Annotated in this window: 50 protein-coding genes (2 of these 50 running past the window's edge); 8 read left to right on the top strand and 42 right to left on the bottom strand. The window is 63.2% G+C overall.

Features of this window, described 5'->3' with window-relative positions; genetic code table 11:
- The 22 genes from infB to ABJO61_RS12495 form a co-directional block, all read right to left on the bottom strand.
- Positions 1 to 93: the start of a translation initiation factor IF-2 gene (gene infB, locus ABJO61_RS12600; RefSeq protein ID WP_348325045.1), read on the bottom strand. Its footprint begins 2,553 nt before the window's first position; 93 of the gene's 2,646 nt are visible here — the first part of the coding sequence; it begins with the start codon at positions 91 to 93; its stop codon lies beyond the left edge, outside the window.
- A 31-nt stretch (positions 94 to 124) separates the two neighbouring features.
- Positions 125 to 784 carry an RNA-binding protein gene (locus ABJO61_RS12595; protein ID WP_348325047.1) on the bottom strand — a complete coding sequence of 220 codons (660 nt, stop codon included), beginning with the start codon at positions 782 to 784 and terminating at the stop codon, positions 125 to 127.
- The gene (gene nusA, locus ABJO61_RS12590) at positions 771 to 2,396 is read right to left on the bottom strand and encodes a transcription termination factor NusA (RefSeq protein WP_348325049.1); all 1,626 of its coding nucleotides are present in this window, start codon (positions 2,394 to 2,396) and stop codon (positions 771 to 773) included. Before nusA ends, ABJO61_RS12595 begins: the two co-directional genes overlap by 14 nt.
- Positions 2,397 to 2,399: 3 nt before the next feature.
- Complete coding sequence (gene rimP, locus ABJO61_RS12585) at positions 2,400 to 3,032, bottom strand: ribosome maturation factor RimP (protein WP_348330564.1); 633 nt, start codon at positions 3,030 to 3,032, stop codon at positions 2,400 to 2,402.
- Positions 3,033 to 3,165: 133 nt separating this feature from the next.
- Positions 3,166 to 3,786, bottom strand: a complete 621-nt coding sequence (trmB, locus tag ABJO61_RS12580) for a tRNA (guanosine(46)-N7)-methyltransferase TrmB (protein ID WP_348325053.1) — start codon at positions 3,784 to 3,786, stop codon at positions 3,166 to 3,168.
- A gap of 103 nt (positions 3,787 to 3,889) precedes the next feature.
- Positions 3,890 to 5,059, bottom strand: coding sequence for a methionine adenosyltransferase (gene metK / locus ABJO61_RS12575; RefSeq protein ID WP_348325055.1), 1,170 nt, complete (start codon positions 5,057 to 5,059; stop codon positions 3,890 to 3,892).
- 226 nt (positions 5,060 to 5,285) lie between these two features.
- Positions 5,286 to 5,663 (bottom strand): helix-turn-helix transcriptional regulator, encoded by a 378-nt coding sequence (locus ABJO61_RS12570; protein WP_348325057.1) that lies wholly within the window; start codon positions 5,661 to 5,663, stop codon positions 5,286 to 5,288.
- Between the two features lie 191 nt (positions 5,664 to 5,854).
- Positions 5,855 to 7,528, bottom strand: a complete 1,674-nt coding sequence (lnt, locus tag ABJO61_RS12565; protein ID WP_348325059.1) for an apolipoprotein N-acyltransferase — start codon at positions 7,526 to 7,528, stop codon at positions 5,855 to 5,857.
- A gap of 4 nt (positions 7,529 to 7,532) precedes the next feature.
- Positions 7,533 to 8,483: a hemolysin family protein gene (locus ABJO61_RS12560; RefSeq protein ID WP_348325060.1), complete on the bottom strand. Its 951-nt coding sequence runs from the start codon at positions 8,481 to 8,483 to the stop codon at positions 7,533 to 7,535.
- A 19-nt stretch (positions 8,484 to 8,502) separates the two neighbouring features.
- Positions 8,503 to 9,060, bottom strand: coding sequence for an rRNA maturation RNase YbeY (ybeY, locus tag ABJO61_RS12555; RefSeq protein WP_348325062.1), 558 nt, complete (start codon positions 9,058 to 9,060; stop codon positions 8,503 to 8,505).
- On the bottom strand, positions 9,057 to 10,082 hold the full coding sequence (locus ABJO61_RS12550) for a PhoH family protein (RefSeq protein WP_348325064.1): 1,026 nt from the start codon (positions 10,080 to 10,082) through the stop codon (positions 9,057 to 9,059). The genes ybeY and ABJO61_RS12550 overlap by 4 nt, the downstream gene beginning before the upstream one ends.
- 58 nt (positions 10,083 to 10,140) lie before the next feature.
- Entirely contained in the window at positions 10,141 to 11,541 is a 1,401-nt protein-coding gene (gene miaB, locus ABJO61_RS12545) for a tRNA (N6-isopentenyl adenosine(37)-C2)-methylthiotransferase MiaB (protein WP_348325315.1), read from the bottom strand.
- 128 nt (positions 11,542 to 11,669) lie between these two features.
- On the bottom strand, positions 11,670 to 12,530 hold the full coding sequence (locus ABJO61_RS12540; RefSeq protein ID WP_348325065.1) for a lysophospholipid acyltransferase family protein: 861 nt from the start codon (positions 12,528 to 12,530) through the stop codon (positions 11,670 to 11,672).
- A 38-nt stretch (positions 12,531 to 12,568) separates the two neighbouring features.
- Positions 12,569 to 13,060, bottom strand: a complete 492-nt coding sequence (locus tag ABJO61_RS12535) for a Fur family transcriptional regulator (protein WP_348325317.1) — start codon at positions 13,058 to 13,060, stop codon at positions 12,569 to 12,571.
- Between the two features lie 70 nt (positions 13,061 to 13,130).
- The gene (locus ABJO61_RS12530) at positions 13,131 to 13,646 is read right to left on the bottom strand and encodes a GNAT family N-acetyltransferase (protein ID WP_348325067.1); all 516 of its coding nucleotides are present in this window, start codon (positions 13,644 to 13,646) and stop codon (positions 13,131 to 13,133) included.
- Complete coding sequence (gene tsaB, locus ABJO61_RS12525) at positions 13,643 to 14,338, bottom strand: tRNA (adenosine(37)-N6)-threonylcarbamoyltransferase complex dimerization subunit type 1 TsaB (RefSeq protein WP_348325069.1); 696 nt, start codon at positions 14,336 to 14,338, stop codon at positions 13,643 to 13,645. Before tsaB ends, ABJO61_RS12530 begins: the two co-directional genes overlap by 4 nt.
- 28 nt (positions 14,339 to 14,366) lie before the next feature.
- Positions 14,367 to 14,960, bottom strand: a complete 594-nt coding sequence (locus ABJO61_RS12520; RefSeq protein WP_348325070.1) for a malonic semialdehyde reductase — start codon at positions 14,958 to 14,960, stop codon at positions 14,367 to 14,369.
- Positions 14,961 to 15,060: 100 nt separating this feature from the next.
- The gene (locus ABJO61_RS12515; protein ID WP_348325072.1) at positions 15,061 to 15,618 is read right to left on the bottom strand and encodes a NifU family protein; all 558 of its coding nucleotides are present in this window, start codon (positions 15,616 to 15,618) and stop codon (positions 15,061 to 15,063) included.
- Between the two features lie 84 nt (positions 15,619 to 15,702).
- Complete coding sequence (locus ABJO61_RS12510; RefSeq protein WP_348325074.1) at positions 15,703 to 16,221, bottom strand: universal stress protein; 519 nt, start codon at positions 16,219 to 16,221, stop codon at positions 15,703 to 15,705.
- Positions 16,222 to 16,273: 52 nt separating this feature from the next.
- On the bottom strand, positions 16,274 to 17,353 hold the full coding sequence (locus ABJO61_RS12505) for a DUF2333 family protein (RefSeq protein ID WP_348325076.1): 1,080 nt from the start codon (positions 17,351 to 17,353) through the stop codon (positions 16,274 to 16,276).
- An 81-nt stretch (positions 17,354 to 17,434) separates the two neighbouring features.
- Entirely contained in the window at positions 17,435 to 18,442 is a 1,008-nt protein-coding gene (trpS, locus tag ABJO61_RS12500) for a tryptophan--tRNA ligase (RefSeq protein WP_348325077.1), read from the bottom strand.
- 179 nt (positions 18,443 to 18,621) lie between these two features.
- Positions 18,622 to 24,426: an autotransporter domain-containing protein gene (locus ABJO61_RS12495; RefSeq protein WP_348325079.1), complete on the bottom strand. Its 5,805-nt coding sequence runs from the start codon at positions 24,424 to 24,426 to the stop codon at positions 18,622 to 18,624.
- 176 nt (positions 24,427 to 24,602) lie between these two features.
- Here ABJO61_RS12495 and ABJO61_RS12490 point away from each other — a divergent pair, with 176 nt between their 5' ends.
- Positions 24,603 to 25,238: a response regulator transcription factor gene (locus tag ABJO61_RS12490; protein WP_348325081.1), complete on the top strand. Its 636-nt coding sequence runs from the start codon at positions 24,603 to 24,605 to the stop codon at positions 25,236 to 25,238.
- A 4-nt stretch (positions 25,239 to 25,242) separates the two neighbouring features.
- Here the strand turns inward: ABJO61_RS12490 and ABJO61_RS12485 are convergent, their stop codons facing one another.
- From ABJO61_RS12485 to ABJO61_RS12475, 3 genes are all read right to left on the bottom strand, one after another.
- Positions 25,243 to 27,021, bottom strand: a complete 1,779-nt coding sequence (locus tag ABJO61_RS12485) for a hybrid sensor histidine kinase/response regulator (RefSeq protein WP_348325083.1) — start codon at positions 27,019 to 27,021, stop codon at positions 25,243 to 25,245.
- A gap of 114 nt (positions 27,022 to 27,135) precedes the next feature.
- Positions 27,136 to 28,677 carry a murein biosynthesis integral membrane protein MurJ gene (gene murJ / locus ABJO61_RS12480; protein ID WP_348325085.1) on the bottom strand — a complete coding sequence of 514 codons (1,542 nt, stop codon included), beginning with the start codon at positions 28,675 to 28,677 and terminating at the stop codon, positions 27,136 to 27,138.
- A gap of 28 nt (positions 28,678 to 28,705) precedes the next feature.
- Positions 28,706 to 31,492: a [protein-PII] uridylyltransferase gene (locus ABJO61_RS12475; RefSeq protein ID WP_348325087.1), complete on the bottom strand. Its 2,787-nt coding sequence runs from the start codon at positions 31,490 to 31,492 to the stop codon at positions 28,706 to 28,708.
- A gap of 251 nt (positions 31,493 to 31,743) precedes the next feature.
- Here ABJO61_RS12475 and ABJO61_RS12470 point away from each other — a divergent pair, with 251 nt between their 5' ends.
- Positions 31,744 to 32,469, top strand: a complete 726-nt coding sequence (locus ABJO61_RS12470) for a class I SAM-dependent methyltransferase (RefSeq protein ID WP_348325089.1) — start codon at positions 31,744 to 31,746, stop codon at positions 32,467 to 32,469.
- A 24-nt stretch (positions 32,470 to 32,493) separates the two neighbouring features.
- Here the strand turns inward: ABJO61_RS12470 and ABJO61_RS12465 are convergent, their stop codons facing one another.
- Together ABJO61_RS12465 and mutS are read right to left on the bottom strand one after the other, a co-directional pair.
- Positions 32,494 to 32,898 (bottom strand): NUDIX hydrolase, encoded by a 405-nt coding sequence (locus ABJO61_RS12465; protein WP_348325091.1) that lies wholly within the window; start codon positions 32,896 to 32,898, stop codon positions 32,494 to 32,496.
- Positions 32,895 to 35,594 carry a DNA mismatch repair protein MutS gene (gene mutS, locus ABJO61_RS12460; RefSeq protein ID WP_348325319.1) on the bottom strand — a complete coding sequence of 900 codons (2,700 nt, stop codon included), beginning with the start codon at positions 35,592 to 35,594 and terminating at the stop codon, positions 32,895 to 32,897. Before mutS ends, ABJO61_RS12465 begins: the two co-directional genes overlap by 4 nt.
- A 310-nt stretch (positions 35,595 to 35,904) precedes the next feature.
- Between mutS and ABJO61_RS12455 the strand changes: the two genes are divergently transcribed.
- On the top strand, positions 35,905 to 38,169 hold the full coding sequence (locus ABJO61_RS12455; protein ID WP_348325093.1) for an NADP-dependent malic enzyme: 2,265 nt from the start codon (positions 35,905 to 35,907) through the stop codon (positions 38,167 to 38,169).
- A gap of 59 nt (positions 38,170 to 38,228) precedes the next feature.
- Here the strand turns inward: ABJO61_RS12455 and ABJO61_RS12450 are convergent, their stop codons facing one another.
- The 4 genes from ABJO61_RS12450 to ABJO61_RS12435 form a co-directional block, all read right to left on the bottom strand.
- Positions 38,229 to 39,113: a GNAT family N-acyltransferase gene (locus ABJO61_RS12450; protein ID WP_348325095.1), complete on the bottom strand. Its 885-nt coding sequence runs from the start codon at positions 39,111 to 39,113 to the stop codon at positions 38,229 to 38,231.
- Positions 39,114 to 39,378: 265 nt separating this feature from the next.
- Positions 39,379 to 40,830: an AmpG family muropeptide MFS transporter gene (locus ABJO61_RS12445; protein ID WP_348325097.1), complete on the bottom strand. Its 1,452-nt coding sequence runs from the start codon at positions 40,828 to 40,830 to the stop codon at positions 39,379 to 39,381.
- A gap of 40 nt (positions 40,831 to 40,870) precedes the next feature.
- The gene (locus tag ABJO61_RS12440) at positions 40,871 to 43,105 is read right to left on the bottom strand and encodes a response regulator (RefSeq protein WP_348325099.1); all 2,235 of its coding nucleotides are present in this window, start codon (positions 43,103 to 43,105) and stop codon (positions 40,871 to 40,873) included.
- A gap of 126 nt (positions 43,106 to 43,231) precedes the next feature.
- The gene (locus ABJO61_RS12435) at positions 43,232 to 44,782 is read right to left on the bottom strand and encodes a YifB family Mg chelatase-like AAA ATPase (RefSeq protein ID WP_348325101.1); all 1,551 of its coding nucleotides are present in this window, start codon (positions 44,780 to 44,782) and stop codon (positions 43,232 to 43,234) included.
- 172 nt (positions 44,783 to 44,954) lie between these two features.
- On the opposite strand from ABJO61_RS12435, the gene ABJO61_RS12430 reads away from it, so the two are divergent.
- Positions 44,955 to 45,146, top strand: coding sequence for a hypothetical protein (locus ABJO61_RS12430; protein WP_348325103.1), 192 nt, complete (start codon positions 44,955 to 44,957; stop codon positions 45,144 to 45,146).
- 6 nt (positions 45,147 to 45,152) lie between these two features.
- Here the strand turns inward: ABJO61_RS12430 and ABJO61_RS12425 are convergent, their stop codons facing one another.
- The 3 genes from ABJO61_RS12425 to ABJO61_RS12415 all read right to left on the bottom strand — a co-directional run bounded on the left by ABJO61_RS12425 (position 45,153) and on the right by ABJO61_RS12415 (position 48,316).
- Complete coding sequence (locus ABJO61_RS12425) at positions 45,153 to 46,130, bottom strand: DUF3298 domain-containing protein (RefSeq protein WP_348325105.1); 978 nt, start codon at positions 46,128 to 46,130, stop codon at positions 45,153 to 45,155.
- A gap of 41 nt (positions 46,131 to 46,171) precedes the next feature.
- Positions 46,172 to 46,939: a DUF2470 domain-containing protein gene (locus ABJO61_RS12420; protein WP_348325107.1), complete on the bottom strand. Its 768-nt coding sequence runs from the start codon at positions 46,937 to 46,939 to the stop codon at positions 46,172 to 46,174.
- Between the two features lie 90 nt (positions 46,940 to 47,029).
- Positions 47,030 to 48,316 carry a dipeptidase gene (locus tag ABJO61_RS12415; protein ID WP_348325109.1) on the bottom strand — a complete coding sequence of 429 codons (1,287 nt, stop codon included), beginning with the start codon at positions 48,314 to 48,316 and terminating at the stop codon, positions 47,030 to 47,032.
- Positions 48,317 to 48,541: 225 nt separating this feature from the next.
- On the opposite strand from ABJO61_RS12415, the gene ABJO61_RS12410 reads away from it, so the two are divergent.
- Entirely contained in the window at positions 48,542 to 48,715 is a 174-nt protein-coding gene (locus tag ABJO61_RS12410) for a hypothetical protein (RefSeq protein WP_348325111.1), read from the top strand.
- 116 nt (positions 48,716 to 48,831) lie between these two features.
- A complete protein-coding gene (locus ABJO61_RS12405) occupies positions 48,832 to 49,803 on the top strand; it encodes an FkbM family methyltransferase (protein ID WP_348325113.1) in 972 nt (323 codons plus the stop codon).
- Here the strand turns inward: ABJO61_RS12405 and gshB are convergent.
- Positions 49,717 to 50,682, bottom strand: a complete 966-nt coding sequence (gshB, locus tag ABJO61_RS12400) for a glutathione synthase (protein ID WP_348325115.1) — start codon at positions 50,680 to 50,682, stop codon at positions 49,717 to 49,719. The genes ABJO61_RS12405 and gshB overlap by 87 nt on opposite strands.
- 186 nt (positions 50,683 to 50,868) lie before the next feature.
- On the opposite strand from gshB, the gene ABJO61_RS12395 reads away from it, so the two are divergent.
- Entirely contained in the window at positions 50,869 to 51,561 is a 693-nt protein-coding gene (locus ABJO61_RS12395) for a MarC family protein (RefSeq protein WP_348325117.1), read from the top strand.
- Here ABJO61_RS12395 and ABJO61_RS12390 read toward each other — a convergent pair.
- From ABJO61_RS12390 to rsmI, 4 genes are read right to left on the bottom strand one after another with little or no spacing between them, the layout of a single operon-like run.
- Positions 51,554 to 52,402 (bottom strand): transglutaminase-like domain-containing protein, encoded by an 849-nt coding sequence (locus tag ABJO61_RS12390; protein ID WP_348325118.1) that lies wholly within the window; start codon positions 52,400 to 52,402, stop codon positions 51,554 to 51,556. The two genes, ABJO61_RS12395 and ABJO61_RS12390, sit on opposite strands and share 8 nt — an antisense overlap.
- A 58-nt stretch (positions 52,403 to 52,460) precedes the next feature.
- Positions 52,461 to 53,054, bottom strand: coding sequence for a BON domain-containing protein (locus ABJO61_RS12385; protein ID WP_348325120.1), 594 nt, complete (start codon positions 53,052 to 53,054; stop codon positions 52,461 to 52,463).
- Positions 53,055 to 53,113: 59 nt separating this feature from the next.
- Entirely contained in the window at positions 53,114 to 53,488 is a 375-nt protein-coding gene (locus ABJO61_RS12380; protein ID WP_348325122.1) for a YraN family protein, read from the bottom strand.
- 1 nt (position 53,489) lies between these two features.
- Complete coding sequence (gene rsmI / locus ABJO61_RS12375) at positions 53,490 to 54,362, bottom strand: 16S rRNA (cytidine(1402)-2'-O)-methyltransferase (protein WP_348325123.1); 873 nt, start codon at positions 54,360 to 54,362, stop codon at positions 53,490 to 53,492.
- Positions 54,363 to 54,519: 157 nt separating this feature from the next.
- Between rsmI and ABJO61_RS12370 the strand changes: the two genes are divergently transcribed.
- Positions 54,520 to 55,797: a penicillin-binding protein activator gene (locus ABJO61_RS12370; RefSeq protein WP_348325124.1), complete on the top strand. Its 1,278-nt coding sequence runs from the start codon at positions 54,520 to 54,522 to the stop codon at positions 55,795 to 55,797.
- A gap of 5 nt (positions 55,798 to 55,802) precedes the next feature.
- On the opposite strand, the gene hemW is transcribed toward ABJO61_RS12370, so the two are convergent.
- From hemW to rph, 3 genes are all read right to left on the bottom strand, one after another.
- Positions 55,803 to 56,918, bottom strand: coding sequence for a radical SAM family heme chaperone HemW (gene hemW, locus ABJO61_RS12365; RefSeq protein WP_348331435.1), 1,116 nt, complete (start codon positions 56,916 to 56,918; stop codon positions 55,803 to 55,805).
- Positions 56,919 to 56,991: 73 nt separating this feature from the next.
- Entirely contained in the window at positions 56,992 to 57,597 is a 606-nt protein-coding gene (gene rdgB / locus ABJO61_RS12360; protein ID WP_348325126.1) for an RdgB/HAM1 family non-canonical purine NTP pyrophosphatase, read from the bottom strand.
- Positions 57,594 to 57,671 carry the end of a ribonuclease PH gene (gene rph, locus ABJO61_RS12355; protein ID WP_348325128.1) on the bottom strand. It continues 639 nt past the right edge of the window, so only the last 78 of its 717 coding nucleotides appear in the window; its start codon lies beyond the right edge, outside the window; it ends in the stop codon at positions 57,594 to 57,596. The genes rdgB and rph overlap by 4 nt, the downstream gene beginning before the upstream one ends.

Here is a 57,671-nt window from a genome sequence, read left to right as displayed (position 1 = left end):
GCGCACATGGCCAGATTCAACCGTCCGCTTGAGGCTCAGCGTCTTGCCGCCCGCTTTCGGTTTCCGTTCGCTCGTATCGGCCTGATCGGTCATTCGTATCCTTCGTTAACCTGCGCACCACGCCTCACATGGCATGGGCCTTTTCCGGGCGGTCCTTCCGCCCATAGCGCGCGAGCCTGGCGAGATCCGCCATGACTTTCGCCTGCATGCGTCCCTGGATCAGGGCTGCATGTATCACATTTCCGCGCCCCAATGCCAAACCCATTTCATCTGCCCAAAGAGGCATCAGAACCGGCACATCGCCCAGAATCCCTTGTTCTTTAACCACTCTGAGGCGCTGCTCGAGTTTGCGGCGGCCATCTTCGGCGCCGTCCCGGGCTTCGATCAAAGCAGCCACCCGACCTTTGTCGAGAGCCTTCAAAACCTTCTCAAAACCCGCCTCCAGCGAGCCTGCCTTGCGGGCAAGCCCCAAAGCATCGGCCGCGCGGCGGGCCATGAGCCGTTCGACAAGGTCGGCAAGCCCCGGATCCGCGATGGCGGGCGCTTTCGCGGCCCTTGCGAAGTGACCCTTCGCCGCCGCTTTTTCAACCGCTTCACGCGTACCCGTGACCCAAAGGCCACGGCCGGGCAACTTTTCCGCCAGATCCGGCACAACCCGGCCTTCCGGGTCGAGCACAAAGCGGAGAAGGCCTTCCTTGCCGCCGCTCTCGCCGAGAACGATACACCGGCGCTCGGAGACTTCAGAGCGCTCGGGACCGTTCACTGCCCGGTCAGGCTTCTTCACCAACCTCGCCTGCTTCCTCCGAACCCTCTTCCTCGCCCTCTTCTTGCTGAGCAAGGTCGGCTTCGGTGATCCAGCCCGCCTTGAGGCGCGCCTGCATGATGAGAGCGTTCGCGTCATCGGCGGAAACATCGAAGTTTTCGAGGATGCCCTGCTGATGCTTGCGCTCGCCGTTCACCGTTTCGTTCCAGCCGATGAGATCGTCGGTGGCGCAGCCTGCGAGATCCTCAACGCTCTTGATATCGTTCTCGCCGAAAGCGACGAGCATCTTCGGCGTGACACCTTCGACCTCGCCCACTTCGTCGGCAACGCCGAGCTCGCGGCGCTTCGCGTCATATTCGGCGTTCTGACGCTCGATGAACTCCACGGCGCGGCTCTGGATTTCCTGTGCGGTATCCTCGTCGAAGCCTTCGATGTCGGCGATTTCGTCGAGATCGACGTAAGCGACTTCCTCAATGGACGAGAAGCCTTCGGATGCCAGAAGCTGCGCGATCATTTCGTCGACGTCGAGCGCCTCGGCAAACATCGTGGTGCGGCTCAGGAATTCGGCCTGACGGCGCTCGGATTCCTCGGCTTCCGTGAGGATATCAATATCCCAGCCCGTGAGCTGCGAGGCAAGGCGAACATTCTGTCCGCGACGGCCGATCGCAAGGGAAAGCTGGTCATCGGGGACCACAACTTCAATGCGCTGCGCATCTTCATCGAGCACAACCTTCACGACTTCAGCAGGCGCAAGCCCGTTCACGATGAAGGTCGCGGCATCGGGCGACCACTGGATGATATCGATCTTTTCGCCCTGGAGTTCGTTCACCACGGCTTGCACACGGCTACCGCGCATACCGACGCAGGCGCCGACCGGATCGATCGAACTGTCGTTCGACAGCACGGCGATCTTCGCACGGCTGCCGGGATCGCGCGCAACCGCCTTGATCTCGATGATACCGTCGTAAATTTCCGGCACTTCCTGAGCGAAGAGCTTGGCCATGAACTGCGGATGCGAGCGCGAAAGGAAAATCTGCGGGCCGCGCTGCTCGCGACGGACGTCATATATATAGGCACGGACACGGTCGCCATTGCGGAAGGTTTCGCGCGGGAGAAGTTCGTCGCGGCGCACGATCGCCTCGCCACGGCCAAGGTCGACAATCACGTTGCCATATTCGACGCGCTTGACGATGCCGTTCACGATCTCGCCGATGCGGTCCTTGTATTCATCGTACTGGCGCTCGCGTTCAGCGTCGCGCACCTTCTGGACGATAACCTGCTTGGCGGTCTGGGCGGCGATCCGCCCGAAATCGACGGGGGGAAGTTCGTCCTCTATGAGGTCGCCTGCCTGCGCGGCGGGGTTACGGCGCTGCGCAGACTTCATATCGATCTGCACAGCATCGTTCTCGACGTTCTCCACGACTTCGAGAAGGCGCACGAGACGGATATCGCCGGTCTGCGGATTGATGCGCGCGCGGATTTCGTTTTCCGCACCATAGCGCGAGCGCGCGGCTTTCTGGATCGCCTCGGCCATTGCTTCGAGGACGACCTCGCGGTCGATCGACTTTTCGCGCGCGACCGCATCCGCGATCTGCAACAGTTCAAGCCGGTTGGCGCTTACTGCCGGTGCCATTCTTTATTCTCCGTCGGAGGGGGCATCTTCGGAGGCGTCATTCGCCCCGCCCTGTCTTTTGAGACTTTCCCTTATGAGGTCATCGCTCATCACGAGCTTGGCCTCGCTCAACTTTCCGAAAGGCAGGCCGAGAACCTGCGGTTCCGAATATCCTTCAATGTCGCACTGAACAAGAACTTCACCGCTTTCAACGCCCTGAAGCAGGCCACGGAAACGCTTTCGGCCCTCAAGGGCTTCGCCAAGCTCAATCTTCACGTCGAAGCCCTGCCAGCGGTCGAAATCCTTTGGCCGCGTCAGCGGGCGGTCGATGCCCGGCGAGGAAACCTCAAGATTATATTCGCCGGGGATCGGATCCTCGACGTCGAGCACGGCAGAAAGAGTGCGCGAAAGCTCCTCGCAATTCTCGACCGACATGGTGCCGTCGGCACGTTCGGCCATGATCTGCAATGTCTGCCCATCCTGAAGACCGAAGCGGATGCGCACGAGTTCGAAGCCGATGCCTTCGGCGCTCGGCTGGAGCAATTCGAAGACCCGGCGCGCAACGCCATGCGGCGCAACGAGATGCGTATCGAGGATCGAAAGATCCGTCGCATCGTCTTCAGACTTCCTGTCGAGACCTGTCGAGGTCAAACGCATTCTCCAGAGCGGTTTTACGAAGCCCAGATAACAAAAAAAGCGGGCCCCCGTTTCCGGAGACAGCCCACTCTCTAGAGCGTCGCTGATCTGTCGGTGCATATATAGCGCCTTTTCGGGCGCAAGAGCAAGGGCCTCAGATTCGGCGGAAGGAAAGATAGCAGGGGGTTCGTCCCTCGCGGATCGCTTTCGCTTCGTAGCGGGTGCCGGGCCAGCCCTCGTAAGGTGTGCGCCAGCAGGCGGGACTCACAGCCGTCCAGAAAAAGGTTTCGCCCTCCTCCCGATTAAAGCGGCTCACATGGGCAAGGGTCCAGGCGATGTAGTCGGGAATGTCGCTGGCAAAACGCAGTTCACCACCGGGTTTCAGCGCCTTTGCGAGAAATCCGAGGGTTTCCGGGTTCACGAAGCGGCGTTTGTTGTGCCGCTTCTTGGGCCACGGATCGGGATAGAGAATAAAAGCCCGGTCGAGCGAGGCGGGTGCGAGGCATTCCAGCAGGAAGCGTGCATCGTCATTCAGGATGCGCACATTGGAAAGACCTCGAAGGTCGATTTCGGAAACGAGCTTCGCGACACCGTTCAGGAAAGGTTCGCACCCCATGATGCCGGTATCCGGGTGCATCGCCGCCTGATGCGCGAGATGCTCGCCGCCACCAAAGCCGACTTCGAGCCAGACTTCCTTCACCTCGCCGAAAAGCGAGCGCGGATCGAGCACACCTTCTCCAAATGAAATGGAGACCCCCGGAAAGAGGGTCTCCATCAAATTCGCCTGACGCGGCTTCAAAGCCTTGCCGCGGGTGCGCCCGTAAACATGACGGCGTGACGTTTCGCTTTCGCCCTTCACCGACGCACCTTGTTCCGGGTTAGCGGATTTCAGCCGCGATCTTGTCCGCGAGGTCGGTCTTCTCCCAGGAGAAGCCGCCATCGGCATCGGGGTTACGCCCGAAATGGCCATAGGCCGCCGTACGCTCATAGATCGGCTTGTTGAGACCGAGATGCTCGCGAATACCGCGCGGGCTCAGGTCCATGCACTTTGCCACAGCCTTCTCGATAGCTTCCTCATCCACCTTGCCGGTGCCGTGGAGGTCGCAATAGATCGAGAGCGGCTTGGAAACGCCGATCGCGTAGGAAAGCTGGATCGTGCAACGCTCGGAAAGGCCCGCCGCAACGACGTTCTTCGCGAGATAGCGCGACGCATAAGCCGCCGAACGGTCAACCTTCGTCGGATCTTTACCCGAGAAAGCACCGCCGCCATGGGGCGCCCAGCCGCCATAAGTATCGACGATGATCTTGCGGCCGGTGAGGCCCGCGTCACCATCGGGGCCACCGATGACGAACATGCCCGTGGGGTTCACGTAAAATTCCTCTTCCGGCGGGAACCAGCCATCCGGCAGCTCGGCCTGGACTGCCTCGCGAACAAGTTCGCGCAGGTCTTCCTGCTTCACGCCTTCCTTGTGCTGCGTGGAAACGACGACCGAGGTCACACCGACAGGCTTGCCGTTCTCGTATTTCATCGTGACCTGGCTCTTCGCATCCGGCTCGAACTGCGGCGTCTTGCCGGAATGACGGGCCTCTGCCATCCGCTTCAGAATGCGGTGCGAATAGTAGATCGGCGACGGCATGAGAACGTCCGTCTCGGTACAGGCATAACCGAACATGATGCCCTGATCGCCGGCGCCTTCATCCTTATTGCCGCTCGCATCGACGCCCTGCGCGATATGCGCGGACTGGGCATGGAGGAGAACTTCGCAGTCGGCCGTCTTCCAGTGAAAGCCTTCCTGCTCATAGCCGATCGCCTTCACGGCCTTGCGTGCCGTGTCCTCGATCATGTCCTTGGTGATGGATTCAGGGCCGCGGATCTCGCCTGCCAGCACGATCTTGTTCGTGGTGGTCAGTGTTTCGCAGGCAACGCGCGCATAAGGATCGGCCGCGAGATAAAGATCGACAACGGCATCGGAAATCCTGTCGCACACCTTGTCGGGATGGCCCTCGGAAACGGATTCGCTTGTGAACAGGAAATTTGACCTAGCCAAGTTGCTCTCCCTTATGGGTCTGAGATGAGTTCTGCGCCCGATCCGGCAGGCATGCCGGTCCGCGCTGTTCTTGTGCCGGGATGCAACATCGTAGCTCGTGTCGCGAAATGCGTATTCCTGCGGGTTCCGGCGGCTCTGGTTGTTGCAAGGATCGTATTCGGGGTCAACAGGAGAACGCAAAAAGATATGCACATAAGTGCATATCCCTGCATTATTAACCGTAATCTTACTGGTTTGGTGAGATTTCCGCTGTTTCGGGCTCATCGCCCTGCCCGCCGAGAGCCCTTATCAACTCCAGCAGGCGCCGGCGGAGCTTCGGATCGGAAATGGAAAAAAAGGCGCTGTTGAGCTGGATGCCCTCCGCCGTCGAGAGCAGAGAAAGGTCGATCCCTGCGCGCTCGCCCCCCTCGCTACCCTGAAGCGAGCCGTTTTCGAGACCCTCAAAAAAATACTCGATAGGAACGCCCAGAACCGCGCCAATCTCGTAAAGCCTGCTCGCCCCGATGCGGTTCGTACCCTTCTCGTATTTCTGGACCTGCTGAAAGGTGAGGCCGAGCGCCTCGCCCAGCTTTTCCTGGCTCATGCCAATAAGCATCCGCTGCATGCGGACTCTGCTGCCCACATGAACGTCGACCGGATTGGGCGATTTACGTGTCACGCTTGCGCCTTGGGGCCATTGAGAGAACCGGAAGCTTACAACTTCAGGTCGTCCCTCGCATCAAGGTTGCAGCGGAATTGGCGAAAACTCCGCACTGGCAGCCAATCCGGATGCAATCTGCCGGCCCGGCCCGAGCGTCAGGGGCGACCATTGGCGTGAGAGCGGCCATACCAGGCGGCGGCACCTGCGGCGACAAGCAGCAGCAGAAGGAAGAGGTCGCCAAGACGCGCATACAGTGTGGGTTCAAGCGCTGCGGGAAGGGGCGCATCTATAACGCCGCGTCCGTGCAGAGGCAGGCTTTCGACGACCCGGCCATAGGGATCGATCAGAGCCGAAATGCCGCTATTCGCAGAGCGCGCGATCGGCAGGCCCTGTTCCACCGCGCGCAGGCGCACTTGCGAGAAATGCTGATAGGGACCGGCGGATTCTCCGAACCAGGCATCGTTCGTGATGTTGACGAGCCAGGCCGGGCGTTCACCGGGCGCTACCACCTCACCGGGGAAAATCACCTCGTAACAGATAAGCGGGCCCGTGGACGGGAAGTTCTCAAGCGCCAGCGTGCGCGGCCCGGGGCCGGTCTCGAAGCTGCCCTGGAACTGGACAATCTTCTTCAGGCCGATACGTCCGAGCAAATGACGAAGCGGTACATATTCGCCGAAGGGAACGAGATGATGCTTGTCATAGGTTTCGGCGATCTCCCCGGATGAATTCACGATATAGAGCGAATTGTAGAAAACGCGCAGGCGGTTCGACGGGCCATCCGGTGCGGGCTCGCCACGGTTCGAGCCAGTCACGAGAAGCGCACCTTCAGGGAGCACGCGACCGATCGCTGCGAGCACATAAGGCTCGCGGGCGAGAAGGACGGGCACCGCATTCTCCGGCCACACAACAATTGTGCGGCCATCTATGCCCTGTGGATGCTCGGGCGTCGCCTCGCGCGACATCCGCAACAACTGGCCGATAATGGTGAGGACACGGTTGGGGTCGTCCCAATCTTTCGAGAAGGGCGTGTCGGGATGGACGATGCGAATGTTTACATCGTCCGCATAGGAAAGTTCCGCCGATGAAAGCCGCGCGGCGCCACCCACCCAGATGAGTGCAAGTCCTGCCAGCGCGATGGCGGGGGCGGCCAGGATTTCCCGGTCGAATGTTCGCTGCGCCTGCGGCCTCCGCGTATCGAAAACCGCGGGAGAGCCGACAATCAGCATGGTGACAAAGGAAAGACCGTAGACCCCGACAAGAGCGGCAACCTGCATCAACGCGTTGGACCCTGCAAAACTTTCCCCGATCAGGTTCCAGGGAAAACCCGTCAGCACATGGCCTCGCAGCCATTCGAAAATCGTCCAGAAGACCGCCAGAACCGCGACACGTCTGTAACCGTGGAACCAGAAGAGACGCGCAAGGGCGGCGGCAGCACCTGTGAAAAGCCCGAGCCCGGCCGGAAGCAGCGTTACGGCTGCCGGGAGCAGGAATGCGAATTTATCCGCCTCGACAAGGAAGGCGTTCCCGATCCAGTAGAGTCCGAAAAGAAAATAACCAAAGCCAAACCACCAGCCGACCAGTCCGGCACGCCACATGACACGGCGCCGCCGCGAGCGCGTCGGCTCGCCCACACCATCGAGAAGCCAGACAAGAACCGGGACCGTGATGAAAAGGATTGGCAGGAATTCATAGGGCGGAAGGGCAAGCACACTTGCCGAACCCGCAGCGAACGCTGTGAGATAGCGAGGCCATCCACGCAATTCCGGTAGCCATGAAGCGAAACGCGAGACGCGCGTCAACACCGCCGCAAGACCACTCTCTATCTGCACGGGTTCAGCCTTCCGTGCCGGAGGAGGCCGGCTCTTCCACCAAGGGCAGAAGGTGTATGCGCATATGCTTGATGCGCCGGGGATCGGCGTCCTTCACTTCAAATTCGAGTCCCGCAGGATGACGCACGAGCTCGCCGCGCAGCGGCACACGCCCGAGCAACGAAAAGACGAGGCCTGCAAGCGTATCGACATCATCCTCATTTTCTTCTTCCACGAGCCTCAATCCGATCATTTCCTCGAGATCTTCGATGGGACAACGCGCATCAGCATCGATAGACCCGTCTTCCCGCCGCACAAGAGCCGGGCCGTTATCCGTGTCGTGTTCATCCTCGATCTCGCCCACGATCTGTTCAACCAGATCCTCGATGGAAACGAGACCGTCCGTGCCGCCATATTCGTCAATGACGAGCGCGAGGTGAATGCGCGTCGCCTGCATTTTCACAAGAAGATCAAGCGCCGGCATCGAAGGCGGCACGAAAAGAACGTCACGCCGGATCGAACGAAGAGAAAAAGGCGGATGAGGTGCCGCGTTTTCACTGTCGCCTTCCAGCGGTGCGAACCATGCCAGCACGTCCTTCAGATGAACCATGCCGATCGGATCGTCGAGCGTTTCGCGATAGATTGGCATACGCGAATGGCTCGATTCACGGTAGAGACGCAACACATCCTCAAGCGAGGCACTTTCTTCGACACCGACAACATCCGCACGCGGCACCATCACATCGTCGACGCGCTGCTCGCCGAAATTGAGAATATTCACGAGCATATGCCGCTCTTCGGCCGTCAAGCCGCGATGCATATCCTCATGCTCCTCGATAACCTCCTCGAGGCTTTCGCGCAGCGAACTATCGCCATTGCCTGCAAGGCCGAGAAATGCGCGCAACCAGCCGAAGGGGGAGCGGTTGCGCGAGGTTCCTTCCCTTGCGGATGAAGTTCTGTCGGTTGTATCGGCCATGGTTCTTTCGGCGTTCTCGTCAGTGTCCAGTGCGCTCGGTGGCGTAGGGATCGGGAATGCCGAGATCCTCCAATATGTCTCGCTCGAGATCTTCCATGTCTTCAGCTTCGGCGTCTTCCAGGTGGTCGTGGCCAAGAAGATGGAGAACACCGTGGACCGTGAGGTGGGAAAGATGGCTCACGAAACTTTTCTGCTGGGCGGCGGCCTCACGGGCAATGGTTTCACGGGCAAGCACAACGTCGCCGAGAAGGGGGACGCTCCGCTTGAAGGCCTCCTCTGGCACGCCCGTATCCGGCATGTCAGCGGCAGGAAAAGACAGCACGTTGGTAGGGCCATCCTTGCCGCGATAAGCCTTGTTGAGTTTTGCGACGAGTTCATCGTCAGCGAGAACGATACAGAGTTCCGCTGCGTCACCCCCCCGCGTCACGACAAAAGCGTGCTCGGCTGCGCGGCGCACTGTTTCCTCCGTGCCGCTTTCCCATTCTCCGGCTTCGCGCAGAACGTCGATCTCAAGTCCGGAAACCGGACTTCGGCTCTTGGCGCTTCGTTTGCGCCCGGATGTGGCGCCGTCGTTCATTTTTTGCCGTCTCCGAGAAGATCCCGTTCCCGTGCGTTATACGCCTTCACGATGCGGGTCACCAGCGGATGCCGCACGACGTCGGCATCGGTGAAATGCACCGTCTCGCAGCCCGGCACGCCTTCAAGCACATCGAGAGCGTCCCTGAGGCCTGATTTTGCCCCGAGCGGCAGATCGACCTGGCTTGGATCGCCCGTGATCGCCATGCGGCTATTCTCTCCCAAACGGGTCAGGAACATCTTCATCTGAACGGGCGTACAATTCTGCGCCTCGTCCAGGATGACGAAGGAATTGGCAAGGGTACGTCCTCGCATGAAGGCCAGCGGCGCCACTTCGATCTCGCCGGATTCGATACCCTTCATCGCCTGCTCGCCAGGTAACGTGTCGTAAAGGGCGTCGTAGAGCGGCCTGAGATAAGGGTCGATCTTCTCTTTCAGATCGCCAGGCAGAAAGCCGAGACGCTCGCCAGCTTCCACAGCGGGACGTGACAGGATGATCCGGTCGACACGCTTCTGGAGCAGCATGGAAACGGCGACCGCCACCGCGAGATAGGTCTTTCCGGTACCCGCGGGTCCGACACCGAAAACAAGCTCGTTCGACATCAGGGCGTCAATATAGGTGCCTTGCGTCTGCGAGCGGGCGGCGATGACACGGCGCTTCGTGTGTATCTGGTGGCGGCCAAAGCCGCCTTGGGGCTTTTCAAGATCTGCGTCCGGTGCCGTCGCCAGACGGATTGCGCCATCGACTTCGCCCGGGCTCACGTCCTGCCCCGATTTGAGGCGCGCATAGAGATCCCGGAACACCCGGTCTGCCTGATTGCGTGCGTGCGCATTGCCCGTGATGACAAGCTTGTTTCCCCTTGAGGTCGCGAGAATGCCGAGACCTTGTTCGATACGCGCGAGGTTCTTGTCGTTTGTTCCAAAAAGCTCCGTGAGGAGACGATTGTCGTCGAAGGCGATGACGAGAGCATCGTCGCCACCGGCCTCGCTCCTGGATGTCTTTACGCCACCTGCTGCACTCAACTGCACCCTGTCCTTTCAACGTGCTCTTCGCACGGACAAAACGCGACCGTCCGACCGGTCATGCGGGCGCGGGTTCCTTTTCGAGAAGACGCCCGCGAAGAGAATTTCTGTGCCCCTCCTCGATCACAACATCGACGAGCTGCCCGAAGAGGCTTTCCGGCGCATTATCGATGTGAACCGACTGGAGATAAGGGCTGCGGCCGACAAGCTGGCTTTCGCTGCGGCCACGCCGGTCGAAAAGAACAGACATGGTGCTGCCAGCACATGCCTTGTTGAAAGCAATCTGCTGTTCGCCGAGCAACGCTTGCAGACGTTGAAGGCGCTCGCTCTTGATCTCTTCCGGCACCTGGTCCTCTTCTGTCGAGGCGGGCGTACCGGGCCGAGGGCTATATTTGAAGCTGTAAGCCTGCGCGTAACCGACCTCGCGGATGAGGGCGAGCGTCGCTTCAAAATCCTGTTCCGTCTCGCCGGGAAAGCCGACGATGAAGTCGGAAGACATGGCGATGCCCGGGTTGGCGGCGCGAATGCGCTCGACAAGGCGGATATAGCTTTCCGCATCGTGGCGACGGTTCATCGCGGCGAGAATGCGGTCGGAACCCGACTGCACCGGCAAATGCAGATATGGCATGAGTTCGGGCACTTCGGCATGGGCGGCGATCAACTCGTCGTCCATGTCACGGGGATGGCTCGTTGTGTAACGAAGCCGCTCTATCCCATCGATCCCGGCCAGACGGCGGATCAGATGTCCGAGCGATGCGGCCGCACCCTTGCCGTCATCGCCGTGATAGGCGTTTACGTTCTGGCCGAGCAGCGTGATTTCGCGAACACCCGCATCCGCCAGTGCGCGCGCCTCGTCGAGGATACGCATCACCGGCCGCGAGAATTCGGCACCGCGCGTATAGGGCACAACGCAGAAGGTGCAGAATTTGTCGCAGCCTTCCTGGATGGTGAGGAAGGCGGTGGCACCGCGCGCCAGCGTCTTGCGGCGCTCGGGCGCGGGGAGCGCCTCGAACTTGTCGTCAGCCGGAAAATCCGTCTCGACAATGCCCGGCCCGCCGTTCGAGAGGCGACCCACATATTCGGGCAAACGATGATAGGTCTGGGGACCGAGCACGAGATCGACCGCCGGTGCACGGCGGCGGATTTCCTCGCCTTCGGCCTGCGCAACGCAGCCCGCCACACCGATCACGAGGTTCTCACCCCGGCCGGACTTTTCCTTCTTCAGGTCGCGCAGACGACCGAGTTCCGAATAGACCTTTTCAGCCGCCTTTTCGCGGATGTGGCAGGTATTCAGAATAACGATGTCGGCATCTTCGGGTTGATCGACTTCGGTATAGCCGGAGGGCGCCATGACATCGACCATGCGGGCCGAGTCATAGACATTCATCTGGCAGCCATAAGTCTTGACGAAGATTTTCTTGCGCGTCTCGTCAGGGCCGTTCTCGGGGCCCGTGTCCAGCGCGACGTCTCGGGATGGCGCGGAATTATCGTGCAATGTGTGCGCTCGTCTCCTCGGGGAACTCAATCAACGGATAGAGCCTATCACGTATCGTGGACAGGCGGGGAAGGGAAAGGGCGGTCAACTGCTCAGCCCCCCGCCGCGCGAGGTCGGGCAAGGGCCCCGGGCACCTCCGCAGGCAGCGGAGCCTCTTCCCACCGGCCCGCCAAGGCCTCGGCAACACCGCGTCGGCACGAAGTCTCGCAATAGGCCGCAAGGGCCTTGCGGTTGCCTATTTCGCGGATCGTCACCGGCCGGTGATACTCGACAGTCACCTCGATGGGGCCCGTCTTGAAGGCCTCCCAGAGGTGCGGAAACATCTCCATGTCGCCGTACCAGGCGAAGAAAGGCCGGGAATAGCGGCTCATCGGCATCCCGTAGAGGCCCGTATAGGCAATTGAAACCGGTTGCACCACGAGGTCATCCTCCCGGTCCTGATCGCCATTGACGATGGTGAGCTGGGCCACGCTCATGAGCGCGCTCTTGAAGGAGAGAACCCGGTTGCCGTCGCTCGACGTACCCTCTGGAAAAAGAACCAGACGATCGCCAGCGGCGATGCGGGCATGGATCTCGTTACGGGAATGAGCGGTGCGAGTGCGCCGCTCACGCTCCACGAAAACCGTCTGCTGGAGCTTTGCCAGCGTACCGAAGAAAGGCCAGCCCGCCACTTCGCTCTTTGCCACGAAAGAACAGGGCGTGAGCGCCCCAACGATCGGAATATCGAGCCAGGAGGTATGATTGGCCGCAATCAGACAGGCGCCGTCCTCGTGAGGCGTACCGCGCCGTATGATCCTGATGCCGATCAGCGAACAGAGGAAACGGTGGTAGCGATTCGGCAGTTTACGTGCGTAGGGGAGATTCAGCTTCAGCCCGAGCCATTGCACCGGCATCAAAAGCAGTGCCGAGAGGATGAAGCCTGCCAGAAGCGTGGCGGCCCGCGCGGTTGCCATGGGCGTCTCCCGTCCTCACCGCCGTAACCGGCGCGGGACTACTCTTTGCTGCTCTTTGCGTCCGCTTTCTTTTCGCGGTTGAGCGGTACGCCATAAAGCTCAAGACGATGATCGACAAGCTCGAAGCCGAGCTCGCGGGCGATGATTTTCTGAAGGCGCTCGATTTCATCGTTATGGAATTCGATGACCGAACCTGTCTGCAGATCGATCAGGTGGTCGTGATGTTCTTCCGGCACCTGTTCGTAACGCGAGCGGCCATCACGGAAATCGTGACGTTCGAGAATGCCCGCCTCCTCGAACAGACGGACGGTCCGGTAAACCGTGGCAATCGAAATCTTGTTATCGACCGCCGCCGCGCGGCGGTAAACTTCCTCGACATCGGGGTGGTCGTGCGCAAGGGAAAGCACGCGCGCGATCACGCGCCGCTGTTCCGTCATCCGCATTCCCTTTTCGACGCAGAGATTCTCGATCCGGTCGGGATCGTTCGGTGTGTCTTCGGGGCGCAAGGCCGCTGTCGTCTTGTCTGTCATCGCGAGCATAATAGGCATGCGCCGCGCGTTTGTCATTAGCGAGGAAGTGTCTCGTAACCCTATAAAACCCCTACTCGATCAAGGATTTATGACGGCCCGGCAGGGATGGCAGATCGCATCTCAAGGTCCGGGCGGCAATGCGCGAGGTTCCTCGGGTGTAATAGGCGGGCCTCATGCCGACGAGGTAGAAGCCAAAGCGCTCATAGAGACGAAGCGCATCTCCATTGTCTTCCGCCACTTCAAGGAAAAGCGCGGCCGCGCCTGCCGCAATAGCCGCAGCCGCGGCAGCGTCAAGCAACTTGCGGCCGACCCTCCTGCCGCGCGCCGCCGGATCTACGCCAATGGTCAGGATTTCCGCTTCGCCGCCGCCCGCCCGCACCAGGACAAGTCCGATGGGCAATATTTCCGAATTGCCGTTTGCGGAAGCGGCCTCGGCCACAAGAGCATAAGCGCCCGGCATGGCGAGAAGGCGCGCGAGAGACGCGGCATCCCAAGCCTCTTCAAAACAGAGGGCGTGAAGGGCGGCAAGGCGTTCCAGATCCTCGGCACCCGCCCGCCGGATGTGGGGCTCGGGGTCGGCGCTCACGCGGTCTCGCCCGGATCGCGTCCGCCGGGAAGCTTCGCGTCAGGTGCGCGAATATAGAGAGGTGCGGGAGCCGTGCGGAAAGCATCCGCCCCCTGCTCGACAAGACGCCGGAGCGCAATGCGAGCGACGAGGGTGGCATCGGGTTGAGGACGGCACCCCGCCATTCTGAAATCCAGCCCGGCCGCCGCGAGCCGCGCGGCCACAAGCTCGCTGCCCGTACCCGCCAGCACGAAAGGACCGCGCGACAGATGTGCGGCCACATCGCCGAGATTGACGAGAAGCGATGCGGTTTGCGGGGCATGATTTGCGGAGAAAGCCTGCATGTAAACCTCGTCGCGCCGAGCGTCGAATGAAGCAAGGATGATTTCATCCGCTTCGGCGGCAACGGGTTCGGCCACGGCCTCAAGCGTCGTTACGCCGACAAGCGGCAGGTTTCTTGCCAAGGCAATACCGCGCGCCGCCGCGAGCCCGACACGCAATCCGGTAAATGTGCCCGGCCCGACAGTGACAGCGAGGGCGTCGAGATCGGAAAATCCAAGCGCGGCTTCCGCAAGCACCACCTCGACCATCGGCATCAGAGCCTCGGCATGACCGCGTGTGCGCGCCTCGAACGCGGAAGCGATCTCCCCCTCGCCATCGTGAACAGCCGCGGAAAGCGCACCTTGCGCGGTATCGAAGGCGAGGAGGATCAAGGATAAGGGCTCCGTAGGCGGATGACCGTTAGACGATGCTGCACGCGTCGTCGAAGGAAAGACGCGGACTGCGAGCAAAGAGACCGGCCGGATCGCCATGTCCGAGATTACAGAGGAAATTCGACTTTATATTCGTGCCCGCAAAAAAGAGTTCGTTCACCTTGTTCAAATCGAACCCGGACATCGGCCCGCAATCGAGCCCGAGCGACCGGGCGGCGATCATGAAGTAAGCGCCCTGCAGCGAACCGTTGCGAAAGGCGTTCATTTCCGCCCATTCATCGGACCAGTTGAACCAGGTCTTTGCCTCCGGCGCATGAGGGAAGAGTTCGGGCAGACGCTCATAGAACTTCACGTCATAGCCGATGATCGCCGTGACTGGCGCTTCCATGGTTTTCTTGAGATTACCTTCGGTGAGCGCGGGCGCGAGCTTTTCCTTGGCTTCCTTCGACTTCACGAAGATGATGCGTGCGGGCGACATGTTCGCGCTGGTGGGGCCCCACTTCATAAGCTCATAGAGCTGCTTCAGCGTCTCATCGGAAACCGGCTCATCCTTCCACGCATTATGCGTACGGGCTTCACGGAAAATGACGTCAAGCGCTTCGTCCCCAAGCTTGCCGCTCATGGGCTCTCTCCTTCGCGAGTAAACAGATGGCGTCACGATAGCGTTTTCGTGTCTCGACGCCAGCCCTCGCAACTGCATTCCGACTGGCAGTCAGACTGGATCAGATCTGACGGACTTCGACGATTTCGGGGATGTAATGTTTCAGCATGTTCTCCACACCGCGCTTCAGCGTCACGGTGGAGGAGGGGCAGCCTGCGCAGGCCCCTTGCATGTTCAGGAAGACAACACCTTCCTCATATCCCTGGAAGGTGATGTCGCCGCCATCCTGCGCGACGGCGGGCCTCACGCGTGTGTCCAGGATTTCCTTGATCTGGGACACGATCTCGCCGTTCTCACCCTTATGTTCCGCATGGGCATCCTCGGCTTCACCCGCCGCGAAGAGGATAGGAGCACCGCTCGTGAAGTGCTCCATGATTGCGCCAAGAAGAGCAGGCTTCATGTGCTGCCATTCGCCGCCCGACTTGGTGACGGTGATGAAATCGTTGCCGAAGAAAACGCCGGCAACATTCTCGATGGCGAAAAGGCGCATTGCGAGAGGCGAGCGCTCAGCCGCCTCACGCGTCGGAAAATCGGCGGCACGGCCCTCTCCAAGCACTTCACGGCCGGGCAGGAACTTCAAAGTCGCCGGGTTCGGCGTCGCCTCGGTCTGGATGAACATGAGAAAAGCCCTTCTTATATCGTGGGTTAGCGGCCCGCGAGACCGCCTCGTTCGCGCTATAGATGGACCGTCAGACCGCCCAAATCAAGCCAGCGAGCGCAGTGCTTCCTCGGTCAGACTGCCGGGCACCACGGTGACCGGGATGGGAAAGGCCTTTTCGGAGGCGCTTGCCACCATTGTCACCAGCGGCCCGGGCCCCTCTTTGCCGAGCGCCGCCGCGAGCACAAGGATCGCGATATCCTTGTCCTCACCGATAAGCTGCATCACCTGCTCGGCGCGGCGCCCTTCGCGGATGATGAGTTCCGGCATGATGCCCGCATATTCGTTCACATGGGCGGCGAGCCGGTGCAGCAGTTCTTCTGCTTCCGCGCGCGCTTCCTCCTGCATGATATTTTTCACGCCAAGCCATTGTTGAGAGGCTTCGCCAGGTTCAATCACCGCAAGGAGCGTAACAACGCCATTCGTATGACATGCGCGCAGGCTCGCGAAATGGATCGCGACTTCGGATTCGGGCGTGCCGTCCACAATGACGAGAAACTTGCGCCGCTTCTGCGATGCGGCGCTTCGGCCCGATATATCGGATTCGTTCACAGGTTCGCTCATGGGCCGGATGCTGCCACCACCCGCGCCATCCGGCAAGCATTTGAAATCAGGCTTATTTCAAAAGGATATTGCTGATTTCGCGAAGCTGTGTGCGCGCACGCAGGAGGTAAAAGCCCTGCATGGCAAGGTGGTTCGGCTGGAATTGCGCGTCGGGCGCACCGTTCGTCACCACCCAGGGATCGAGAAGGGCGGCCTTGCGGAAACTTCCCATCATCTCGTTCCAGGGCTTCTCAAGGTTACGCTCCTTGATGATGGGATCGAAGTCCGTGCCGAGGCCCTGCAACACCATGTAGTAGCCGTAGAGCTTGCCCTTGGTGAAATAGAAGATATCGTCCGCGTCGGAGTCAAAAAAGCTGCCTGCCTGTTCGGCAAGGTGGCGGTCGATCAACGCAGAAGATGAGCCGATATCGGCCGCGAAACGCTCGATCGTCGCAAGCAGATTATCGGCACGAATGTCGTAATTCGCTTCGCCTTTTGCGAGGCGCGCGTTGTAGGTCAGCAGGCGGCTGCGCGCGTCGCGATATTGCGATTCCGAACTCGCGCGCGGCGCAAGCGAAACGCTCGGATTCCAGATCCAGACATTGCCGGGATATTGCAGCAGGCCCGCGGCGCGCTGAAGGTCGGGGTCTGCCTCGGAAGAACCGCGCGTACGTCCGAGCTGGTCCGTCAATTCGAAACCAAAGCGCGCCAGCGCCGACATCATGCCCTGCTGAAAGTTCGGCATGTTGTCGAGCAATACGCCCGGCTGGAAAAAGGGATCGTTCGCCGTCCAGTTGTTCTGGTTGACCTCGCGGTCGATCAGGCCCGCCGCATAGGCAACTGCCATGCTGCCGCCATCAACGGAATCTGCGGCCGAAGGCGCGAAGTCGATATCGTCGTCGACCTTGTGAACGACGAACATGCCGATCGGATAGTAGAGAAGGATGATGATGAGAATGGCGAGGCCTGCGCGTTTGGCCAGGCTGCCCATGCCGGAGCTGTTGAGGCCGCCAAAAAACCGGCCGAAGCCGCCTTGTCCACCCGAAGCTGCCGCGCCGCCGGACGATGCCGCCTGCGTTCCATCGCCCCGCCGGTACATCCAGCGGTGACGAAGATTTTCGCGCCAGCCTGCAAGACGCTCGGAAAATGACATGGACGGATATTCCTCCGGGACAGATTTGCGCCTATGCGGACCCCACCTTAAATGGGGCGCGCGGCGCACGGATCAAGCATCTCAGATAAAACCGACAATCTCGCGAACACGCGCGAGAACGGGATCGGCGAGCGCGTGAGCCCGTTCAGCGCCCCTTTCCAGGATGCCGTCGATGTAGCTTGCGTCGTCCATCAGACGTTTCATTTCGTTCGTGATGGGCGAGAGTTTTTCGACCGCGAGGTCGGCAAGGGCCGGTTTGAAGACGGAGAACTGCGCGCCGGAAAATTCGGTAAGCACTTCGGCCTTTGTCTTGCCGGAAAGCGCCGCATAGATGCCGACGAGATTGGCAGCGCCGGGACGGCCCTCCAGGCCTTCGACGGCTTCGGGCAACGGCTCGGGATCGGTCTGGGCCTTGCGGATTTTCTTCGCGATATCGTCCGAGCTGTCCCGCATGGTGATGCGCGAAAGGTCCGAGGGGTCGGACTTCGACATCTTCTTCGTGCCGTCACGCAAGCTCATGACGCGCGTCGCCTCGCCCATGATGAGCGGCTCGGGCTGCGGAAAGAAATCCGGCGCGTCGAAATCATTGTTGAACTTCTGCGCGGTGTCGCGCGCGAGTTCGAGATGCTGCTTCTGGTCTTCGCCGACCGGCACATGCGTTGCGCGGTAAGCAAGAATGTCAGCTGCCATAAGCACCGGATAGGCATAGAGACCAACGCTCGCCTTCTCTCGATCCTTGCCGGCCTTGTCCTTGAACTGCGTCATGCGATTGAGCCAGCCGATGCGCGCCACGCAATTCAGTATCCATGCGAGTTCGGCGTGAGCTGAAACCTTGGACTGATTGAAAATGATGTGACGCTCGGGGTCGATGCCCGATGCGATATAGGCGGCAGCAACTTCGCGCGTGTTCGCTGCGAGCTCTTTTGGCTCCTGCCAGACCGTGATCGCATGCATGTCGACCACGCAGTAAATGCACTCATAAGCGTCCTGAAGGCCAACGAAGTTGCGGATCGCACCCAGATAATTTCCGAGGTGCAGATTTCCGGTCGGCTGCACACCGGAAAAGACGCGATTTTGGGGCTGTTCCATTCGAGAGGTTCCATGGCCAGACGGGCGTGAATCGGTGAGGTTATGCGGCGCATGAGCCCCGAAGGCAATCCCCCGGCCGGGGGTAACCTCGCCCGAAAACAGCCCGACTGTCATCGTAACGTCACGAAAACGTCACATTGGAGAGCGTTATCCCCGCCCCCGGGGATATCCGGCACGGCTCAGAAGCGGAAGGAAATTTCCGCCTTGAGGCCGTGGTCACGCGCATCCTCGCCAAACTCGCCTTCATAGGAAAGTTCGAGAACGGAGGCGGTGCCGAGCTCGATTTCCACACCGGCCCCGAGCGCCAGAACATCCTCCGAGAGGGCCGCTCCGCGAATGGTGAAGGGGGCGGCGGGGTTGCTTGCAAAGGCGGCGCGCGAGACGGGATCGATATCGCCGAAGGCGTGACGCCAGGCCAGCGAACCGAACAGATCGACCGTTTCCCATTGGCGGCGTGCGCGCAGACCAAGCGCGGTGATGCCGGTCGTGTTGCTGGTGCCGGAAATGGCGAGCGCGGCGGGACCACCCGTTTCGGTGAAGCTCTCCGTTTCGATATGGACGAAGGAGAGCCCGGCAAAGGGCGTGAGGGTGAGGTCACCCATGTCGAAGCCCATGCTCGCCTCGGTGGAGCCTTGTATGGTGTGCGCGCCGTAATCGCCCTTGATGCGCGAACCAAGGACCGTGCGCTCCGTATCGGCCATCTGGTAGCTATAGGCGAGCGCGGCCTTGACCTCGACCTCGCCAAGCTCCGTGCCCGCATAGCCCGCAATATGGAAGTTGTCGCTCTCGCCAGAGGAGGCAAGGCCGTTCACATCGAAGGTCGAGCGGCTGTAACCCGCCGCGATGCCGATGCGGCTTGCCGTGCCGACCTCGCGATCGACACCGCCGAGGAAGCCCGCCGAGGAACGGTCGAGCGCGGCGGTCGCGGCGGTGGCGTCGGTCGTGCCCCAGCCGCCAAAGACCTGACCCCAGACGGTGACCGCATGAGGCGTCGCATCGCCCGCCGCAGGCGCATAGCCGATGTCGCGACTTGCAACGCCGCCAAGCCCGCCGAAGAGCGCGGCCAGACGATTGGTCAGCACCTCGCGAACCTGCTGCGCGCCGAGGAAGAAGGCCGAGACCGTGCTCGCATGAGCTTCGCCCGTGAGCGTGTCGAAGGTGTGGCGCGCTTCTTCTTCCGTCATCAGAAGAAGAGCATCGTAAATCTCGTTGCCAGCGCCCAGCCCATCGAGCGCGGCGGCAACCGCCTGCTGGTTCGGCGAGACGGCCGCGTCCTCGAAATCCGCCGCCGGTACGAAAGAGAGAAAGACGTTGTTCGCATCGTAGCTGAGCGTCGGCGCGAGGAAGGCGAAGCTCGTGCCGATGGCGCCGAAGATGCCGCTTACACCATTATCCGCCGCGATGAGCGTATAGGTTGCGTTCGGCGCATAGGTCGTGCCGTCATCGCTACCGTTTGCCGCCGCGACGAAGACGGAGGCTCCGCTGTCGATGGTGACGCCGCCCGTCACATCGACGAAGTCGTTATTCGTACCTGCGACCGTACCGCCATCGTTCAGTTCGACCTCGAAGAAGGAGCCGTCGCCAAAGGCCAGATCGCCATCGACGGTGAGGGTGCCGATGGAATTGCCCGGCGAGAGAACGCCGTCGCCATTGAGCGTCGTATCGCCAACGGTACCGGAACCGCCGAGGCGGGCATTGGAAACCGTCACGCTGCCACCAAGCGTTCCGTCCACATTGAGCTGACCGCCGGTGATCGAGGTGACGCCGGTAAAGGCCGTGCTCAGGCCGGTGAAGGTGGTCACGCCTGCGATGTGGGAGACTGTGCCGGCCCCTTCGAGCAGGGCACCGAAGAGGTAGTCCGTCGCGGTGTGATTGAAGAGCAGCCTTCCGTCGCCGCCGTCATCCGTGTCGAAAGCGATGGTGCCGAGATCGAGCGTGCCTGCCGCCGCCGCATCCTCACCTTCCGCCGCGCCGATATTGATGCGCGCGGTGGAGCCGTCGCCGAGCGCCGCATGAAGCGTACCTGTGCCGCCGTCGAGCTGAAGGAGACCGCCATCGGCAAGCGTCAGATGGCCGGTGCCGGGAATGCCGTCGGCATCGCCGCCAAGCACGAAGGGGCTTCCATCGACCAGCCATTCCGATCCGGTACCTGTAATGGTGACGATGCCGGTTTTGGGCGACTGGAGGCCAACCCGGGCGCTGCCGCTGTGCACGGAGCCCCCGTCCGAGACGGTGAGTTCGCCGGTACCGGCGCCGCCGATATCCAGAAGTCCGGACACATCGAAGAGTGAATTCTCGCCCGTAATAGCCACGGACGACGCGGCACCGCCATTCAGCGAATGAACCGATGCCGAACCAATAACCTCTACCTTCGCACCCTCTTCCACGAGAAGGCTTGCCGCACCCTCGCCTGCAACGCGGAAGGAGGTGGGATCAGCCACCTCGCCAATCGTCCAGGTGCTGCCCGCGCCCGACACGGTGACGGCGGCCTCGAAACCGTCGATGTCGCCGATGCGGCCTTCGCCGCTCGTGACATTTGCACCACCCCGGATCGTCAAGCCGGCATCGGTCGTCCCGCCCGACTCGAGTTGATTGGAAATATCGAGGCGGTTTGCAATGTCGACAGCGACGCCGTCGAGCACGGTGCCCATACCGCGGACGTAGAAATAATCGGCCTCGATGCCGCTGCCGGAGAAAACGATTTCGCCCTCGCCACTCTTCACAAGCCTGCCCGTGCCGGTAATCTCGCCGGTGAAGGCGCCAGCCGAAGCCTGGTCGAATTCGACCGTGCCGCCGGTGATGCCAATATCGCCGACGAGGTTCGCCGTATTGCCGATGAGATCGCCGCCATTGACGGTGATGCCGCCGGTGAAGCTGCTGGTGCCGGTGAGTTCAAGACTTCCTATGCCGGTCTTCACGATGCCGAAGCTGCCGCCCGTCTCGCCGATATTGCCGGACTGGGTGGCGGCACCGATGGTGACATTCAGGTTCGTGTTCGCCCGCAGGTCGATATCGTTCGACAGGTCGATGCCGTCGTCATAGTCGAGGGTGCCGCCGGTGGCGGTGAGGGCGCCGGTGCCGATGGCATCGTCGTCTTCGAGGCGAAGCGTGCCCTCGCCCAGCGTCGTGCCGCCGGAAAACGTATTGGCGCCGGTGAGCGAGAGGATACCGGAGCCGAGCTTGACGAGGCTGCCCGTGCCCGCAATGAGACCGGCGAAAGCGGAGTCGCTGTCCTGATCGGTTTCGAGTTCGGCGCTGCCGAGATCGACCGTGCCGCCCGTGCCGGAAAGTCCGGTTGCGGTGAGGTCGAAATCGTTGAGATCGAGCGTGCCGCCGCTCAGAACATAGGCGCCGGAGGAAAGGCCGGTGGCGCTGCCTGCGCGCAGCGTGCCGGCTTCGACAGTCGTGCCACCGCTATAGCTGTTCGCACCGGTGAGCGAGAGAATGCCGGAGCCGAGTTTCACGAGACTGCCCGTGCCCGCAATGAGACCGTCGAAAACGGAGTCGCTGTCCTGATCGACCTCGAGTTCGGCGGTCCCCAGATCGACCGTGCCGCCCGTGCCGGAAAGTGCGGACATGGTGAGGTCGAAATCATTGAGGTCGAGCGTGCCGCCATTGACGGTGTAAGCGCTGTCGGAGGCGAAAGCCGAAGCGGAGCCTGCCCGCAATGTTCCTGCCGAGACTGTCGTCGCGCCGCTATGGCTGTTCGCGCCGGAAAGCGTGAGGATGCCTGCGCCCGTCTTTTCGAGCGTGCCGGTGCCGGAGAGGGCGCCCGTGTAGGAACCATCCGAGGCCTGATCGAAAGCGAGCGCCGCATTGTTCACAATGTCGCCGACGAGGCTCGATGTATTGCCCTTGAGTGTGCCCGCCGAGACTGTCGTGCCGCCGGTATAGCTGTTTGTGCCGGTGAGCGAGAGGGTGCCCGCCCCCGTCTTCACGATGCCGAAGCTACCGCCGGTCTCGCCGATATTGCCGGACTGGGTGGCGGCGCCGGTGGTGACGTTCAGGTTCGTGTTCGCCCGCAGGTCGATATCGTTCGACAGGTCGATGCCATCATCATAGTCGAGCGTGCCGCCGGTGGCGGTGAGCGCGCCGGTGCCGATAGCATCATCGTCTTCGAGGCGGAGCGTGCCCTCGCCCAGCGTGGTGCCGCCGGAAAATGTGTTGGCGCCGGTAAGCGAGAGAATGCCCGAGCCGAGCTTGACGAGGCTGCCCGTGCCCGCGATGAGGCCGTCGAAAGCGGAGTCGCCGTCCTGATCGACCTCGAGTTCGGCGCTGCCGAGATCGACCGTGCCGCCCGTGCCGGAAAGTTCGGATGCAGTGAGATCGAAATCGTTGAGGTCGAGTGTGCCGCCATTGACCTCGTAAGCGCTGTCGGAGGCAAAAGCCGACGCGGAGCCTGCGCGCAGCGTGCCTGCCGAGACCGTCGTGGTGCCGGTATAGCTGTTCGTCCCGGTGAGCGAGAGAGTGCCCGCGCCGGTCTTCACGATGCCGAAGCTGCCGCCCGTCTCGCCGATATTGCCGGACTGGGTGGCGGCGCCGGTGGTGACGTTCAGGTTCGTGTTCGCCCGCAGGTCGATATCGTTCGACAGGTCGATGCCGTTGTCATAGTCGAGCGTACCGCCGGTGGCGGTGAGAGCGCCGGTGCCGATGGCATCGTCATCTTCGAGGCGCAGCGTTCCCTCGCCCAGCGTGGTGCCGCCGGAAAATGTGTTGGTGCCGGTCAGCGAGAGGATGCCCGAGCCGAGCTTCACGAGGCTGCCTGTGCCCGCAATGAGGCCACCGAAAACGGAGTCGCTGTCCTGATCGACCTCGAGTTCGGCGCTGCCGAGATCGACGGTTCCGCCCGTGCCCGAGAGCGACGACGCGGAGAGATCGAAATCGTTGAGGTCGAGCGTGCCGCCATTCACCGTGTAGGCGGCGTTGGGGGAAAGAGCACCCGCCGCGCCTGCGCGCAGAATACCGCCTTCGACCAGCGTACTTCCCGACCAGCTATTCGATCCGGAGAGGATGGTGGTGCCCGCGAGCTGGTGCACGTCGCCATTACCCGAGATGGACGAAGCGAAGGTGTAATCCGTTTCCGTATGGTTGAAGACAATTGTGCCGTCGCCCGCTCCGAAGCCGACGTTGCTCGTCTGCAACGATCCTGCTGCAGCGGCGGCATCGCCTTCCGCCGCGCCGATATTCAGTGTGCCGGTGGAGTTGGCCCCTCCGGCAACGTACAGCTTGTTGTAGAGGCCGTTGATGTTGACCAGGCCCCCATCGGCGATGGTCAGGATACCTGTGCCGTTATAGCTACCGGAGTAGGCACCGAGATTGATCGTACCGTTGGTGTTCCAGGTCGACCCGGACCCCGTCACCGTTACGGTGCCGAGCGAGCCATCATACTGGCTCATATATGTGGTGTAGGGCGTGGTCAGGGTTCCGCCATCCTCGATAAAGATATGGCCGATGCCCGAATAGGAGCCGATAAAGGTGCTTGACGAAGCGGTTATCCCGGACCCGGCGCCACGGATGGTGGCGGTGCCGCTGTAACCATTATATCCGAAGAGTTCAAATACCCCCACATTCAGCGTACCGCCGCCCTGCACGATGAGCGAACCGTCCTGCGTGGAGCCGCCAATATTGGTGCGGCCAGAGTCCGCGACACCGATACCATCGACAGTTGCGGCGACAGGCCCCTCGATCTTGGTCGTTCCCGAAGTGTTGACTGGCAGACCGTTCGACCAGTTGGCCGCGTTGTTCCAGTCGCCGTCGGCGGCGCCCGTCCATGAGGTGTCCGCGCGGGCGGGGGCCGGAAGCAGCGCGAGGCTCGCGCCCGCGAGGAGGGCGGCGATGCCGACGCCGGAGAGAAGACGCCGCGTCAGGTTTCGCCGGAGGACAGCAAGTGGCACAGCCTTGCGCCGGACACGCATGAAGCGCCATGTGGTAACGCGCATGGTGCGCCGCCCCGCCGCTGCCCGATTTCCGCTTTTCACGCCCATGATCGGCCCCCCACAGCCCGCCATTGAAGAAAATCGGGGAGATCATGAGCGGCAGGGAAACGAGGCGACAGATGTACAGGTGTACAGGTGCGGGGGCGTGCGGATGGGGCTAGAGTCGCGAAACACTGCGGTATTTTCGCAGATTCCGGCATTTTTCAGAGGCAAGACAGAAATCCTTGAGCGAAGAACGCATCATCATCGCCGACGATCATCCGGTTTTCCGGATGGGGATGCGCCATATCCTCGGGCGGGCCTGCCCCGGCGCGGAGATATGCGAGGCGGGCTCCTTCGAGGAAGTGCTGGCGGCGGCGCGAGAGGGTGCGGCGCCCGCCATGTTCGTGCTCGACCTGCTGTTTCCCGGCTTCGTGCCCGACCAGTCCATCGGAACGCTGCGGCGGCAGTTTCCGCGCGCGACGCTTGCCATCGTCTCGATGGCGGATGACAGCGAAACCATCGACGTGGTGATGGCGGCGGGCGCGGATGGCTTTGTCGGCAAGGCCGTGCCGCCGGGAGAGATCGCCGAAGCGATTGCCGCGATCCATGACGGCGAGATCGTGGTGAGGTCCGCGGCGGCGCATCTGCCGACACCTGCGGCGAGAGCGGGCATGAGCACGTGCGAAAGCGACGTGCAGCTTTCGCCGCGTCAGCGTGAAGTTCTGAAGCTCGTCGCCGCGGGCATGACCAACAAGGAAATCGGGCGCGAACTCGGCATATCGCCGGTAACGGCGCGGATGCATGTGTCGGCGCTGCTTCGGACACTCGGTGTCGCGAGCCGCGCGGCGGCAGCGGGCGTGGCGACGAAACTTCTCTGAACGATCAGGAAATAGCCGCCTCGTCTTCCTGCACCTCGTCGCCAAGCGCAAAGCCGGTCAGGAGCGCGCGCAGTTCGGCCGGATGGGCGGGCTTTCGCAGGAAGGGGATGCCGGAGCGCGCGAGATGCGTCAGCGTTTCCGGCTCCGAGCGGCCGGTGAGAATGGCGGCAGGCACGGACCAGCCCTCCTGCTCGCGTATCTTCGCGATGACGCCGAGCCCGTCCAGCGAACCGCCGAGATCGAAATCGCTGACGATGGCGTCGCATCCGACGGCTTCTTCGGGCAGGCCCGCGAACTCCATGACCTCGCAACCCCAGCGGCGCAGAAGCGTGGCCGTGGCAGCGAGCACTTCGGGATCATCGTCGATGACGCAGACGGCAAGGCCCGTGAGCGGGTGCTGACGGTGCGCACGCGGAACGGAGACGGCGCCCGGCTCGACAACGGGAAGACCGGCAATGCGAATGGTGGTGCCGCACCCTTCGGCGGAATCGATACCGACATCGAGCCCCATGAGCCCGCCAAGGCGGCGGACGATGGCGAGGCCGAGCCCCAGACCTTCAGCCTTGTGACGCGCATCGCTTCCGGCGCGATAGAACTCGTCGAAGATGTGGTGGAGATCGGCTTCGGCGATGCCCGGCCCGTCATCCGAGATTTCCAGCACCGCACGGGCCTCGCCATCGAGGCGCGCCCTTATCTGGACCGTCGCGCCGCGCGCATATTTCAGCGCATTGGAAATGAGGTTCTGGATCATGGTCGAAAGAAGGGCGGGGTCCGCCGATACCCAGAGGCCGGCAGACTCCAGAACGAGATCGCCGCCGCTCTCGCGCAAGGCATCCGCATTCTGCCGGCCAATGTCGCGCAGCACATCGTCGAGAGAAATGCGCTCGGGCTGGGGCACGATGCCGCCGACATCGAGGCGCGAAATATCGAGAAGCGACCCGAGAAGACGGCTCACGGAACGCGCCGCATTGTCGATGCTGACGACATGCTGCCGGGCTGCGGGGTCGAGCCGCAGGTCGCGCAGGCAGGCCGTGAAGAGACCGATGGCATGGACGGGCTGGCGCAGGTCATGGCTCGCATGGGCAAGGAAGCGGGATTTCGAGAGATTGGCCTCGACCGCTTCCTGACGGGCCTCTTCAAGTTCCGCAGCCATTTCAGTGATCTCGGCAAGCTTCGCATCGAGCGAGCGCGTGAGCGTCACATTGGCCGTCATGAAGCGCAGCAGGCGGAAGCCGAGGATCGAGATAACGCCTGCATAGAGCAGCATCATGGCCATGACCGCCGCGCCCACAAAGCCGGGATCGTGGTAAAGATGCGCGAGGCCGAGCAACGGCACCGAGGTCCACAAGCTGATGAGACAGGATCGCGGCAGCGCGTGTTGCGAGGAGACGGCGCCGAGCGCCGTGCCGCCAAGGGCGAGCGAATAGACCAGCAGATAATGAAAGTCTCCGGTCGCCGCGCCGAAAGCGCCGAGGCCCCAGCTCATGCCGACGAAAAAGGTGAGCACGCTATGGGCAATGCCATAAGGCGCGGCGGCGGCATCGTCTTCCGGGCGGTCATGCGTGTAACGCCAGGCGAGGGTGGCGAGCGCGATGGAGAAGCTGCAAATGGCGGCATACCAGATCCAGGGCCAGACATCGCCCGGCCAGGCATAGGCAAGCAGCGCCACGGTCGCCGTGACGACGCCGATATGGACCAGCCAGGCCTGGAAGCTCAGATCGAAGAGATAGTCGAGCTGCCATTTCTCTGCATGGCCGAGGGCACGGAGCCGCTCTCTCAGCATGGCGGCATCCCCTCCCCGTTGCGCCGGATCGCCACCGCCATCCCAGCGCGAGCAGCCGCCGCCTGTCAACAATGAAGGGACGGGGCCCCCCGTCAATGCCACGTCAATGTCACGTCAATGCCGCGTGAAGGCGCGGCGGAGATCGCGGAGGCGCGAGGCGCCCGTGACCTCGCAGAGGAGGAAATAGACGAGGACGCCGCCCGCGATGAGCGCGAAAAGGGCGGCGATGCTGACGAGAAGGCCGTTCTCGAAGAAGGGGGCGAGCGCCTCCGCACCGAACCAGAGGGCGGCCCCCATGCCCACCGAAGCGAGAAGGGTGAGCGGCAGGCGGCGCAGCAACTGCGCGTCGGGCGCGAACTCGCCGCGGCGGTAGAGGCGGGTGCCAAGCTGCCCCGCATTCACCCAGGCGGCGAGCGTGGTGCCGGTGGCGATGCCGGCAAAGCCGAAATATTGAAAGAGGGCGAAGCTTGTCGCGATGTTGACGGCGATGGAGATGGCGGCGAAGCGGAGCGGCGTCTTCGTGTCCTCGCGCGCGAAGAAGGCGGGCTGAAAAACCTTGATGAGGACGAAAGCGGGAAGGCCCGCCGCATAGATGACGAGGGCGAGCGCGGTCGCCTCCGTGTCCGAACGCATGAACGCGCCGCGCTCGAAGAGAACGCGGATGATGTCGAAGGCGAGGACGGCAGCCCCGGCAGCGGCAGGGACCGTCAGCAGCATCGAGAATTCGACCGCCCGGTTCTGGCTCCAGCTTGCGCCCGCCGCATCCTCCGCGCGCAGGCGGCGCGACAGTTCCGGCAGCAGCACGATGCCGATAGCAATGCCGATGACGGCGAGCGGCAACTGGTAGATGCGGTCGGCATAATAGAGCCAGGAAACGGCGCCGGCCTGAAGCGAGGCGATCATGGTGCCGATGGTGAGGTTCACTTGCGTGATGCCGCCCGCGATGACGCCGGGCACACCGAGACGGAAGAGACGGCGGACATCGGGCGTGAGCTTCGGCAGGCGGAGCCGCAACACCATGCCCGCGCGCCAGAGCGAAACCGTGAGCCAGACGAATTGCACGACGCCCGCCGCCGCGACGCCCCAGCTGAGCGCGCGGCCCGGATTATCGGTCAGCGGCACGAGAAAGAGGATCGCGAGGATCATCGTCACGTTCAGCATGACCGGGGCGGCGGCGCCCGGAAAGAAGCGGCCAAGCGAATTCAGGATCGCCGATTGCAGCGCGGTGAGCGAGATGAAGAGAAGATAGGGAAAGGCGATGCGCGTGAACTCGACCGCCCATGCGAATTTCTGCGGGTCTTGCGAAAAGCCCGGCGCGAAGACGAGCATGAGCCAAGGCATCGCCAGTTCGGCGGCGATGGTGAGCACGAGGAGCGCGACGAGCAGAACGGCAAGCGCATCTTCCGCGAAGCGCCGTGCGGCGTTTTCGCCCTCGCCTTCGAGGCGCTTGGCAAAGAGCGGCACGAAGGCCGAGTTGAACGCACCCTCCGCGAAGATCGAGCGGAACATGTTGGGAAAGCGGAAGGCGACGAAGAAAGCGTCCGCTATCGGCCCCGTGCCGAGGGCGGCGGCGACCATGACGTCGCGCAGGAAGCCGAGCAGACGGCTGATGAGCGTGGTGCCGCCGACGGTCGCGGCCGAACGGACGAGATTCATCTAGCGTCGCTTCATGTTCGCGGGAACCTCACTCTGCGGCCACATCTTCGCGGCGGCGCTTGGCGGGCCTTGCTTTTTTCATCGGATCGGCGAGCGCCTCCTGAAGATGACGGTGGACGGCCTTCTTCTTGTTGGCGTTGGTAACCTTGTGGCCGATCACGTCCTTCACATAGAAGACGTCGACCGCACGCTCGCCATAGGTTGTGATGTGGGCCGAGCCGATGGTCAGCCCCAGGTGGAAGAGTGCGCGCGCCAGCGAATGCACGAGGCCCGGACGGTCGAGACCGTTCACCTCGATGACCGTGTAGGCATCCGACGCATCATTGTCGATGAAGACCTGCGGGGCGACGGTGAAGGCATCGGCGCGGCGCTCGCGGCGCTGACGGCTCTCGATGGCGTCGGGCGGCAGTACCTCGCCCGCAAGCACCTTGCGGATCATGTCTTCGAGGCGGCGGATGCGGCGTTCCTCGCGCACGGCGGTGCCGTCGGGATCCTGCACCCAGAGCATGTCGAGGGCCATGCCGTCGCGCGTGGTGAAAATCTTCGCGTCGATGATGTTCATGCCGAGGATGGCGCAAGCGCCCGCGAAGCGCGCGAAGAGGCCCGGATGGTCCTGCGTGTAGAGGGTAAGCTCGGTGATGTCGCGCAGCGGCTCCGGCTCGACGGAGATGGCAAGCGGCTTGTCCTTCGCGCCTTCGATGAAACGCGCGTGACGCTCCTGCAAATCCGTGTCGGTCGATATCCAATAGGCATCGCCATGACGCTTCAGATAGCGCTCGACAGCGGTTTTCGACCAGTCGGACAGGCGCTCGGTGAGTGCGTTCTTTGCTTCCACGACGCGGCCCTTGCGGTTCAAGGCACTTTCGCCGCCCTGCAGGACCGCTTCCGTCTCGAAATAGAGCTGGCGCAGAAGCTGGCCCTTCCAGCCGTTCCAGACGCCGGGACCGACGGCCATGATGTCCACGACGGTAAGGACATAAAGCATCTTCAGACGCTCGGGGCTCTGCACGAGGCTGGCGAAATCGCGGACGGTGCGCGGGTCGGCAATGTCGCGGCGCTGCGCGACATCGGACATGACGAGATGGTTCTGCACGAGCCAGGCGACGGTTTCGGTTTCGCCGGGGCCCATGCCGAGACGCGGGCAGAGCTTGCGCGCGATGGCCGCACCGGCATCCGAGTGATCCTCGTCGCGGCCCTTGGCGATGTCATGCAGGAAGACGGACATGTAGAGCGCGTTGCGGCTTTTCAGCTTGCCCATGAGTTCATGCGCGAGCGGATATTCCTTGAGATCCTTGCCCTTCTCGACTTCCGAGAGAATGCCGATGGCGCGCAGGAGATGTTCGTCCGCGGTGTAGTGGTGATACATGTTGAACTGCATCAGCGCGACGATGCGGCCGAAATCCGGCACGAAGCGGCCGAGCACGCCTGCCTCGTTCATCAGGCGCAGCGTGATTTCCGGCGTCTTCTTCGAGGCAAGAATTTCGAGGAAGAGACGGTTCGCCTCCTCGTTCTTGCGAAGCGAGGCGTCGACCAGCTTCAGCGAGCGCGTGACAAGCTTCAGCACGTCGGGATGAATATCGAGGCCGTGGCTCTCCGCGACGTGAAAGAGGCGGATGATATTGACCGGGTCTCTTTCGAAGAAGGATACATTGTCGACGGAGAGACGGCCCGTCTCCACGGTGAAGCCGCGAATGACCTTCTTGCGGCGCATGGCCTGCATGAAGCGGCCGATGGAGGGCTGCTTCTTCTTTTCCTGTTCTTCGAGCACGGCGCAGAAAATGCGCGTCAGGTCGCCGACATCCTTGGCGACAAGAAAGTAGTGCTTCATGAAACGCTCGACCGCCTTCAGCCCGCGATGTTCCTGATAGCCGAGACGGTTCGCCATTTCGGTCTGGAGGTCGAAGGTGATGCGCTCTTCGGCGCGGCCGGTGAGGAAGTGCAGCTCGCAGCGCACCGCCCAGAGGAAATTCTCCGCCTTGCGGAAGGTCTGGTATTCTTCCTTGGTGAAGACGCCGACCTTCACGAGATCGGAGGTCTGCTTCACGCGGTAGACATATTTCGCGATCCAGAAAAGCGTGTTGAGATCGCGAAGACCGCCCTTGCCTTCCTTCACATTGGGCTCGACCAGATAGCGGCTTTCGCCCGAACGCTGATGACGGACATCGCGCTCGGCGAGCTTCGCCTCCACGAATTCATTGCCGGTGCCCTTCACCACTTCCTCGTCGAAGCGGGTTTCGAGTTCGCTGAAGAGCTTGCGGTCGCCATAGATGAAGCGCGCCTCGAGGAGCGAGGTGCGAATGGTGAAATCCTCGCGCGAAAGACGGATGCAATCGGGGATGGAGCGCGTCGAATGACCGACTTTCAGGCCCAGATCCCAGAGCGCATAGAGCATGTATTCGACGACGCTCTCGCCCCAGGGGGTCTGCTTGTAGGGCAGCAGGAAAAGCAGGTCGATATCGGAGCCCGGCGCGAGTGTGCCCCGGCCATAGCCGCCGACCGCGGCAATGGCGAGGCGCTCGGCCTCGCTCGGGTTCGGGGCGGGAAAAACATGCTCGGTCGCGAAAGTGTAGAGCTCGCGGATGATCGTGTCCTGGAGGTAGCAGATGCTCTCGGCGCAGGAGCGGCCCCTGTGAGCGCCCTGCTCCAGCCGCTGCCGCGCCTTTTCGCGGCCCTGCGTCAGCGTCTGCTTCAGTACCGCGACAATGCCGCTCTGCACCGCCTGCTCATCCTTCGCGGTGGCGCGAACGGCATCGAGCTTCTCCCGGATTTCGGCGGGATCGGCGATTTCAAGCATGCTTGGCAGGGTACGGCCCATACGGGGCAACTCCTCGGAGGTTCGGTTTCAGGCACCGGGGCGGCCACCGGCGCGCCCCAAACCGGCATATGAGGACAGGCGTGAGGCGATCAAGAAGGCTTATCATATTCCGGGCAAACTACAGAAATCCTTACCCGTTTCGGACAAAAACCGCGGGCCTGCTTGACAAGATTTTGCCGAGGCCGACATTGTGGCCTTCATTTTTTGCGCCCGGCCGAAAAGCGGGCAAAACGGGCGGACAGCTATTGAACGTGGATACGACAATCGACCGGCGGAAAATTTTCAGCCGTCTTCTTCAGGGCTGGTGGAAAGACCGCGCGCAGTTTTCGCGCAAGAAAATTCACCGCACCTGCCCCGTCTGCGGCTATCACGGCATTTTCCTGTCGGTGGGCCGGCCCTCACGCTGGGATTCGCGCTGCCCCAATTGCGGCTCGCGCGAGCGGCACCGCCTGCTGCAACTCTATCTCACCGAACACGGCATCGACCTCGCGGCCATGAAGATCCTGCAATTCGGCCCCGAGAAGTGGCTGATGCGGGCGATGAAGAACAATCCCGATTACGAGCCCGCCGACCTCTATGCGAAGATCGCGAAGTTCCGCCTCGACATCACGCAGATCGACCGGCCGGACAACAGCTATGACGCCGTGATCGCGAACCATGTGTTCGAGCATATCGACGACGACAAGGCGGCGATGACGGAAATGTTCCGCGTGTTGAAGCCGGGCGGCTACGGCTTCTTCTCGGTGCCGATCAATCTCTCGCGCGACGAGACCTATGAGAACGACGCGATCACCGACCCGGACGAACGCTTCGTCCATTTCGGCGGCACGGACCACAAACGCTTCTACGGGCGCGACTTTGCGGAGAAGCTGAAGGCCGCGGGGTTCACCTCCGTCGAGCCCTATCGCCGCAAGCCGGAAGAAGAAGTGAAGTGGGGCTTGCTGCGCGACGAGTGTATTTATATCGCACGGAAGTAGCCCCCCTCATCCTTCCCGCAGTCTTCAGCTTCGCGTGAGAAGGATCGCGAACAATTCCCTGTATTCGGGAATTGCGAGGTCTTCGAGCGTACAGGCTTCATCGAGCGTGAACCAGCGAAGCTCGGTGTGTTCGTCGTCTGTCAACGAAGGTTCGCCGCGCCATTCGGTGACCCTGAAAAAATGATGCACCGCTTCGCCGTATCGCTCCGGCAGCGGCTCGGCGAACAGACCCACCGCTTCGAATTGCAGCGGCGTGACGCCGAGTTCTTCCATCGTTTCCCGGATCAACGCCTGCTCGACTGTCTCGCCGGGCTCGACATGTCCGCCCACAATATCCCAGCAATCGGGGTAGGTTTCCTTGTGCGCGGCGCGACGCGCGAGAAGCACACGGCCATCCTTCACGAAAAACGCGCCCGCGGTGCGTCTCATTCCCGCGCCAGACCCTTGAGCTTGTAGAGCAGCTCCAGCGCTTCCTTCGGCGTCAGATCGTCGGGGTTGATCGCTTTCAATTCGGCCTCAGCCGCGCTTTCTTCCGCAGGCGGAGCATCGGGCCTTGCGGTGGCGGAGAAGAGCGGCAGGTCGTCGATCAGTTTCGCGCGGGCCTCGCGGTCATTGCCTTTTTCAAGCGTCGAGAGAACGGACTGTGCACGGGCGATGACGGGCGACGGGAGCCCTGCAAGCTTTGCAACCTGAATGCCGTAGGAGCGATCCGCCGCGCCGGGGCCGACCTCATGCAGGAAGACGACATCGCCCTTCCATTCCTTGACCTTCATGGTGGCGTTGGCGAGGTGCGCGAGCTTTTCGGCCAGCACCGTCAACTCGTGGTAATGGGTGGCGAAAAGGGCGCGCGAACGGTTCACATCATGCAGATGCTCGACGGCGGCCCAGGCAATCGAGAGCCCGTCAAAGGTCGCGGTGCCGCGCCCGATCTCGTCGAGAATGACGAGGGAACGGGGCCCCGCCTGATTGAGGATCGCGGCGGTTTCCACCATCTCGACCATGAAGGTGGAGCGGCCGCGTGCGAGATCGTCCGCCGCGCCGACACGCGAGAAGAGACGGTCGACGGTGCCGATATGCGCTTCATCGGCAGGCACGAAAGCGCCCATCTGCGCCATGATGGCGATGAGCGCGTTCTGCCGCAGGAAGGTCGATTTACCGGCCATGTTGGGGCCGGTGAGCAGCCATAATGATTTGGGTGCGTCGTGTCGGGACTGCGCTCCTCCCTCCGCACCTGACCTATCCGTAGCCGACTGCTCGGCGCTGTCGGCGCTGAGGTCGCAATCGTTGGGGACGAACTGCTCGCCCGTCTTCGCCAGTGCAGCCTCGACCACGGGGTGGCGGCCGCCACGGATCGCGAAGGCGAGGCTCGCATCGACGCGGGGGCGGACATGGCGGCGCTCCACGGCAAGCTCGGCCAATGCCGCCGTCACATCGAGTGCAGCGAGCGCTTGCGCCGTGCGGGCAAGCGCGGATGTTTCGGCAAGCGCCGCGGCGACGAGTTCATCGAAAAGGGCGAGCTCGATTTCAAGCGCGCGGCCCGCGGCTTCCGCGATGCGGCTGGCGAGGGAGGCGAGCTCCGTCGTGGTGAAGCGCATGGCATTCGCCATGGTCTGACGGTGGATATAGGTTTCGGAAAATGGCGGCTGGACGAGCTTCTCGCCGTGGCGCGGCGGCACCTCGATATAATAACCGAGCACGTTGTTGTGGCGGACCTTGAGGGCGGAAACGCCTGTTTCTTCCGCATATTTCGCCTGAAGACCGGCGATGAGCTTCCTCGCATCGTCGCGCAGCGCGCGGGTCTCATCGAGATCGGCGGAGGCCCCCTTCGCGATGAAACCGCCATCGCGGGCGATCAAGGGCAGTTCCTCGGCAAGCGTGGCGGCAAGGCGCTCCTTCAGGGGGGCCGCGACATTCTCCATCGCGGCGCATTCGCCCGCGATCTCGTCCGGCAGCGGCAGGAGCGAGGGGGGCGCGGCATCGAGCGCGCCGCAAAGCCTGTGCGCGGCGGCAAGACCGCCCGCGATGGCGGCGAGATCGCGCGGGCCGCCACGGCCGAGCGAGAGGCGCGAAAGCGCACGGGCGATATCGGGCGCGGATTTGAGCGCGGTGCGGAGATCGCGGCGAACGTCACGGCCCTCCACCAGCCATTCGACGGCATCGAGGCGGCGGTTGATCGCTTGCGGGTCCGTCAGGGGGGCGGCGAGACGCGAGCCCAGTTCGCGCGCGCCCGCGCCCGTGACCGTGCGGTCGATCACGGCAAGGAGCGAGCCCGCCGTTTCGCCCTGAAGGGTGCGGACGAGTTCGAGGTTCGCGCGGGTGGCGGCGTCGATCGCCATCGTCTCGACGGTGGCGACGCGGCGGGGGGCGGCAAGGGCCGGCATCCGCCCGACCTGCGTCAGCTCGACATAGTCGAGCAGCGCGCCCATCGCGCCCAGTTCCGCGCGGGAGAAGGCGCCGAAGCCATCCAGTGCCGAGACGGCAAAATGACCCTTCAGGCGGCGCTCGGCATTGCCGCTGTCGAAACGGGCGGAAGGCAGAAGGGTGAGGGCGGCGCCGGAATGGGCGAGGGTTTCGCGGCTGTCTTCGTCGGCCGCGAATCCTTCCGGTACCAGGAGTTCGCCGGGCGAGAGTCTGGCCAGCTCCGCGCCAAGCCCCGAGGGCGAAACGCCCGTGACGGCAAATTCGCCAGTCGAAACATCCGCCCAGGCGAGGCCAAGCTCGCCCTCGCTGCCGACCCTTGCCAGAGCCGCAAGATAATTATGCGCGCGGGCGTCGAGGAGCGTGTCCTCGGTCAGCGTCCCCGGCGTGACGAGGCGCTGGACGGCGCGGGCGACGACGGATTTCGCGCCGCGCTTCTTTGCCTCGGCGGGGTCTTCCACCTGTTCGCAGACGGCGACCTTGAAGCCCTTGCGGATCAGGCGCTCCAGATAGGCGTCATGGCTGTGGACGGGGACGCCGCACATGGGGATGTCATCGCCCAGATGCTTGCCGCGCTTCGTCAGCGCGATATCGAGGGCGCCCGCCGCCGCTACGGCATCCTCGAAGAAGAGCTCATAGAAATCGCCCATCCGGTAGAAAAGGAGGGCATCCGGCCACTGGCCCTTTATCTCCAGATATTGCGCCATCATTGGAGTCGCCTCCGCCGGAACAGCGGGCGGGGCGGCGGGCGGCTCGTTCTGATGAGCGAAGGTGGCGGCGCGTTCGGACATATCGGCTTCCATTGGGGGCGGCAGAGTATCAGAACGACGCCGCGCGAAAAGGCAGGAAGGGGGGATGGGGCCCGGAAGAATGGGGACAGGCGCGGCAAAGCGTGGCAAGGACACGCAAAATCAACGGAGTTCGCTTGTTATTGGCCTATTGCCAGCCTAAAAAGCGGGCTTCGGGAGCGGGCGCCAGCGCCCAACCACCCCATGCCGACAGACCGGATCAGTGACAATGAGCAAAAAGCGCCGCCAGTTTACAGACGAGGAAGCGCTCCTCTTCCATTCCCAGGGAAAGCCCGGGAAGCTCGAAATCAATGCGACCAAGCCGATGGCGACGCAGCGCGATCTCTCGCTCGCCTATAGCCCCGGCGTCGCGGTGCCGGTGCGCGCGATCGCGGAAAACCCGGACGCGGCCTATGACTACACCTCGAAGGGGAACTTCGTCGCCGTGATCTCGAACGGTACGGCGATCCTCGGGCTCGGCGACCTCGGCGCTCTCGCCTCGAAGCCGGTGATGGAAGGCAAGGCCGTCCTCTTCAAGCGGTTCGCCGATGTCGACTCGATCGACCTCGAAGTCGATACGAAGGATGTCGACGCCTTCATCAATTCGGTGCGCTATCTGGGGCCCTCCTTCGGCGGCATCAATCTGGAAGACATTTCCGCGCCCGACTGCTTCGTGATCGAAAGCCGGTTGCGCGAGATGATGGACATTCCCGTCTTTCACGACGACCAGCACGGTACGGCGATCATCACGGCGGCGGGGCTCATCAATGCGCTCTTCCTGACGGGCCGCGACATCAAGAAAACCAGGATCGTCGTGAACGGCGCGGGCTCGGCCGGCATCGCCTGCCTCGAACTCATCAAGGCGATGGGCCTGCCGCATGACAACGCGCTTCTCTGCGACACCAAGGGCGTCATCTACAAGGGCCGCGAAGAAGGCATGAACCAGTGGAAGTCCGCACATGCGGCGACCACGGATGCGCGCACCCTCGAAGAGGCGATGCAGGGCGCGGATGTGTTCCTCGGGCTTTCAGCCAAGGGCGCGATCAACCAGAAGATGGTCGCCTCGATGGCCGACAAGCCGATCATCTTTGCGATGGCGAACCCCGACCCCGAGATCACGCCGGAAGAAGTGGCGCAGGTGCGCGACGACGCCATCATGGCGACGGGCCGCAGCGACTATGCCAACCAGGTGAACAACGTCCTCGGCTTTCCCTATATTTTCCGCGGCGCGCTCGACGTGCGCGCCAGCGCAATCAACGAAGACATGAAGATCGCCTGTGCTGAGGCGCTGGCGAAGCTCGCGCGCGAGGACGTGCCGGACGAAGTCGCCGCCGCCTATCACGGCGAACGCCCGCGCTTCGGCCCGCAATACATCATCCCCGTGCCGTTCGATCCGAGGCTGATCCGCGAAATCCCGCCCGCCGTCGCCAAGGCGGCGATGGATTCGGGCGTCGCGCGCTCGCCCATCGTCGACATGGAAGCCTACAAGAACCGCCTGCAGGCGCGGCTCAATCCGACCGCCGGCACGTTGCAGGTCATCATGGACAAGGTGCGGCGCGACCCGAAGCGCGTCGTCTTCTCCGAGGGCGAGGAAGAGCGCGTGATCCGCGCGGCGCTCGCCTTCCGCGACGGCGGCCTCGGCCATCCGATCCTTGTGGGCCGGGAAGAGCAGATCCGCGACACGCTGAAGCAGATCGGCCTCGACCCCAATACCGATCTCGATATCCGCAATGCGCGGCTTTCGGAGAAGATCCCGGAATATACCGACTTCCTCTATGAGAAGCAGCAGCGCAACGGCTATCTCTATCGCGACTGCCACCGCCTCGTGAGCAATGACCGCAACATCTTCTCCGCCGTGATGGTGGAACGCGGCGATGCGGACGCGATGGTGACGGGTGTGACGCGGACCTATTCGGTCGCGCTGGAAGAAGTGCGCCGCGTGATCGACGCGGTGGACGACAAGCGCCCGATCGGTGTGACGCTGGTCGTTGCGGGCGGGCGCACCGTGCTCGTCGCCGACACGAATGTTCACGAAATGCCGACGCCGGAAGAGCTTGCCGATATCGCCACGCAGGCGGCGGAAGTCGCGCGCCGTCTCGGCTATGAGCCGCGCGTCGCGATGCTCGCCAATTCGAGCTTCGGCACGCATACGCATGAGCGCCCCTCGACGGTGCGCGACGCGGTGCGCATTCTCGACGAACGCCAGGTCGATTTCGAATATGACGGGGAAATGGCCGCCGATGTCGCGCTCAACCGCGAGACGATGGCGCTCTATCCGTTCTGCAGGCTCACAGACACGGCGAATGTGCTCGTCATGCCCGCGATCCATGCGGCCTCGATCTCGACGAAGCTGCTCCGCGTGCTGGGCGGCTCGACGCTGATCGGCCCGCTGCTTGTCGGCCTCAAGAAGCCGGTGCAGATCGTGCCGATGACGGCGACGGTTTCCGACCTCGTGAACATGGCGGCGCTGGCGGCGTATAACTTGTATCGCTGACGTTTCACCTTCTCGTCATTGCGGGCGAAGCGAAGCAATGACGAGAAATGGGTCGAGCGTCAGGCCTTGCCGTCCGGCGTGCCGAACTTCGCACCGAACTTCGTGAGATAGCGGTCCGAAATCTGCGCGACGGGGAAGAGGATCAGCACGTCGGTGGTGCCGAACTGGTGGTCGATCACCGCGCCTTCGCCGATATAGCAGCCCGCACGGAGATAGCCCTTGATCATGGGCGGGAGCGCGCGGAGCGCCTCGCGCGGATCGAGATCGGCTTCGGCCATCCGGTTCATCTCGACATAGAGGTCCGGCAGGGCGCGGACCTTCCAGTCGTCCGGCGCGGCATGATGGTGATGGAGGTAGGAAAGCGGCGCGGCGAGAGCGGCCGGGTCCGTGCCCTCGAAGCTCGCACAGCCGAACATCACGTCGAGATCATGCGCGGTGACGTAATGCATGATGCCGTGCCAGAGAAGCTCCACCGTCGGCTTGTTGCGATAGGGCTTCAGCACACAGGACCGGCCAAGCTCCAGAAAATTCAGGTCGGCATGGCGCGCGAGAAGCGGCGCGATGTCGTATTCGCTGGCGGTGTAGAAGCCGCCATTCTTCTCCGCGACTTCCTGGCGGAGCAGACGGTAGCAGCCGACGACCGCTTCGGGCGGCAGATCGCCCTCCCCGCCTTCGCCTTCGGGCACCAGCGAGTGATCGACCACGAGCAGGTGATCGCAGATTTCGTCGAAGCGGTCGGCGTCGCGCTTGCTCGCACGCGTCGCGTCGTCCGGCGTTGCCGACATCTCCTCATAGAAGACGCGGTAGCGCACGGCCTGCGCCGCATCGATCTCGCGGGGGGAACGCGCAAGACGCACTTCAAGCGCACCCTTGCGGCCGTAGCTCACGGGCAGCGTTGCCGCCTCGGCGAGCGCCCCCTGCCGGTCCGTCTCTCTCGATGTCATTATTCCGGAACCCGAACCTATTTCTGTACTCACCCCGGCATGCCCCGCCCTCGGCAGCCCGGCGGGCGACACAAGACTTCCCCCTGCCCCAATGCCTCTATCCAGCCCCAGAGAGCGCCGAACGGCCATTTTCCCTATCCTTTCACTATCGCCACGCTATGCCAAGGCGAGTTCCATCTTGTCGCAGGCTCACGCGACAAAGACGCGACAGTGAAGTGACAGCGCTAAGACCTTGTTCTCACTTGTATATTCAGGGGGGCCTGCGTCAAGCGGCTTTACCGGGGCCCTGATCCGGCTGCTTTGCCGCTTCAGGTTTGTCCGGGCCGGGGCGGACATGCATCACCAGCAGGATGAGCAGGATGGCGGGAAGGCCCATCAGCGCCGTGGTGATGAAGAAGGGCACATAGCCCGCCGTCTGCATGGTGAGATGGGGCGCGGCCTCGGCAATCGGCCCGGCGATGCGCGGGCTGGCGGAGAAACCATCGACCATGACGCCGGAAAGGCCGCCCAGGATCTTGCCCGGCAGCGCGAAGGCCGAACTGAAAAGTGCATATTGCGTGGCCGCGAATTCATGGTTCACGAGGCTCGACATATAGGCGATGAGGCAGGTGCCCGCGAAGCCGCCCGAAAAATTCTCGATGGAGATGGTGACGGCGAGCGCGACCGGGTCCGCCCCCTGAAAGGCGAGCCAGACGAAGATCAGGTTTGTGCCAGTGGCGGCGATGGCACCGAGGAGCAGCGAGGGCAGCACGCCCAGGCGCGCGGAGACGATGCCCCCGACAAGAGCGCCGCCAATGGTCATCCAGATGCCGTAGAGCTTCACCACCGTGGCGATGGTGGAAAGCTCGAAGCCAAGATCGATGTAAAGCGGGTTCGCCATCACACCCATGACGAAGTCGGGCACACGGTAGAGCCCGATCAGCGCAAGCAGAACGAGCGCCCACCAGCCGTAGCGCTGGAAGAAATCCACGAAGGGCGCGACGACCGCGCGATAGAGGAAGGTGACGATGCGCTGCGCACGGCCCTCGATGTGATGGCGGCGCGCGAAGCTTTCGAGCGCTTCCTCGCCAACGGCAGGCGCCTCGGCTTCCGCAACACGCGGTGCAAAGAGGGCCGCCAGAATGCCGACGCCCATGAGCGCGGCCATTGCCAGATAGGCACTCGACCAGGAGACACCTTCGGCGAGATAGAGCGCGCCCGCGCCCGAGGCGATCAAGGCGATGCGATAGCCGAGCTGGTAGAGCGCGGCGAGCGCGCCCTGCTTCTCGTCGGAGGCGGCCTCGATGCGCCAGGCATCGATCGAGATGTCCTGCGTGGCGGAGGCGAAGGCGAGGACGAGCGCGCAGATGACGACAGGCATGAGCGCATGAGCGGGATCTGAAAGCGACAGGCCGACCAGCGCGCCCGCGGCAACGAGCTGCGCGAGCAGCATCCATGCGCGGCGCTTGCCGAGCAGGCGGTTCAGCACCGGCAGATGCAGATGGTCGAGGACGGGGGCCCAGAGGAACTTGATCGTGTAGGCGAGGCCGACATAGCTCATCAGGCCGATATCGGTGCGCGAAATCCCCGCCTCGCGCAGCCAGGCCGACAGGGTCGAGAAGACAAGCAGAAAGGGCAGGCCCGACGAGAAGCCGAGCAGCAGCATGATGATGGAACGGTATTCGAGATAGACCGCAAGGCTCGACGCCCAGCCGCGGGCGCGCGTCATGGCCGGCATTGGATGGCTCTCCCCTGACCCCGGAAATCGAGGCCCCACTTTAGGCGTGATTCGCCTTTTCGCCATCCTGTCCGTCAGGCGCGCGATGCGGGGAGCGGCGGCCGACCCAGCGCGCCAGCGTTTCGGCAAGGGCCTCGGCAGAGACGGGCTTGGAGAGATAGTCGTCCATGCCCGCATCGAGGCAGGCCTGGCGGTCATCGGCCATCGCATTGGCGGTGAGCGCAATGACGGGGAGATGCGCATGGGAGGTGACAAGCGCGCGGATGCGGGCCGTCGCCTCGAAACCGTCCATGCCGGGCATGTGAAGATCCATCAGGACGAGATCGACTTCTTCTTCGGTGTCGGCTTCGAGATGGGTCACGGCTTCGCCGCCATTGCGCGCGAGACGAACTTCATGGCCCGTATGTTCGAGCAGGGTGCGGGTGAGGAGCGCATTGATCTCGTTATCCTCGGCAACAAGGATGCGCAGCCTTCCGAGCGTGGCGGCATCGGCGGCAGGCAGGGCGGGCGCTTCTTCGTTCTTGACGATGTCGTCGTCATAATCATGCGTGGCGGGAGCGAGCGCGTCCGGCGCCCAGCCGCGCACACGCAGCGCGGTAAGGCGGGCGATGAGCGAGGCGGCGCGCACGGGGCGCACGAGATAACCGTCAAAGGGGGCGGCGTCGCCTTGCGTCAGCTCTTCGAGACGGGCGCGGTCCTGCGGACGGAGCAGCATCAGCGTGCCGGTGCCCGGCGAAAGGCGGCGCGCTTCGGCGGCGAGCGCCGCGCCGTCGATGGCATCGCCGTCGAGCGGGCAGATGAAAACATCGTAGGAGGAGGATGCAAGCGCGCGCATCACGGCCTCGCGGTCGGCAGCGAGATGCGTCCCGGCTCCGGCGGCCGACGCGGCGCGCGACAGGGCGCCGCCGACAAGCGGACGGTCATTCAGAATGAGAACGGAAAGACCGGAGAGCGGCGTGGGCGCGGGCGTCTCTTTCTCACCGAAGGCAAGGCGCAGCGGAATGCGCGCGCGGAAGACCGAGCCGCGGCGCTCCTCGCTTTCGACCTCGATGCTGCCGCCCATCGCGGTGACGAGGCGGCGCGTGATGGCAAGGCCAAGGCCCGTACCCTCGAAGCGGCGGGCATGGGACTGATCGGCCTGCGCAAACTCATCGAAGATATGCTCGCGCGCATGTTCGTCCATGCCGATGCCGGTGTCTTCCACTTCGAGCAGAAGCTCGACGCGGCCGGAGGGGCCGCGACCGGCGCTTCCTTCCTTGCGCAAGAGGCGAAGCGCCACGCCGCCTTCGACCGTGAACTTGATCGCATTGCCCGCGAGGTTCAGCAGGATCTGGCGGATGCGCGCCTCGTCGCCCAGAAGAAGGCGCGGCACGGAAGGAGAAACTTCGGTGACGATATCGAGATGCTTGTCGAAGGCGCGCGGCGCCAGCAGCTCGGCCACGCTTTCGAGCACGGCGCGCGGATCGAAGGAGGCTTCGTCGAGTGTTATCTTGCCCGCCTCGATCTTCGAGTAGTCGAGAATATCGTTGATGATGTTCAGGAGGGCTTCGCCCGAGGCCTGCACGGCTTCTGCATAGGAGCGCTGCGCGGGGTCGAGACGCGTATCGAGCAGGAGCTTCGTCATGCCGATGACGCCGTTCATGGGCGTGCGGATTTCATGACTCATGGTGGCGAGGAAGAGCGACTTCGCGCGGTTCGCATCCTTGGCCTGCGCAAGCGCCTCGGCGAGACGTTCCTCTGTTTCCTTGCGGTCGGTCACGTCGCGGGCGACGGCCTGGATTTCGACGAGCTTGCCGTTCTCGTCGCGGATCGCGAATTCTTCCCATGCGAACCAGCGGGGGCCGCGCGTCGTGATCGCGCATTCATCGTAGCGCATGCGGTAGGGCGGGGTCGCGAGGCCGGCGAAACTTGCCAGCATGCGCGGGCGCTGGCCTTCGGGAAGCTCGGGCAGGAAAGGCCGGCCGATCACATCGGGCCGGTCGAGGCCGAAGGTGTCGCAAAAGACGTCGTTCACATAGGTGAGGCGGCCTTCGAGATCCTTGCGGAGGATGATGTCGCCCTGGGCGCGGACGAGGTCGCGGTAACGCTCCTCACGTTCGGCAATCGCCCATTTCTCGTCGCGCAGGGTTTCGAGACGGACCTGCAGAACCTCGATTTCGCCCCGCTGCGCGCGGGCGCGGGAGGCGGCGCGGCGCCAGGCTTCGAGGCCGAGCAGCAGCACGGCAGCGAGGGCCAGCAGGGTGAGAGGCGTCTCTCCGGTGGAGAAGAGGGACATGAAGGGCGGTTCCCGGCATGGAGAGTAGCGGAATTGCCCGTCAATCTGCCCTTGTCGTGGTTTCCAAAGGGTTAGCGGATCCGGCTAATCGCTTCGGGATTGGCACCGGATCGGCGGAACCGGGGCTCAGGCGGCGGCGCCGAGGCGGCCGGCCACCGTCTCGCGATAGGCGAGCGCTTCGGCGACATGGATGCGGCGGACACCGCCGCCGCCTTCGAGGTCGGCAAGAGTGCGCGCCACGCGCAGCACACGGTGATAGCCCCGCGCGGTGAGGCCCATGCGTTCGGCGGCCTCGGCGAGAAGGCGGCGGCCGGAATCATCCGGCGCGGCGATGCGATCGAGCAATTCGCCCTCGACATGGGAATTGAGGAGCATGGAGCCGGGGCCGACAAGTTCGCTGAAGCGCGCCTGCTGAAGCTCGCGTGCGGCGGCGATGCGGGCGGCGACTTCGGCCGAGCCTTCCGCAGGCGGCGGCAGGGCGAGGTCCGCATGGGCGACGGGGGGCACCTCGATATGGATGTCGATACGGTCGAGCATGGGGCCGGAGAGCTTGGCCTGATAGTCGGAAACGCAGCGCGGCACGCGCGGGCAGGCGCGCGCGGCATCGCCCGCATGACCGCAGCGGCAGGGGTTCATGGCGGCGACGAGCTGGAAGCGGGCCGGGAAGGTCACATGCGCATTGGCGCGCGCGACCACAGCCTCGCCGGTTTCGAGCGGCTGGCGCAGGCTGTCCAGCACCTGACGGGGAAACTCCGGCAATTCATCGAGGAACAGAACGCCGCGATGGGCGAGCGAGACCTCGCCCGGCTTCACGCGCAGGCCGCCGCCGATAAGGGCGGGCATGGAGGCCGAATGATGCGGCGCGCGATAGGGCCTGCGGCGCGAGACGCCGGTGCGGTGGAGCTCGCCCGCGAGCGAGGCGACCATCGAGGTTTCGAGCATTTCGCGGGGGCTGAGCGGGGGCAGAATGCCCGGCAGGCGGGAGGCGAGCATGGACTTGCCGGAGCCCGGCGGGCCGACCATCAGCATGTTATGGCCGCCAGCGGCTGCGACCTCAAGGGCGCGCTTCGCGGTTTCCTGTCCCTTGATGTCACGGAGATCGGGGACAGCGCCCGCCTCCACCGCCTTCAGGGGCTCAGGCTCGGAGAGGACTTGCGTGCCCCGGAAATGGTTCACCAGCGCGATGATGGAGCGGGGCGCGAGGACGCCGCCCGGGTTGTCCTCGCCCATCCCGGCCCAGGCGGCCTCGGAGCCGCATTCGAGCGGGCAGATGAGGCCCTTGCCCCGGCTGTTCGCGGCAATGGCGGCGGGCAGCGCGCCTGCGACCGGATTGATTGCGCCATCGAGGGAGAGTTCGCCAATACAGACGAAGCGCTCCAGCTCCTGCGGCGGCAGGACGCCCATCGCAACCAGAAGGCCAAGGGCGATCGGCAGATCGTAATGGCTGCCCTCCTTCGGCATGTCGGCGGGGGCGAGATTGACGGTGATGCGCTTGGCGGGGAGGCCGAGGCCTATCGCCGAGAGCGCGGCGCGGACACGCTCTCGGCTTTCGGCAACGGCCTTGTCGCCAAGCCCGACGACCGCGAAACCGACGACGCCGCCCGCGATATGGACCTGAACGTCCACCGGCCGCGCCTCGACGCCCTGAAAGGCCACCGTTTCGATATGCGCGACCATGGATTGAGCCCCCTTCCCGCCTTCTGCCCCGTAAGAGACGGATTACGGAAAGGCTAGCGGAAATGGCGGGCTCGTCAAGAACGAAATGGGAACACGAGACGTACCGGCAAGCGGGAACCCGGCTTGAAGCCGGACGTTATGTTAAACGGGGCGCAAGGAAGGAAACCACGCCATGAAGCTCAAGACACCCGCTCTCGCCGCTTCGCTGATCGTCGCCACCGGCTTGCTTGCGGGCTGCGGCAGCAGCGACGATATGGGCCCCGCACAGGAAGCACCGGGCACCATGGGCTCGACGGACACGGAATCGACCGCCGATCTGCCCGCGAAGAACGCGCAGTCGACGCCGATCATCCGCCCCGAATAAGGCGCGTCAGCGCCCGAGCGGCGCCTCTTTCGCAATGAAGGAAGACAGGGCGGTCCAGGGGATGGCGGGTGTGCGCTCGCCTATAGCGTATGGGCCAATGGAGTAGACGGAGAAATTAACGCCGAGGTTTTCGCCGGTCAGTACCCAGTGTTCGGGTTTCGCGACCGTCTCAGCGACCGTCTCTTCATAGCCATCGAAATAGATCGCGCCATCTTCCCCGGCGCTCGCGTGAAGCTCTTTCAGGATCGCTTCACTGAGCGCGGCCTCCCACCCTTCGCGGGCGAAGATATCGTCCGCGCGGAGGAGGCGGCCTTCATCGAGCCGAAAGTTCAGATGGGCGGACGCGCCGAAACCATGCGCGGCGCCGAGCGGATATTGCCACTCCATCATGTCGAGACTGACGAGATCGGGTGTCGCCATGTTGAGCGTGAAGGACGCCCACATGCGCCTCTCGCCGTCAAAGCCGTTCCAGAGATATTTCTCCTCTTTCACGACTTGCGCATTGAAGGCGCGCTCGCCATCCGTGTCTGGCGCGTCGATGCCGTAATGCAGCTGCTGGCGGTAGCGCATGTCGTTCGCGCCCGGCAGTTCCTCCTCGCCTTCCTTTGCAGGCGCGATGAAACGCCAGTCGTCCCACGCAAAGAACACGTTGCCGCCTTCCTGCGCCACCGCACCGGACAGGAATTCGACGCGATCCGTCATGAAAGACGCGAGACATTCCTCGCCGCCTGCCGGGCAGGCCTTGCCGAGAAAACCCAGCCATGAACGCTGGCCGTCGCGAAAACGCGCGGCGCCTTCGGACGAGAGCTTCGACATCGCCGCTTCATAACGGGCGGCGATTTCTTCATCGGCTTTCGAAAGTTCGGGCGTGGTGCAGATGGTCTTCTCGCGCGGGGAGGACGCCTTCGCGCAATCGAAGCTCGCCGCCTGCGCCGTGGCAGGCAAGGCGAGTGCCATCAGGAAAAATGTTGCTGCGGGCTTCATAGCCTCTCCCTTTCGTTTGGGAGAGGCTATCCGAAGAGAGATCAGCCCGCGAGCTTCACGCGGGCTTCCTTCGCCATTTCGACGAGGACGGGGCGGATTTCGGCGGCGGACTTCAAGGGTGTGGCGAAGTTCAGACGGATGAGCCGCTCGCCCAGCACGAGATCGAGCCCGCGCGGGTCGATCGTGGCGATGCGCCAGGGACCGGCCTCCGCCTCCGCAAGAACGGTGGCGTAGAGCCCGACGGCTTCGCCATGATCCTCGTTCATGTGGGAGACGATGCCCTCCTCGACCTTGATGAGTTCGCCCAGCAGTTCGTCCTGCGGCAGGAACATGTCGGCGCCGGTCAGGTCGAAGGCCTTGCCGAAGCCGCCATTGAGGAAGGCATGATCGCTTTCCATCCGGTAGAAGGCGAAATCCGGCAGATCGAGATAAAGCCCGGCCTTCTTCTGGCGGGCGATATAGCGACGGTAGAGCCGCGCATGGGTGTCGCTGTCCCTTTCCACCCGGACGGCGCGGCCCTTGAGCGACAGGCGGGGATTGGTCAGCGGGTCGCCCTTGCCGGTTTCGCCGAGGAGCAGCGAGCAGCGCGGGTCCGCCATCAGCGCTTTGGTATGTGCGGAAAGGCCGGAGAGCGGAATATAAACGGTGCCGTCCATGTCGGGTACGCAACCGACGCGCGAGGTAAAGGGGTGACCGCTGCCGGGCTCGAGGACCGCCAGCGTGCCGTAGCGTACGGTGCGCAGCAGGGTTTCGGCCATCGACCGCGCCTCGTCATTGGTATCCAGTCTCAGATTTTTCGCTTCGGCCATATCCCCATCCTTTTTGCGATTGATTGTCAAAATCAATACACAAGGCTCGCGCCCAAGGCAATCCGGCAAGGCTGCGGCGGATTGGCTCGCTCAGCGCGGCTGTCGAGCCCTCTCCGCCGCCTCCATGACGCGGAGCAGGTTGCCGCCCCAGATTTTCACGATCTCTTCTTGCGAATAGCCGCGCCGGACAAGCTCGGCCGTGACGTTCGGCGTCTCGCCTGCATGGGACCAGCCCTCGATGCCGCCGCCGCCCTGAAAGTCCGAGGCGATGCCGACATGATCGACGCCGATGAGCTTCACCGCGTAGCCGATATGGTCGGCGAGAAGCGCAACACTGGCGCGCGGCCATTTCGCATCGATCTCCGCCAGACCCTCGATGAATTTCGCTTTTGTCTCCTCGTCCGCATCGAAAACGGCATCGAGGCTGGTGAGGCCAAGCGAACCGGCGAGCTCCCGGCGGGCCGCCTTTTTCTCTTCCGGCACGGGATGGAGATATTCGTCGAAGGCGACGATCTGGACAACGCCGCCCTTTGCCGCGATGGCCTTCATTTCCCGGTCGGAGAGATTGCGCGGGTGATCGCGAAGCGCCGCGACCGCCGAATGAGAGGCGATGACGGGCGCGCGCGAGACCTCGACCGCCGCGAGCGTGGCCGCGCGGGAAGAATGCGAAACGTCGACCATCATTCCAAGATCGTTGGCCCGCCCGATCGCCTCGCGGCCCAGCGCCGAGAGGCCGCCATGCTCTCCGTTTTCCTCATTCGGCCTGTCGCCAAGCTTTTCGCGAGGTTGCGCGCTGTCGGCGAGATCGTTGTGACCGTTATGGACGAGGCCGAAATAGCGCGCGCCAAGATCGTAGTAGAAATCGAGAAGGGCAGGCTCTTTCGCGATGGAATAGCCGTTCTCGATGCCGATCAAGGCAATGCGTTTGCCCTCTTCATGAAGTTTGCGGACATCGGCGGCGGTCAGCGCGAGGCCAACCTCATCCTTATACTGAATATCGGTCATGCGGCGGATGGCGGCGAATTTTTTCAGCGCCTCGGAAGCGGCCTGCGCATAACCGGCGGCGCCGCGCTCCGTCTGCGAGACATAGACGATAAAGAACACGGCATCGAGACCGCCCTCGCGCATGCGCGGCAGGTCGACCTGTACGGGGAAGCTGCCGCGCAGGCCCGGATCGTATTTCCCGGAGCCGAGGAAACTCGGAATGTCGACATGGGTGTCGATGACGATGGCTTCACGGTGAATGCTGGCGGCGATCTCTTCAGGCGAACGCTCGGGCCCGGATGGTCCGAACGAGGGACGCAGCGTCCATAGCGCCGCCAGAAGCACAAGCGCGGCCACTGCCGCAATACCGTATCGCACACCGTTCATTCGCATGAGCCCCTCCACCCGCATTCAGGAAGCCGAGAGACTAGCCGGATTTGGCGGAACGGCAAAAAACTGCCTCCGCCGCTTCATTGATGCCGCTTGACCGGTGCCGCCACATCGGGCGCTGCCTCAATTGCGGCGCTTGCGGGGTCATTTCATGACTGCGGGAACAAACGTCTCCGCTCCCCGTTTTTCGCTGCGGGTTCAGCAATGACGGATTGAAGGATACTCACCATGACCAAGACCCTGTTCACCCGCGTCGCAGCGCCGATATTCGCGGTCGGTGTTCTTTCTCTCGCCGCCGGTTGCGGCAGCGACAGCGAGACGGTGACGAAACGCACCGTCATCCAGGAGCAGCCCCAGACCGTGCATACGGAAACGACCACCACGACGGTCGACGAAGACTGAACGGCCACCCTCCAGTTGCCCCCCTCGCTGTCCCCTTTGTGGACAGTGAGGGGGGCACATACTAAGCTCCTCCGTGTCCTGTAAAATAAGATCACACAGACATGGCGGGGGGCCAATTGCGCGAGAGAATTTTCGCCGCCATCGCGCGGCGTTTTCCGACGGAACTCGTCGGAACAAACAGGTTTGTTGCCGGTCTCTGGCGCATTCTTTTCTATCTCTTCAGGCCCCAAAAGCCCTTCATCATGCGTACGCAGCATTACCGTCTGCGGGTCCATCCGCGAAAGGGAACGCTGACCCGCGTCGTATTGCGCCGCGGCTGCTGGGAGGCGTGTGAAACGGATTTCTTCATCAGCCGGTTGAAGCCTGGCGGCTTTGTCGTCGATGCGGGCGCGAATTTCGGTCACTACACATTGGTAGCATCGAACATCGTGGGCCCGGAGGGCCTTGTCGTCGCCTTTGAACCTTTCCCGGCGAACCATGCGCTCCTGACGGAGAATGTCGCTCTTCTGCCGACAAAAAACGTCGTTGCCGAACAAGCCGGGCTTGCCGCGACGAGCGGGACGTTCGACCTCATTACCGACGAGGCAAATCCGGGCGGACACAGCTTCAACCCCGATCTCATATGGAAGCAGGGCAACAAGATCTCCGTACCGATCTATGCGCTCGACGATTATATCGCGGACCGCCGCATCGACCGCAGGCTCGATGTGCTGAAGAGCGATACACAAGGCTATGAGTGGCAGCTCATCTCCGGCGCGCGAAAGACGATCCTGCGCGACAAGCCGCTCGTGCTTTGCGAAGTCGCGCCGAAAGCCCTGAAAGCCATCGGCGATTCACATGAGGAGCTGCTGCGCTTCTTCGAGGAGGCGGGCTACTCAATGCTGATGGTCGACCGGTCCAGAGACGAGCTCATGCCTCTGGGTTATGAGGCACTGAAGCTGCATCTCGGGGAGACGGGCCGCGAGTTCGAGGATGTGATCTTCCTGCCGCCCGCCGAAACGTCAGAGGCGTGCCTCGATCGCGTCCCAGACGAGGCCGGAGAGATTGGCATTGTCGAAACGGTCGATCTCCTGAATGCCGGTCGGTGAGGTCACGTTGATTTCGGTGAGGTAATCGCCGATCACATCGATGCCGACGAAGATCAATCCGCGCGCCTTCAGCTCGGGGCCGATGATTTCGCAGATCTCGCTTTCGCGCTTCGTCAGCATCCATTTCTCGGCGCGGCCGCCGACATGCATGTTGGAGCGCGCCTCGCCCTCGGCCGGCACACGATTGATCGCACCGACGGGCTTGCCGTCCACGAGGATGATGCGCTTGTCGCCCTGACGGACTTCCGGCAGATAGCGCTGCACGATGACAGGTTCGCGATTCATCTGGCCGAACATTTCGAGAAGCGAGTTCAGGTTCTCGTCGCCCTCGCGAATGCGGAAGACGCCCACGCCGCCATTGCCGAAAAGCGGTTTCACGATGATGTCGCCGAACTCCTTGCGGAAGTCGCGGATTTCGCCCGGATCGCGGCTGATGAGCGTCGGCGGAAGGAGGCCCTTGAAGCGGACGGCGAAAAGCTTTTCCGGCGCGTTGCGAACTTCGGCCGGATCGTTCACGACGAGCGTTTTCGGATGGGCGGTTTCGAGGATATGCGTCGCCGTGATGTAGCTCATGTCGAAGGGCGGATCCTGACGCATCAGCACCACGTCGACCTCTTCGAGAAAAACCTTTTCACGGCTGCCGAGTGTCGAATGATTGCCGGTCTCGCGGCGAAGCGTGAGCGGGCGCATCTGCGCATAGGCGCGGCCGTCGCGCATCGAGAGCTCGTGCGGCTCGTAATAGAAGAGCTTGTGGCCGCGCGACTGCGCCTCCAGCCCGAGGGCGAAGGTCGAATCCGCGTTGATATTGATGTGCTGGACGGGGTCCATCTGGATGGCCACTGAAAGCTTGCTGGCGCACATGCGGGGTTCGTCCTTCATCCGGGTTATTGCCTCAATTCGCGTGAAGATGGGACTTCGGGAGCCAAAAGACCAGAGGCTCTCTTTTCCGAAGGATCCGCGCCCTCTTGTGCCCGCTCATCCTTGCCCATCTTTGCTCATCCTTGCGCCGGGGAGAGGAATAGAAGACCCTCGAAACGCCCCATCCAGACAGGATCCCCACTGCCCATGCTTCAGGATGCAATCACTTTCGGCATTACCTGCTTTGCCGGCTATTTCGCCATCGCCAATCCGCTGGCGAACACCCCCGTTTTCATTGCGCTCACTGCGGGCGACCGGCGCAGCGTGAAGCTCAGGATCGCGCGGAACAGCGTTTTGATTGCGCTTGGCGTCGTGATCCTGTTCAGCGTGGCGGGCAAGCTCATTTTCGAGATGTTCGGCGTGACGATGGCCGCGCTCCGGATCGCGGGCGGCATTCTGGTGGCGATGATCGGCTATCAGATGCTGCAGGGGCACTCATCGGGCGTACACGTTCCCGAGGAGGTAGAGGGAAATGACGACGTTCCGCCGGAAGTGCTGCAGGCGCAGCTCTCGGTTGCCGTGTCACCGCTCGCGGTGCCGATGATCGCGGGGCCCGGCACCATCGCCACGGCGGTGAGTTTTTCGGCGAATCCCAACCTGCTCTATACATTGATGTCGATTGCCGCTTTCGGCGCCGTCGCCGCGCTGAGCTATATTTCGTTTACGCAGGCGCAGCGCATCGTGCACTACATGGGCGCGACCAATCTCAATGTGGTGACGCGGCTGATGGGCATTATCGTTGCGACCATCGGGGTCGAAATGGTGCTGACGGGGCTTGGCGATGCGGCCAATACCTATCTCGGCTACGTTCGAAGCCTGCCAATGGCGCCGCCTAGTTGAGCTTCGTCTTGAGGCGGCGAAGCGCCTCCTCGGCCATGCCTGCAATCCGCGTCTCGCCGATATCGGCCGCAATATCCTTGCAGGTCTCGAAGGCATCCGCCGCCGCGCCCATATGGCCGGCATGGACTTCAAGGCGGCCAAGTTCGAAGCGGAGACCGGCGCGATGCGGAGCGAGCCAGATCATGCGCGTCACGACCTCGCGGGCACGCGCGAACTCACCCGCCCTGATCGCGCGGGTCAGAATATTGTTTTCAAGACGAAGCAGGATGTCACGCGGGGAAACGGCCTCGCAGGCTTCCGGCGTGAGGCGCGCTTCCGGCCCCTCGACACCGCGCAGCACCGAGAGAAGATCGGCCGGCGAGAGCGTCTGCCCGCCATTGAAGGGGTCGAGCACCACGGCCTCGCCCGCGCCTTGCAGGCGCAGCACAAAATGACCCGGAAAATTCAGGCCCGAAAGATCGAGGCCGATTTTCGCGCCGACATGCAGATAGAGAATGCCGAGCGTCACGGGAAGACCTTTGCGCCGGTCGATCACATGAGCGAGGTTCGCATTGCGCGGATCTTCATAGGTTTCGGCATCGCCCAGATAATGAAAGCGGCCCGAGATCACGCCCGACAGCACACCTGCGGCGACACCGCAGGGCATCGACGCATTTTCGTCCAGCGCGCAGCGCGCGGCGGCAACGATTTCATCGAGATGCGCGCGATAGCCGTCGAGTGAAATTTCCGGGCGGTCGCATGCCGCGAGCGCCAGCGCGAGCGAGGCGATATCGAGTTCCGCGTCAGGCATCTTGCCCGCCGCGCGCAATTCGCGCTCCAGCTGTCTTTCGCGTTCCGACATGACAACCATCATGACGCGGAAAGGAGAAGCGCGGCAAGCACCGAAATGAGACCGGCGTTCAGTTCGCGCGGTCTTTCACCTCGACATAGGAAATGACGTTGCGCACGCCATTGATATCGCGCGCATGGGCTATGACGCGGTCGAGCTCAGCCTGATCGAGCGCGGTCCCCATCAGGTAGATCACGCCATTCGATGTCTCTATCGAATAGTTGAGGCCGCTGACATTGCTGTCGCCAGTGAGGCGCGCGCGCAATTTGGTCGTGATCGTCGTGTCGCTTACCGATTGCGAAAAGCTGCCATCCTGTCCGGTCGCCAGTTCGTTGATGACCTCTTTCACGCCGCCGATGGTCCAGACAAGGCGCGTGACAGCAATGCGGTCTTCCTGCGCGGGCACGCGGCCGGTGAGGAGCACCCTGCCCTTGCGCACCTGTGTGGAGACACCGGAATAAAGGTTCGAATGTTTTGCGAGAAGCTTCCGGTTTATTTCGAACGCGATCTCGTTGTCGTCCACCGCCTGTTCGAGCCCGCGATCCTGCGAGGCGCCGACCATTGCCGCGCCGCCGCCTGCCGCGATCAGGGGCACACAGGCACCCAGAGAAAATACCGCGAGCGAAAAAGCCGTAACAGCGAACAGCGCGAAGGGCTTGCGCATCTTCAATCCCCGTGAATGAGTTTCGTCGGGCGGAGAATGAGCGGCAAGCTGCGGCGAGATTATGGCCGCCAGGCATCGGCGAGATGTTGCGGCAGGCGGCCGGGCGCGACAAGGACCACATCGAAGCGGAGATCGAGGCCGGCGAGGGCAGGATTGCGGCCGAGGAAATGCGCGGCGGCGCGCTCCAGCCTGCGCTGCTGGCGGGGCAGGATCGCCTCCACCGCCTCGCCCTGCGCCCTCGCCTTCACCTCGACGATGGCGAGGCTTCCTCCGCGACGCACCACCATGTCGATTTCGCCGGCGGGCGTTTTCAGGCGGCGGGCAAGAATGCGGTAGCCCTTGAGGCGGAACATGAAGGCGGCAAAGGCCTCCGCGCGCAGGCCAAGGCGATAGGCGGCGCGGCCCGTGGCGGCATCGCCGCGCCGCCGCGCCACCTTATTTCGCCCCGGAGAGCTCGAGCGCGCGGGCATAGATTTCGCGGCGCGGAAGGCCCGTAACAGATACAACTTCGGCGACCGCATCCTTCAGCGAGGCGCGGCGGAGCGCATTCTCGATCATGGCATCGACCTCATGCGCGCAGAGCGCGGCGCGCTTTTCCGGCGGGCCGACGACGATCACGATTTCGCCTTTCGGCGCGCCCGCATCGGCATAATGCGTGGCGAGTTCGGCGAGGGTTCCGCGCCGCACCTCCTCGAATTTCTTGGTCAGTTCGCGCGTCACCGCCGCCTCGCGGGAGCCGAGCGCGGCCGCCATATCCGCGAGCGAGGCTTCGAGGCGGTTCGCGCTTTCAAGAAAGACGAGCGTCGAGGGAATCTGGCCCATTTCCGTGAGCTCCTTGCGGCGCGCCTCCTGCTTCGCGGGAAGGAAACCCGCAAAGAAAAAACGGTCCGTCGGCAGGCCCGCCAGCGTCAGGGCGGCGAGAACGGAAGACGCGCCGGGCAGCGCAGTCACGTTATGGCCTGCGTCCAGCGCCTCGCGCACGAGCTTCAGCCCCGGATCGGAGACCAGCGGCGTGCCCGCATCCGAGACCAGCGCGACCGCCTCACCCGCCTCCAGACGACGCATAACGCGGGGGCGCATCTCGGCTGCATTATGGTCGTGATAGGGGGCGGTCTTCGCCGAAATCCCGTGAATGGCGAAGAGCTTCGCCGTTACCCGCGTATCCTCGCAAAGCACCAGATCGGCGCGGCCCAGCACGTCGAGCGCGCGCAGCGTAATGTCGCCCGCATTGCCGATGGGGGTCGCCGTCACATAGAGGCCGGGCGCGAGGCGCGGCGACAAGGTGATTTTTTCTTCGGTCTTCTCCATGGCGCGACCTTGGCCCCGACGGGGCGATTTGGCAACGGCCCGATGAAGGCCGCGGTTAACCAGCAAAGCGCGCGAGGCCTTACGTGTGTTTACTTGAGCGGGAGTGCCCGGTACCCTCCGCATTCGCATGTTTCGCGTCGTTTTTCAGGAAAATCCGGTGACAAAACCCGCAGCTTCCGCCCGCCCCGGCCTCTTGAATGCCACGAGGGCGGCGCTCTTTCTCGGCATGGCGCTGACGCTCGCCGCCTGTGGCGGAAACCGCCAGCCCGGGCCGCCGCCGCAGGTGACGCCGCCGCCCAAGGTGGAAGTGACGCCGCCGCCCATCGCGGAGAAACCGGCCTATACGCGCGACCCCTCGCGCTTCTACAACCCCGCCTATATGGCGGGCGAAGAGCCCATCCGCGTTGCGCTGCTGCTGCCTTTCAATTCATCGCGGCAGAATGTGCGTACGCTTTCCAATGCGCTCTACAATGCGGCGCAGCTCGCGCTCTTCGAGTTCGACCGCGGCAACATCCTGCTGATGCCCAAGTCAACCGGCGGCTCGGCGGACGGGGCCAGACGCGCGGCGAAAGAAGCGCTCGACGCGGGTGCCGACCTCATTCTCGGGCCCCTTTTCGCCGAGGAAGTTTCCGCGGTGGGACAGCTTGCCGCGAACGTCAACGTGCCTGTCGTGGCTTTTTCTTCCGACAGCTCCGTCGGCGGCGGCAATGTGCATCTTCTGTCCTTCCCGCTAGACGAAGACGTGGACCGCATCGTCGATTATGCGACGCTGCAAGGCATCACGCGCTATGCGGCGCTCTATCCGCAAGGCACCTATGGCAATCGTGTGCGCGCCGCCTTCCAGCAGGCCGTATCGGCACGGACAGGCGAAGTGGTCGCGAGTGCGAGCTATCCTTCAAACGCACAAGGCATGTATGACCCGGCGCAGCGCGTCGCGAGCGCCTATGGCGGCGGTAACTATCACGCGGTCTTCCTGCCCGAAGGCGGTTCGGAACTGAAATCGCTGGCGCCGCTGCTGCCCTATTACGATGTCGATCCGCGCGACGTGAAATTTCTGGGCACAGGGCTCTGGGACGACCCGTCGCTCACGCGCGAACCGCCGCTCAACGGCGCGTGGTATCCCGCACCGCCGCCGGAAGGACATGACCAGTTCCTGATCCGCTACCGTCGCGCCTATGGCTCGACGCCGCCGCGTATCGCCAGCCTCGGCTATGATGCGGTAAGCCTTGCGATCGCATTGTCGACATTGCCGCGCAGCGAACGCTTCAGGCCGGAAGCGCTGACCAATCCAGACGGTTTTGCGGGCGTCGACGGTATCTTCCGCTTCATGCCGGATGGCAGCACCGAGCGGGGCCTTGCCGTGCTTGAAATCAGGCCGGGCGGCGCCGTCGTGATCGATCCGGCACCGACGAGCTTCCAGCCGCAGGTTTTCTGAAGGTCTTACGCGAGCAATCGGGCGAGAACGGCGTCGAGCAGCATCCGGCCTTCGGATGTCGCGCGGATAATGTCACCCTCCACGGCGAGCAGATCGTCCGCGACGAGCGCCTCGATGCGGACAGGTGAAATTTCCCGCCCCGCGAGGCGCGCGTGACGCGCAAGCGAGACGCCTTCTTGCAGACGCAACCCCATAAGCACCATCTCATCGCCCTGCTCTGCCGGTGCAATTTCTTCCACGGCTTCGAGCCCGTGGCCTTCGCGCTCGACGGCATCGATCCAGTCGCCGGGCATGCGCCGTGCGCGGGTGGCAAGGCGCTTTTCACCTGAAGTGATGCGGCCATGCGCCCCGGGCCCGACGCCCGCATAATCGCCATAGCGCCAATAGACGAGATTGTGGCGCGAGGCGGCGCCGGACGCGGCATAGTTCGATACTTCGTAGGCGGATAATCCGGCTTCGGCGCAGATATCGGCTGTCAGCGCATACATTTCCGCCGCCTCCTCGTCTTCCGGCAACACGAAGGCGCCCTTCTCGTAGAGGCGCGCAAATGCGGTGTCCGGCTCAATGGTGAGCTGGTAGAGCGAAAGATGATCCGCCGCATGGGCGAGCGCGGCACGAAGCTCGCTCTCCCATGCGTCTTTCGTCTGACCGGGCCGCGCATAAATCAGGTCGAAGGAAAGACGCGGGAAAATGTCGCGCGCGAGTGCGATGGCGCGGAGCGCCTCGTCCGCCGAGTGCAGCCTCCCGAGAAATTTAAGCTGTGCGTCATCAAGCGACTGGACACCGAGCGAGAGCCGGTTGACGCCTGCGGCTCTGTACCCCTTGAAGCGGTCCGCCTCGACGCTGGTCGGGTTCGCCTCAAGCGTGATCTCGGCGCCCTCCTCCATCGTCCAGAGCGATGCAATCTTCTTGAGCACCGCATCGACCGTTTCCGGCAGCATGAGAGAGGGTGTGCCACCACCAAAGAAAACGGATCGGACGCGCTGCGCTCCGGCGAGGCTGCGCATATGTTCCAGCTCGCGGCAGAGCGCGCGCGCCCAGCGCGCCTGATCTATGTTCGCGACGACATGGGAATTGAAATCGCAGTAAGGGCATTTTGACTGGCAAAAGGGCCAGTGCACATAAACGCCGAATCCCGGGGCTCCGGCGCCACCTTCTTTTTCCAGTATGGCGCCGGGTGCATGAGCGGCGGGGCTATTTGCCGAAGCAGGCATCGACGAGTTGCCGGAAGGCGTGTGCGCGGTGCGAAATCGCATGCTTCGCCTGCGGCTCCATTTCGCCGAAGGTGACGTCGTAACCATTGGCGATGAAGACAGGATCGTAGCCGAAGCCTTTTTCACCACGCGGTGGCCAGATGAGTTCGCCGTCCACGCGCCCCTCGAAATATTCGGCATGACCATCCGGCCAGGCGAGCGCGAGACCGCAGATGAAATGCGCGGAGGTGTCGGAGAGCCCGGCTTCGATCATGCCGCGGCGCAGCTTTTCCATTGCGAAGTCGAAATCCTTGTTCGGACCCGCCCAGCGCGCGGAATAGATACCCGGCGCACCGTTGAGCGCGGTCACGCAAAGGCCGCTATCGTCGGCGAGCGCGGGCAGGTTTGCTGCCTTCGCCGCCGCATGCGCCTTCAGCTCCGCGTTCTGGCGGAAGGTCTCGCCCGTCTCTTCGGGCTCGGCAAGATCAAGATCGCCGGCCGAAACCGTCTCGATGCCGAAAGGCGCAAGGAGGTCGGCAATCTCGCGGACCTTGCCGGGATTGTGGCTTGCGACCACGAGCTTGCCGCCCTCGAATTTGCGCGTCATTTCGAAATGGCTTCCTTCTGAAGCTTCACGAGATCGTTCACGCCCGCCTTGGCGAGCTTCAGCAGCGCGAGGAA

The sequence above is a fragment of the Parvibaculum sp. genome (genome assembly GCF_039973015.1).
Taxonomy (GTDB): Bacteria; Pseudomonadota; Alphaproteobacteria; order Parvibaculales; family Parvibaculaceae; genus Parvibaculum.
The sequence above is the reverse complement of the archived record's forward strand: the minus strand, read 5'-3'. Positions and strand labels throughout refer to the sequence as shown.

What these genes read in the sequence shown, in the direction of transcription:
- nusA (WP_348325049.1), bottom strand. Translation starts at nt 2,396, where the DNA reads ATGGCACCGGCAGTAAGCGCCAACCGGCTTGAACTGTTGCAGATCGCG.
- rimP (WP_348330564.1), bottom strand. Translation starts at nt 3,032, where the DNA reads ATGCGTTTGACCTCGACAGGTCTCGACAGGAAGTCTGAAGACGATGCG.
- trmB (WP_348325053.1), bottom strand. Translation starts at nt 3,786, where the DNA reads ATGGAGACCCTCTTTCCGGGGGTCTCCATTTCATTTGGAGAAGGTGTG.
- ABJO61_RS12570 (WP_348325057.1), bottom strand. Translation starts at nt 5,663, where the DNA reads ATGCAGCGGATGCTTATTGGCATGAGCCAGGAAAAGCTGGGCGAGGCG.
- ABJO61_RS12560 (WP_348325060.1), bottom strand. Translation starts at nt 8,483, where the DNA reads ATGGCCGATACAACCGACAGAACTTCATCCGCAAGGGAAGGAACCTCG.
- ybeY (WP_348325062.1), bottom strand. Translation starts at nt 9,060, where the DNA reads ATGAACGACGGCGCCACATCCGGGCGCAAACGAAGCGCCAAGAGCCGA.
- ABJO61_RS12540 (WP_348325065.1), bottom strand. Translation starts at nt 12,530, where the DNA reads ATGGCAACCGCGCGGGCCGCCACGCTTCTGGCAGGCTTCATCCTCTCG.
- ABJO61_RS12535 (WP_348325317.1), bottom strand. Translation starts at nt 13,060, where the DNA reads ATGACAGACAAGACGACAGCGGCCTTGCGCCCCGAAGACACACCGAAC.
- ABJO61_RS12520 (WP_348325070.1), bottom strand. Translation starts at nt 14,960, where the DNA reads ATGAGCGGCAAGCTTGGGGACGAAGCGCTTGACGTCATTTTCCGTGAA.
- ABJO61_RS12515 (WP_348325072.1), bottom strand. Translation starts at nt 15,618, where the DNA reads ATGTTCATCCAGACCGAGGCGACGCCGAACCCGGCGACTTTGAAGTTC.
- ABJO61_RS12510 (WP_348325074.1), bottom strand. Translation starts at nt 16,221, where the DNA reads ATGAGCGAACCTGTGAACGAATCCGATATATCGGGCCGAAGCGCCGCA.
- ABJO61_RS12505 (WP_348325076.1), bottom strand. Translation starts at nt 17,353, where the DNA reads ATGTCATTTTCCGAGCGTCTTGCAGGCTGGCGCGAAAATCTTCGTCAC.
- trpS (WP_348325077.1), bottom strand. Translation starts at nt 18,442, where the DNA reads ATGGAACAGCCCCAAAATCGCGTCTTTTCCGGTGTGCAGCCGACCGGA.
- ABJO61_RS12495 (WP_348325079.1), bottom strand. Translation starts at nt 24,426, where the DNA reads ATGGGCGTGAAAAGCGGAAATCGGGCAGCGGCGGGGCGGCGCACCATG.
- ABJO61_RS12485 (WP_348325083.1), bottom strand. Translation starts at nt 27,021, where the DNA reads ATGCTGAGAGAGCGGCTCCGTGCCCTCGGCCATGCAGAGAAATGGCAG.
- murJ (WP_348325085.1), bottom strand. Translation starts at nt 28,677, where the DNA reads ATGAATCTCGTCCGTTCGGCCGCGACCGTCGGCGGCACCACGCTCATC.
- ABJO61_RS12475 (WP_348325087.1), bottom strand. Translation starts at nt 31,492, where the DNA reads ATGGGCCGTACCCTGCCAAGCATGCTTGAAATCGCCGATCCCGCCGAA.
- ABJO61_RS12465 (WP_348325091.1), bottom strand. Translation starts at nt 32,898, where the DNA reads ATGAGACGCACCGCGGGCGCGTTTTTCGTGAAGGATGGCCGTGTGCTT.
- mutS (WP_348325319.1), bottom strand. Translation starts at nt 35,594, where the DNA reads ATGGCGCAATATCTGGAGATAAAGGGCCAGTGGCCGGATGCCCTCCTT.
- ABJO61_RS12455 (WP_348325093.1), top strand. Translation starts at nt 35,905, where the DNA reads ATGAGCAAAAAGCGCCGCCAGTTTACAGACGAGGAAGCGCTCCTCTTC.
- ABJO61_RS12450 (WP_348325095.1), bottom strand. Translation starts at nt 39,113, where the DNA reads ATGACATCGAGAGAGACGGACCGGCAGGGGGCGCTCGCCGAGGCGGCA.
- ABJO61_RS12445 (WP_348325097.1), bottom strand. Translation starts at nt 40,830, where the DNA reads ATGCCGGCCATGACGCGCGCCCGCGGCTGGGCGTCGAGCCTTGCGGTC.
- ABJO61_RS12440 (WP_348325099.1), bottom strand. Translation starts at nt 43,105, where the DNA reads ATGTCCCTCTTCTCCACCGGAGAGACGCCTCTCACCCTGCTGGCCCTC.
- ABJO61_RS12435 (WP_348325101.1), bottom strand. Translation starts at nt 44,782, where the DNA reads ATGGTCGCGCATATCGAAACGGTGGCCTTTCAGGGCGTCGAGGCGCGG.
- ABJO61_RS12430 (WP_348325103.1), top strand. Translation starts at nt 44,955, where the DNA reads ATGAAGCTCAAGACACCCGCTCTCGCCGCTTCGCTGATCGTCGCCACC.
- ABJO61_RS12425 (WP_348325105.1), bottom strand. Translation starts at nt 46,130, where the DNA reads ATGAAGCCCGCAGCAACATTTTTCCTGATGGCACTCGCCTTGCCTGCC.
- ABJO61_RS12420 (WP_348325107.1), bottom strand. Translation starts at nt 46,939, where the DNA reads ATGGCCGAAGCGAAAAATCTGAGACTGGATACCAATGACGAGGCGCGG.
- ABJO61_RS12415 (WP_348325109.1), bottom strand. Translation starts at nt 48,316, where the DNA reads ATGCGAATGAACGGTGTGCGATACGGTATTGCGGCAGTGGCCGCGCTT.
- ABJO61_RS12410 (WP_348325111.1), top strand. Translation starts at nt 48,542, where the DNA reads ATGACCAAGACCCTGTTCACCCGCGTCGCAGCGCCGATATTCGCGGTC.
- gshB (WP_348325115.1), bottom strand. Translation starts at nt 50,682, where the DNA reads ATGAAGGACGAACCCCGCATGTGCGCCAGCAAGCTTTCAGTGGCCATC.
- ABJO61_RS12395 (WP_348325117.1), top strand. Translation starts at nt 50,869, where the DNA reads ATGCTTCAGGATGCAATCACTTTCGGCATTACCTGCTTTGCCGGCTAT.
- ABJO61_RS12390 (WP_348325118.1), bottom strand. Translation starts at nt 52,402, where the DNA reads ATGTCGGAACGCGAAAGACAGCTGGAGCGCGAATTGCGCGCGGCGGGC.
- ABJO61_RS12385 (WP_348325120.1), bottom strand. Translation starts at nt 53,054, where the DNA reads ATGCGCAAGCCCTTCGCGCTGTTCGCTGTTACGGCTTTTTCGCTCGCG.
- rsmI (WP_348325123.1), bottom strand. Translation starts at nt 54,362, where the DNA reads ATGGAGAAGACCGAAGAAAAAATCACCTTGTCGCCGCGCCTCGCGCCC.
- rdgB (WP_348325126.1), bottom strand. Translation starts at nt 57,597, where the DNA reads ATGACGCGCAAATTCGAGGGCGGCAAGCTCGTGGTCGCAAGCCACAAT.